This is a genomic window from Actinopolymorpha sp. B17G11 (assembly GCF_040196095.1).
Classification (GTDB): Bacteria; Actinomycetota; Actinomycetes; order Propionibacteriales; family Actinopolymorphaceae; genus Thermasporomyces.
The window spans coordinates 1-57274 of the sequence record NZ_JBEFTW010000037.1; the positions used below are offsets into that span (position 1 = coordinate 1).

Below are 57274 nucleotides of genomic sequence, written 5' to 3' on the forward strand. Positions count from 1 at the left end.
GCGCCCCCTGGCGCCCGGCCCGACTCGAACGGTGCCGTCATCCTTGGGTTCAGTGACGCCCAGTACCAGCGCTGGGCGTTGAGCAGACTGACCTCCAACCGTACGAGAGAGGCCGCTCTCGAGCACGTCAATTGAATGTCCGCTCATGCCGCAATCCGCGCGCTCGTGCCGATTGGCAAGTTCCAAGGTTCTACGCTGCGACCTGTGCCCGACGACCTTGCCGAAGAGATGCGACTCCACATGGCTGAGCCATTCCCCGACGCCGTGGAGAAGGGGACGGACTACGGGGAGGTGGATGCGGTCATGATCGGTGCCGACATCTACGGCTGGGCGACCAGGGCTGGGTCGCTGTCCGACCTGGACCGTTCTCGACTGGTGCAGGCGGCTGACGAACTGCGGCGCTCCATGGAGGCGTTTCCAGCAGACGCCCGGCCGTACTACGAGCGAATCCTCAGGATCGCTCGTCTCACTCTCGACGTCTGAGCGGCGCACTCATCTGCCACGACCCGCGCACGATCATGCCGATGAGCGGGCAGTGGACAATATCGCCGTGACCAGCCCATACGACGACGAGCGAGCCCACCTCATGCCGCTTCTTGAGGCGTTCCAGGCCAGCGGGAATCACGCCGTCAGCCATTGATTCGTCCCAAGGCCAGGCGGCGGTTGGGACGTCCACCTACGTCTGACACTCGACGCTGGGCTCATCGAGCGACACCTAGAACCAGACCCGCTCGCAGACCAACTGCAGGTCGCTGACGACACAGTGCACTGCGCTCACTGTTCGGCTTGGATCTACGGCGCGGGCGCACCTGAGTAGCCGAGCGTCGAACGACCGCTCATGCCGCGCTCCGCGTGCCACGCAGCGTTACGCCGAGCTGGCCTGGATACCGTCCAGACGTGTGCCGATGAGTGCACAGCCGGGCGGCGTTCCAGTGACCGTCGGTCTGTGTCAATCAGCTCTCCGGCCATGACAATTTCTGCCGCGTCTTGGCGGGCTCTCGTGTATCGCCGTGGCCTGGCAAGATCGCTGCGGGAGGTAGAGTCATTGCAGTACACGTGGGTTTCGACGGCTGGCGGACCGCTGCTCGTCGCTCCGCAATCGGCGCTATCGCTGTGGACCGGTGCTGATAGCACGGATGGTTCCGTGGAGAGCTGGGGGGACTACGGTCGGGCGTGCGCGGTCGACGGTTACGTCGGCGTGATCGCCATCGGTCAGCGGCAGGCGCTTGTTCTGGGCGACGAGCCGGCAATGACGACATACCTATCCTCGGAACGGCTGTTCCTGCGGTGGGCAGCGGCGTACGGGGAAGATGACCTGGTAAGCGCTGCACGCCGAGCGGTACGTGATGGCGTGAATTGGGACGCGGATGAGGATGTCCGCTGGGTGGTGGACGGGCCAGTCGTGATGTTCGATTCGGCGTGGCCCGGAGCGGAGTTGGAGCCCGACAACCACCTCGTGATCGATCTACGCCCGAGCGAATATCGGGTCCGGGCGACGTACCGCGCCGATGGTGACATCTGGATGATCTTCGTTCAGCTTCAACCCGTGCCATGAACTCGCACAGCCGGAGGCAGACCAGGCTTGATCAAGACATCCGGATCTGCCGCGATCCGCGCGGTCATGCCGATGAGCGGTAACTGCGGATGATCTTGTCCGGCGCAGTTGTGCCGATGAGCGGTTACGCGGGCAGCTGACCGTACCGCCTGGATGGTCGTCATGGGCGGGACAGGTGAACTGCCTTGATGCTCGGGTCTACTCAACTGTGAGCGTGCTCGGCTTTTCACCCCGGTACGGAATCCAGAGGTAGCCCGGCTGGAACTCGACGTAGTTGTCTCCCAAGCGGAGTTCGTCGTGCAGGGCGTCCTTGAGGACGAGTCCATCGATAGTGCCGTCGGCCAGCTCGTCTGCCCAGTCGCTCTTGAGTTCTGAGGGATCGACGGAGCTCTCCGGGTCCCAGCCGACCTTCGCCACGAGGTACCCGTTGAACCGCTCAAGTAAGCGGTAGAGCCCTATACCTACCTCGCTCAACTCGGCGGCAGAGAGTCTGAATCTCGGCAGCGTCCCGTCCAGGCTCACACCCCAGCCGACAGCAACCGGGATCACTGATACCTCGATGTAGGAGGGCGTCCGGTTCATCACGGTGCGGTGGACGGGAATGCGGTGGCGGCCCGCCTGAACCGGCGCGGGGCTGGGATCGGCGAGGGCGGCCGCGCGTGCACCCTCGACGTTCTCACCGAAGTTGCCTACCAACTCAAAGCAGATCGCCATGGCGTCCTCAGCTCGTCGGCCACGACGCCCCGGCACCCGGGCGCCCGGGCGCCCGGGACATTCTTGCGTGGAGGATCTCCGGATAGCACTGCAGGGCCTGGTCGTGGGCGGAGACCAACCCCGCGGCCATCCGGAACTGCCGCCGACCGGTCGAACGGTGTAGCAGGGGGAGAATGGTTCCGTGAGTGATCCCGCAGCAAGGTACCTCGCCACTTTGGGCAAGATGGCCGAGGCCGAAGGCGACGACGGGCTCGGCCAGAACCGCCCACGCCAGTGGAACCGGCTGGTTGAGCGTCTGCAGGTCGCGCGCAAGGAACTCGCGGCCACCGAGTCCGGCCAGGAGCTAATCAATGGGCTCCTCGACGACCCGCGAGTAACTGTCCGCCTGTGGGCCGCCAGCCACGCACTGCACTGGAACGCACACGCTGCGCGAACGGTGTTGGAGGAAATCCAGGCGGATCCAGCGCTCGGACTAAATGGACTCAACGCCGAGATGACGCTTCGCGAGTTCGACGCGAGACGCCTGAATCCGGACTGGTGATTCGCGCGCCCATGCCGCGGAGAGTGCGGCGCGGCACTGCCGATGTCCGGGTGGGCGGGGACCCCTCACCCGTCGGCGGACTCGTCTCCCCCGTACAGGTCAACATCGAGGGGGATGCCCCGTCTCCCCAGCGCCAACATCGTCTCCGGCTCAAGCGTCACGCCTTCGTTTCCGCGCTCCATAAACCATCCGCAGAACAGGTCGACGGTGTACCGAGCGCCCAGGTCGCGCCACACCGCCTCGTCGGAGGTCAGGCGCCCGAGGATCGTCGCGACCTGGGCATCGACGTCGGCCGGCGTCGTCTCTTCGGCGTCCAGACTCCACAGACCGAAGCGCCGCGTTCTCGTCACACCGTGGGAGATCCACGCCTCGCCCTTGGCCCAGCTTCGTGAGGGCTCACATCCCAAAGCCGTCGTGATCGCGTCCGGAACAAGTTCTTCGCCCGCAACCCGGAGCGCGGCCAACGCGCGAGCGAGTTCCGCCATGACAGCGAGAGTAGCCAGCCTTAAGGTCACGCTGCACGCGACTCACAACCATGCCGCGACCGCGAGGGTCATGCCGATGTGAGGTTCTGCTCCGGCCTCCTCGCCGCTCCTTCCTGAGAGGATTGCTTCATGAAGGTTCCGCCGCAAGAAGCGGGCGCCTGAGGATGTGCAGTGGGAGCACATCCAGGCCGAGGTTCGAAGGGCACGTCAATCACGGTTCGAGCAGACAGTGACGCAGCGAGATCTCGTCGATTCTGTGTCGCAGATCCTCTTTCGGGCCGATCCTGTCGGGATCAACTTCGAGACGAACACAGATGAGTACGACGCGGAAGCGGAAACCATCGTGATCGGCCTACCGAACACGCACGGCCCCGAGGACGTGAACGCGCTGACGCACGAGACTTCGTTCAGTGGTTCGACGCACAGACTGCCGGCCCCATCGAGCGGTACGCCGCGGTGTCCTCAGAGATTTGGAACCTGTGACGACGCCATCATGGTCAGCATGGACTGAGCGGTCAGTAGGCACTCACTTGCCGCTCTTCGCTCGCGGGTCCATGGCTATACGCGCGAGAGGACGATCGTCGAGAAGTCCGGAAGCCCAATGGCCACGCGCTCGTGGCTTCGATCGATCATGCTCAGCAGGGTGATCGATTGGTCAACGCGATGGATGCAGTACAGGTCGTTCGTTCCGTCGTCGCCGAATGCGATCCAGTCGTCGAGGTAGCCGTCGATGGGTCTCAGCCAACTCTCGGCTCCACCCATAGACCCCGCAGGTAATGGCAAACGCCGGACCTTAGCGTGTCATGTTCCAGGGTGATCCTCGCCCCGGCCTGGTGCTCATCGTCAACCATGATCGTTCCGTCTTCACCACCTGGTTGCGAGAGCGTTTCGCCGTCTTGGAATGGGTGCCAGTCGGTCTCGGGCATGTGGTCAGCATCTCGGACACGTGGCAGCACTGACCAGAGAGGCAGCCCGTCATGTCGATGACAGGCGGGTCAGTGAGGTGTCGGGGGCATCGGCCAAACGCGCCGTTCGCGGCGCTCGCCTGGCAGGCTTACGGCATGACCTTCGAACTCGCAAAGGTCCCGGGTGGCGACGTAGCCCGATGGGGTGAAGAGTGCGGCGCGAAGGCGCTGGCTGGAGTCGAGGCCAGAGACTGGCGCCCTGTCTACGACTGGACCAAGAGTTGGATCGGCTGGGGCGGCGGGGCGTGGATACCAGACACGTGGCTCCTGTACGCCGTCTCCTCCCTGCTTCGAGGACAACCTCGGAATGCGGTGCACTCGCTCGACCTGGGCATCGGCACGTGGCTGGCGGGGCCTGGTGATCGTGCTGGCCTGACGTGGTGCCGAGGCATGGTTGTCATGAACGCTCTGCAGGACCCGAAGTCGGCCCTGCTCGACCTGGAACCCGTCGCAGAGTCACTGCCCCCGTGGCTAGCTCACCAAAGCGCCGAACTCCTCGGCCGGTGCCGCGAGGTGGCCTCGCGAAGTCGCAAGCGCAAGCCGGCAGTCAAGCCGCACCCACACTTCATCGGTGCTGACAGTGTTCGACACGTAGTGGCTCCCGCTGCCACCGATCGCCGTGACGGCGATCCTCCTGCGGTGTGGGCAAACATCGTCGCCTACTTCAGCGCGTAACATCCGCACATGCCGCCGAGCGTGAATCAGGACCATGCCGATGAGGAGCGGGCGTGCTCACCCATACTTCCTCTATGGAGCCCCTGCCGCTCAGCGAACTTTTGAAAGCGCGCCCGAGGTTCAGCGTGCACATGCCCAAGCGGTTGATCGCTTCAGCCCTATGGGACTACGGCGAGGATGCGCTTGCCCAACGCGCACTTGGAATGTCTGAAGAGGAGCGACTCCAGATCGACAGGATTTGTGCCTGGTACGAGATGCCCGACTATCCGCTACCGATGACCGGGCAGCGCATTACCCACAACCACGTCGCAGCGTTCGCCGCCATCACCTATTTCGAAGGTGCGGTCAGACCCCTGGCTCGCAGTCGGCGCCGGCCAGCAAAGGACCGGCCGGCGGACTTCGACGACTAGCGGCCGGTTCGCTTGCCACCTCAGGACGCACGCGACGACGCACTCTCATGCCGCGATCCGCGCGGTGATGCCGATGAGCGGACGTAAGGCGGCGCAGCCTGCAACACTGCTCCGGTGGCTGACGACTGGTTCCGCTCTCCCGACTGGTCACCCGGTGCTCAGGCGGACTTCGAGGCGCGTCTTCGGCGCGCCCACGCCGGTAACCGGACTCAGTACACACGCATCAAAGGCATAGCTCTCCGGGAGTCGGGCCAGATGGATGCCGCTCGGAGCGTTTGGTCGCGCATCCTCGAAAGCGACCTCGGCCACGAGTTCGAGAAAGCGTCCACCATCGAGCACCTGGCGGACTCCTACGTCGAGCAAGACCCGACGACCGCTGAGCAGTACTACCGAAGACTATTGGCGGAACATCCCACGCTGAACGGAACGACCGCGACCGCGGAGATTTCCCTTGCTGAACTACTCATCGACAAGGGTGACCCAGCCAGCATGGAGGAGGCACTCGCGCTCTTGAACTCGTTCCTAGAACGCGGCACGTCCCAGTTCCCCAGTGCTCTTCCGCTGGCATCTGGCACTCATCCGCATCGCCCAGGCAACCGCCGAGCAGGAGACAGTTCGACGTGCAGCGAGGACCGCATTGGACATGGCCGGGCGCGGCCCGGTGTTTCCTCGTCACAAGACGGTCGGCGTCGTCCATGCTGACGACCACACCCTGAAGCGCCTACGCAAACTCGCGAAGTAGGCTATAAGGAGCAGCGATGCCAGAGAAGCGACAGACGTTACGACCGGGAGTTCCGTGAGATGCCTCTGGTGAGTCACACGCACCGCGAGGCGAACGAGTCGGCAATGTGTTGTTCCACGTCGGCCCAGGCCGGCGTGTGGTGACCGTAGCCGGGCACAGGTTGTCGCTGGACTCCGAAGAAGTATTGGTGGTCCACGGTGCCCCTGATCGCTGCATGCACGTCGGGGTGATCGTCGATGAAGTGGGTCAATCCCAGTTCAACGCAATGCATTCGCTTGTCCGCTCTCGCCCTGCAGAACCGAACATGTTCGCGTTTCAGTCCAGTGCGGCGGTAGAAGTCGTGCGCCTCTAGCCAGTGCTCGGTGCGGGCTTGGACCCGCGGACCGCATTTTGAGATCAGCCAGACCTGCCCGCCGAATTGTTTGATGAGCCGGGCAATCGCGGCCGCCGCGCCGGCCATCTCAGGCGTCGCCAGCATGGTCGCCTCGTCGCCGGTGAAGAACGCCGTGTCCCCACCGTCCGGATGCGCGGATCCGTCGATGATCACTCGTCCGATGTCGATACCCAAGCGTGGTTCGCGGCGCTGTTCCATGCTCGACAGCATCCACCAGCCGAGCCTTGACTTGAACTATTTTTCTGCGGACTAGCTATAGTCCTTTCCTATGATTGACCGGGACATGCTGGAAGCGGACGCGCTTCGCTCGTTTGCGGTCTTCGCCGAACACCGCAACTTCACTGCCGCGGCCACGGCTCTGCACATCAGCCAGCCCTCTTTGCACGTGAAGATCAAGAAGCTCGCCGCCGCGTTAGGTGTCGACCTGTACGAACGCACCGGCCGGGCATTGACGCTCACCGCCGCCGGCGAACGGCTGGCAGCGTTCGCACTGGACTCGCATCGACGGCTGGACGACTTCCTCGGCGACCTGCACGGCACAAGCCGACCACTGGGCATCGCCGCCGGACGCGGCGCGCTGCGCTGGGTGATCGCCGAAGCCATTCGCCGCATCAGTACAACCGGCCGCAGCATCAGCGTCCTCACCTCCGACCGAGAGTCGGCGATCTCGGCACTGTCAGCGGGTCACGTCGACCTCGCGGTGATCGCCCACGACCCCCCACCTCCACAGTTCGACTCACGCCAGATCGCCAGCTACCCACAGGTGCTGGTCATCGATGTCGACCACCCGTTGTCCAACCGAGACGACGTCAGCCTGCTCGACCTCGACGGCCTCGAGCTGGTCCTGCCTGCCAGTGGGCGACCCCACCGCCGAACCCTCGAGCGGGCACTTGCCGACGTAGGAGCGTCCTGGCGTGTCACCGCCGAAGTCGACGGTTGGGACCTGCTCGTCCACTGCGCAGCCCTGGGCATCGGCGCCACAATTGTCAACGGATGCGTGGCCGTGCCAGACGGTCTAGCCGCCATACCGGTGACAGACCTCCCGAAGATCAGGTATTGGGCCACCTGGCGCAGCCAACGACGAACCCACGTCAACGACCTCATCACCCACCTGGCATCACCATGACCGAGGATCGCGTCGCAGCGAGCAAGTTCCTCGCCTACGTCCTGCGACACAACCCCGCCGCCATCGACATCAGCCTCGACCCATCCGGCTGGATCTCCATCGACACCCTGCTCGCCGCCCTCGAGCACCACGGCCGCCCCATCGACCGCAAGCTCTTCGACCAACTGGTGGCCGGCACCGACAAGAAACGGTTCGAAGTCCTCGGCACACGGGTCCGCGCCGCACAGGGCCACTCCATCAACATCGATCTCCAACTCGACGCCACCGAACCACCAGCCGTGCTCTACCACGGCACTGTCGACCGCTTCCTCCCCAGCATCCTCACGAACGGTCTCCGACCACAACAGCGAACCCACGTCCACCTCTCCCCCGACCCCGCTACGGCCCACACCGTTGCAGCCCGCCGCGGCAAACCCGTCATCCTCACCATCGACGCCGCGGGCATGTACCACGGCGGCATCCCCTTCTACCAAGCCGCAAACGGCACCTGGCTCACCAACCACGTTCCACCCAACCGGATCCACCTCCACAAACCGACAGCCGATGAGGAGCCACGTCGCTGAATCCGCCGACCCCGACCCGGGCAGTGGACTCGTTCGGAGCCGAGGGCCAGTCAGCCCGCGCCGTCACAAGCACTGCCTCCGCCGCGCGGTCCTCAGGAGCGCTCTTGCGACGCCTGGTAGCCCTGCGGGCCCGGCGTGAGGTGTCGATGACAGCGAGGCCCACTCAAGCGGCACGTCCTGCCTGGTCTCAGACGTGGTCTCATTCGTCTACATTCGTGACCGTTCGGCGTGGTCCACGGGGGCGCTGCCGTGCGTGGATGGATGCCTCCGGACGTACGCGGACGCGGGTGCTTGGTCCTGAAAAGCGGAAGGTCGACGGTTCGACCCCGCCCCTGCCCACCACGTTTTCGCAGGTCAGCGGCCTGCACGGTCCTCAGACCGTCCAAGCCGGGCGCGAAACAACTGAGACCACGGCGCCCGAAAATTGAGACCACCTGGCGCATCGTGCCTGGTCAGCGGCCTGTCAACGTCTGATTTGGCAGCGGAAGGTCGACGCAGGAGTTGCAGCCATTTGCGTCCACACAGTCCGTGTCGGAGCGGCCCTTTCGTGAGCGGGCGTGATGCGCGATGGCCGGAAGGGTTCCCGGGCGAGCCTGCGTGCTCGGCGTGCGCCGCGGAGTCGCCCCGGATCATCGTCGGTGGTGATGAACGCGATCCGGTCGTTCCCGTTCAGGTGGGGGTGCCGCTGCAGTAGGAGAGGCGGTCACCTCCCCGGTGTGGACGTCGCCGATGAACAGCTCGTTCGTCTGTCTTGGTTGGGTGGCGACGGCGAACGGGAGCCCGGCCGGGATCGTAGGTACAACCTTCAGAGTTTCGCTAACGATGATGTCGACTCGGCATTCACCGGCAACCAGGACTCGGTTCGACCATGGTTGACGGTGATCGCCCGTGCTGCGGTCGAGAGCGGGATCCGCGCGGTGACCTCGCGAGTCGGGCGGTCGAGCACGGTGACGCTTGGTGTCACTTCGCCGCCGCCGAGTCCGGCCACGTAGATACCGGGACGCCGTGGCCGACCGTGCGCTCATCGGCGTGTAACAACGTGGGCGCCGCTGTCGGCTCCCCTCCGGGATCGCGACTGCCAACGACCGAGGTGGCGCCTCCCACTATGGACGGCGCCCCCTCACCATCTTGGTGCTACGGCACTAGGCCCAGGATCAGGGCGATGGTGCCGACGGTCGCCATGAGGAGAGCGGCACCGGGGTGCATGCCGATCGACACCCGAATGTCCTGCTTCCGCCAGACCAGCCAGACCGCTGGGAACATGAAGATCACCTTCGACAGCACCGTCCACGGCGCCCAGAAGTGGTACACCGAGAACAGGACCGTGTTGAGCACGGGCGCCCCCCAGCCCAGGTGGGAGATGCGGGGAAGCAGGAATCCGCGGAAGTAGAGCTCCTCGATGAGCGGAAGGGTGAATCCGGTCAACGGAAGGCACACCAACATCGTGATCAACAGCACCGAATGCGAGTACCCGTCGAGGTAGGTGGTAGCGCTGCCGCCCGCGCCTTCGAAGGGGATCCAGGTGAAGAACGTGTCGAAGACGAGGTTGTCCAGTGGGGTGAGAGCGAGCGCCACCACCGTCATCCACACGATGAGGCCGGCGATGATGGCGGTGATCTTCCCCCGCGGGATCGGCTTGTCCAGGTACTCCACCACCCCGCGCAGCGAGAACCGGCCGTTGCGCCTGCTGCCCAGCCACAACAGGCCGAACTGAACCGGCACGAGCACCACGATCAAGGCGATCGCCCAGGCTAGGAAGCTCGGATAGCCGATCGCCTTGACGAGCGGTTCGGCGAAAAGCATGTAGACGGCGACGATCAGGGCGCCGGGCACAAGGTGCAGTGCGATCGACAGCGGAACGGAGTGACGGTCAGCGATCAGCAACTCGACCAACCGGCTCGGTTGGGCAACTCTCGTTGTGTCCGTGGGGGTCTGCGTGTTCTCCATGCCAAAACGATTGCCCAGCCTCCTGTCACGGCCCTGTCATGCCACTGACGCGGTGGTCCCCACCTGGCCGCCACTCCCGGTCAGAGTGGTCTCAGACGTGGTCTCATTCATCTACGTGCGACGTCGTCCGGCGGTGTCCGTGGATGGCACTGGCGAGCGTGAACGGACGGCTGCGGACAGCGCCGGAAATACATCCTTGGTCCTGAAAAGCGGAAGGTCGACGGTTCGATCCCGTCCCTGCCCACCACCTCTGACCAGCGCAAACGCAAATCGGCGGACGCTGTAGGCCCGATTGACGCCAGCCTTGACGCCAACCCCGCTCGGATTGACCACTAGCGAAGACGCTCATCGAGCCTCCGCAACGCTGCCCGCTTCTCGTCGAGTGAGGCGTGAGCGTAGATCGTCATCGTGACATCGATGTCGGAGTGACCCACGATGTCTCGCACGATGTGCGGGGCCGTTCCAAGGGCGGCCCCAACGGGCCGCCGCGCCCGCCTCATCGGGCCGGCCTTCCCTCCGCGCCTTGACGGCGCCCGGTCGGCCGGCCCGGCTTGGCGCGAAGAAAGGGCCCCCAGAAGACTGACGACCCTCACAGCGTCGGCACCGTTTCGCCCACAACCCGGCGGTGGCCGGGGCAGGCCGGAGGCTTTAGCCACCTCGTTGGTCCGGGTCCCAAAGGCCGGGGCCCACGGTGGGCGGTAACAGTCGGCCAGCAGAGCTGCCCACCACGCCGGGCCAGGCTACGGGCCCCCGACCTCCCGCACCAAGCCAGGGCACCGGCCAAAGCCTCCGACCCTCTGAGCTTCACCCGAACCCTCCACGATCCAGATGTCGTCGCCAGACGTCCACAAGGGCCCCTACGAAGCGATCGTCGTCGTATGCGTTGCTGACAATCATCCGAACCACCTGAGGGAGGCTGTGGTGTCCAGGTCGACTGAGACCTCGAATGAGGTCGGTGGCGAGGTCGTAGTAACCGTCCTCTGGCGCCCCAAACACGCCGCCCGTCCCCTCAGGACCACGCTCGCAGAGGATTGATCGAAGATCATCGTGCACGCGGCTCCATCTCTTGAGCCGCTCCTTGTCGCAAGCATCCATGCCCACCCCTGAGTCCACGAGCCACCGATCGTGCCGTGCACCTGCAAGTACAGCAGTGAACATGTACCTACGGGCCAGCGAGCTCCCGGACCAAGCCACGCCACCGGGCAAACGCTCCGACCCTCTGAGTGCCAGTGCCGCCCCTAGCCCAATGGAGCAGAAGGCTGGCATGATCCGGCCGTGACTATGCCTCCCAGGCGAACGCCGACCCGGAGATGGATCCTGCTGGCGCTCGTGCTCTCGTCTGCCGCCTGTGGAGCCCGAAAGAGCGTCATCAGTGACAAGGACAACGCGGTGACCGAACATGCCGTCACCGTGCACCTGCCGCCACCCGCCGAAGGCGATGAGCTGGCCCTCGACCAGATCGAAGATCCACTGATCGAGGCGATCGATGCTGCCGAGGTGGGAGAGTTCGACGGCAACGAGGTCGGTCCGGACGAGACCGTCGTCTACATGTACGGGCCGGATGCAGACAAGCTCGCTGCTGCCATCCACCCAGTCCTGAAGTCGCTTCCTCTTCCACCCGGCAGCTACCTGATCAAACGCTACGGTGACGTCGGTGCGCGTGAAGAACGGGTCAACGTCGCTCAGTAGCCGCACAGCAGACAAGTACAGCAACACGGCCGACCAGACCCACCCGAACCTGCAGCCAGCCGAACCTGCCATGCTCCTTCCAGAAGCGCGGCCTGGAGGTAGGTAGAACATGTCGGAGTCCGCCGAGGTTGGACGAGCCATTGAGGAGCTCGCGGCAAGGGTCGCTGACTGCCAGGGGTTCGCCGGCGAGTTCAGCCTGGAGTACACCGGAGGTGTCGCTCCTCCCGCCGATGCGTGGCTCTGCTCAGTCGAGGTCGAGGTCCCAGGAGGCACCTTCGAGGTGAGGGGCGCCACTGCGGCCGACACTCTTCGCGAAGCAATCCAGAGAATGAACACCCTCGATCCGCGGAAGGACATGCCGAAGCTCGGGGAGCGCGGAGCCCGCCGACTGTGACTCCAGCCGTGACGCCAACCGACCCACGCGAGGACAACCAGGATCCGCCAGACCATGGTCACCACAGCCGCGAGCACAGCCCCGACGCCGCCTGCCGGGACCTGAAAAGCGGAAGGTCGACGGTTCGACCCCGTCCCTGCCCACCGCATTTCTGCTGGTCAGCGGCATGCAGACCCTCCCACAGACGCCGCTCGGGGCCGAGTCAATTGAGACCACGGCGGGAACTGAGACCATACGTGGCATCGTGCCTGGTCAGCAGGCTGCAAGCGTTCTGATTTGGAGCAGAAGATCGCCGCAGGGTTACGGCGATAGCGTCCAATGCGTCCACGGCCAGCGCGGAGATGCCGGGGTATTCTGCTCCGCGGCGGTCCCGCGACGAGTTCGGTGCCCGCAACGGGCGACTGCGGGTCTGGGTTCAGTGACGGCGTCGGTTCGTCTCGAACACTGACCCGATGGCGCGGACACTCCTCTGAGCGCCCGTCGGAAAGCGTACGTGCCGAACTGGTCCGCTTCCTGGAGTCAGATCGCACTCGGTTGCCATGTGATCGCCAACAGTGCCATCGTCAACCCGGCAGCAGGTTAGCCGCGGTTAGAAGAGGTCGTCGAGGATGCCGCCGTCGTCGTCGGTGGGTGTGGGGGTGGGTTCGGGCTCGAGTTCGGGTTGGCTGGCGACGACGATGGTTATGGTCGAACCGCGTTCGCGCCTTGTGCCCGCTGTTGGGGTCTGGTTGATGACTGTGCTGGTGGGGGCGTCGGCTGTTGGTTCGTGGGTGGTGCGTACGTCGAAGCCGGCGTCGGCGAGTCTGGCTTCGGCGACCTCCTGGCTTTCCCGCATCACGTCGGGCACTTCGACGAGTCCAGTGGAGTAGAAGAGTGTGATGGTCGTGCCGGCGGTGGCTTGCGTGCCTGCGGCTGGGTCGCTGCGGGTCACGGTGCCATTGAGTTCGGTGGACTCATCGTCCTCGTGTTGTTTGACTTTGAAGCCTTTGGCCACCAGCTGAGCTTTTGCTTCGGCGAGTTGCTTACCTGTCACGTCGGTGATCGTCACGCGGGGTTTGCCGTCGGAGACGGTGATGCCGACGGTGCCGCCGGCCTTGATCGGCATGCCGGGATCGGGGTCTTGGGCGATGATCCTGCCTTTGGGCACCGAGTCACTCGGTTTCGTGGTGACTTGGGCGAGGTCGAGGTTGTTCCTACCAAGAATCGCTCGCGCTTCACGTTCAGTCTTGTCCATCAACGTGGGCACCAACGCGGTCCGCGGCTCTTGCTGACCGAGTGCCCGGAGACCGATGAATGCCGCAACACCCAGCAGAAGCAGCAACGCCAGCGCGAGCAGAGCGTAGCCTGTGCCGCGGCCACGCCTGTCCGGCCGGTCACCCACCAGTGTCATGGAATCGTCGCCAGCCATGAACGGGGCAGTCGCGTCGATTGGCATCACTGGTGCAGCCACCTGCTGGCCGGACAGTCCGCGTTCGATGTCCAGACGCATCTGCGCGGCCGATTGGTACCGGTCACCCGGGTCCTTCTGCAATGCCGTGAGGGTGATCGCGTCGACGACCGCAGGTAGGTGCGGGGCGAGTGTCGATGGCGGTCGTGCGTCTTGCTGGACGTGCTGGTAAGCCACCGACACCGGTGAATCGCCGACGAACGGTGGCTGTCCGGTCAGTAGCTCGTAAAGCAGGCAGCCGGTGGAGTAGATATCACTGCGCGCATCCACAGACTGACCGTGCACTTGCTCCGGGGAGAGGTACTGCGCGGTGCCCATCACCGCGCCGGTCTGAGTCATGGCGGCAGTTTGGGTGGCGGTGCTGACGGCGCGGGCGATGCCGAAGTCCATCACCTTCACGTCGCCATCGGCTGTCAGCATGACGTTGGCCGGTTTGATGTCACGGTGCACGATTCCGGCGCGGTGGCTGTACTCCAACGCGTCACAGATGTCCGCGGTGATTTCCAGCGCCCGCTCAGGCAGAACCCGGCGGCCCTCCCGGACGACTTCGCGCAGCGTCCGGCCCTCGACATACTCCATCACGATGTACGGCACCGACACGCCTTCGAGGACCTCTTCAGCGGTGTCGTAGACGGCAACGATCGACGGGTGATTCAGTCCGGCTGCCGACTGCGCCTCTCGACGAAACCGCGCCTGGAACGTTGGATCCGTGGCATGGTCGGCACGCAGCGTCTTCACCGCGACCGTGCGCCCAAGCCGGCGGTCGACACCGATGCGGACCTCGGCCATCCCCCCACGACCGATCACCTCACCCACCTCATAACGGCCGTGAACCAGGTGCTGTGCAACGCCGGGCTCGGTCACTGCAGTGGGATACCCCTCTGCCTGATGCCTCCCGACCATGCTCACCGTCCGATCATCTGCCGTCCGCAACGCGCCACGCCAGGGTGCTCGACCCCTGCCTGTCACCGCATGTCCAGGCACAGCCGCTGCCGGTCCCTGCCGCGGCATCGGCCTGGCTACGCGGCCTATGCTCCGCCGCTGCGTCCGCGCTCACACCACCCCAGGTGGCCTGCAGCCGGAGCAGCGGCTCGGGAAATCCAGGTGGTGGAGTGTCAGTGGCGGTCGTACAGAGGCCGTCCATCTCGACGGTAGTAGTTCCGGCGGTCGTCTCCACCAGAGGTTCGGCGGCGCTGCATGCTCATCAGCACCGTGCCGGCGACCGCGATGACGCCCCCGCCCATGAAGATCGCCCCAAGTGCGTCGTCGTCGATGTAAGGCACATCGAAGGCCACCGCCCAGGTGATGATCGCACCGGCCACGATCAGCACAATGCCGGTACCGACACCGGCCTCTGGCCGGTCCGCCTGCATGATCACCGAACCAACCAAGGCGACGATGCCTGCAAACAGCAGAATCAGCCCCAAGGAGTCATCGGCGATGTAGGGCAGGTCGAAATCAACTGCCCAGGTCAGGACGGCCCCTAAAGCGAGCAGGAGAACGCCTGATCCAAATCCCATGGAGACTTCCTTCCTCAGATTTCGGCTACAGGACGCCCGGGGCCACATCGGTTGATCATGTTTCCGGGCCTGTCTACCGCGCCGTTCACAGCCCCCATAGGCGCCGTGGTCGAAACCATCAACCACGCAGTGCAAACGCTCCCACCCTTGCTTCGAAGCCGCAGCCCACCGTATGACAGGAAAGCCATTCGCGGGAGACCCGGTACTTCGACTCTTTGGATCTCCAACGAGGCTGCAGTTGCCGGGTTACGCGATCTTCCCAGTTCCACTCCCCGGACAGATATGTCCGCAGGCGGCCACCGCTCGGCGGCGCAGGGCCGTGAACCTCCCGAGACGTGGCTTGCCGCTGATGCCGCTGCGCTGGGACATCGAATCCTGTCGCTGCAGGTCAGCACCGGGTACGACCGTTCGTCTGCTCGCGCGGACAGGCCGGCAACACCGCAAGGTCGGCTCACGGGTTGTGACGGGAACGCATTCTTCGAAAGAGAAAATTGCCGGCCTAGGACTCGTCGGATCCAGGCTTGTCGAGGACATGCGCCCACGGCGTCGGCCGGTGCACCCCGTGGGCTTGGGTGGACCGATCCAGCGTGGCACATCTGTTTTGTGGGTTTGTTACTCGGTGGTTGCCCGTAACCTCACCGCCGGGGGATTCGTTCCTTCGACCGCACGCGGAAATCTCCGGGGTCGTACAGGAGTGCCGTTCGGGGCTGGCGATTTCCACCAGAGGAGGGACGTGACAAACCAATGGTGATGCGTGGACCGGGGTTGCCCCCGGACAAGCACATCCAGGCCAGAGTGTGGGCCCGACGCGCCGCCGCCATCAGCGTCGGTGCCGCCGTGGTGTCGGCACTGACTGTGGCCCCCGCCGCAGCCAGTGACGAGGTAAGCGCTGAAGGTGAGACGGTCAGCCAGGCGACCGCCAGTGCGTTCAACCTGAGTATGGCCGGACAGGTTGCGGGCAGTGGCGGTTTCGTCGCAGTCAACGACGGTGTACTCGAGACCGTGAAAGGTGTCCGCACTCCCGATCTGCCGGTCATCGACGACCAGCAGGCTGTGGTCGTAGGTGCTCTCGGTCAAGACGCCGCTGCCACCGCCAGTGGCTACGCCGCGGCCTGCGCCGGCGTTGTCGGCAGTGCCGGGGTCATCAAGGTCGGCAGCGACAACACCTGCCTGATCTCCGGCGAGGGCAGCATGCAGGTCTCGCTCGGCACGCTCGACCAGCTCGGCCTCGCCGCCCTGCTGGGTGGCCAGCTCCCCGGGCTCCCGGCACTGCCGGACCTCCCGGCCACCGGTGATCTGCCCCTGCCGACCAGCCTTCCCGAGACCGGCAACCCGCCGGTTCCCGGCAACCTGCCGGCGCCGGGCGACCTGCCCGTCCCGGCTGTTCCTGACCTGGCGCTGACTGACCTTGGACTGGCTGACCTCGGTTTGGAAGGCCTGACAGGTGAGCTTGCCCTGCCTGCCGGTGGACTGCCTGACATCGAACTGATGCTGGTCGGTGAAGCGATCACTTCCCGGTGCCTGTCCACCCCGACCGACACCTTCGGCGAGGCGACGCCGATCGATGCCCAGGTCGTCGCCGTTGTGGCTGGACAGCAGGTCCCGGTCGCCGACCTGACCGCCGACGGCCTGGACCTGACCCTCGCCGACATCCTCAGTAAGGTTCAAAGCCAGCTACCGGCCCAAGCAGGCACCGTGGTCAACCAGATCCTGGCCGCGGTCCCGGCCGACCAACTCAACGCCGTACAACTGGCCACCATCCAGGTCGGGGCCCAGACCGCCGACGCCACCGCAATCGCCGTCACCGCGCTCGGTGTCGAGACCGCCCTCCCAGGCCTGATCGACATCGAACTCGGCAAGGTCACCTGCACCTCCAACGCCTCCGCATCCGCCGATGCAGACGCAGACGTCCAAGCCGGAACGTCCGCAGGAGGCCTCGACGCTGGTGCCGGCGCATCGGCTGACGAATCCGGTGTCGCCGCCGGAGGTGGAGCCGCAGCCGAAGCCGGTCCCGCCCAAGCCGAGGGTGCCGTTTCAGCAAACCTCACCACCGCATCCGACAACACCCCGGCCGCCAAACTGGGCTGGGGAGCAGTCATCGCCCTGCTGCTGGCCGGAGTCGGCCTCGCCGGCCTCAAACTCCGCAGCGTGATCCGCCACTAAACAAGAGGCCGGCAATCACCACCAGAACACCAGATGAATCGCTCCGACCCCGTCGGCACGCCTCAGGGCAACCGGCGGGGTCGGAGCGGTTTTCGAACTCGCGGCTGACCAAAGCCGAGCTCAGGCGCTCCGAACACACGCGTCGAACACGGGCGGCGTCATTTGCCCTTCCACGTGGATAGGTAGGTCCTGGCCCTTCACGTTTGCTCGAGCCGCCGACAGGCTCCGCCAAGGTGCAGCGAGTACGAGTGGGGATCCGCGTCGATTACGCCGAGCGACGCGGCCGGCCACCTTCTCCGCCCGGCATCCGTCCGGTGCCGCGCCCTAAGAACTCACCGAAGGTCGCCTCCGACTCGGCGACCCCGCGAGCAAAAGCGTCCAGCGCCGCCTCAGAACCGTCCCAGGTGTCGTGACCCTCGAACTCGGTGGGACCCGGCCAAGCCGCTCGGAGATCAGCTGGTCGTAAATCGGTGTCTCGCTCATCGGGTGTGCTCCTGTGATGCGATTGGGCATGCCCGTTTGCGTGCCGCGGACTAACCGCCGGCTCCGGTAGCTCCCGCCCGTACGCGCGAACGGCGGCATCGTTCGTCTTGACATCGGGCTGCCAGAGGCGCCCTCGTCGCACCGCGCCAAACGTGGCGTCCTGTGCACGCTCACGATCCACGTCACGAGGAGCCCCGAGAGTACTGGCATACCGCCAGTTCCGATGGACCGCGCGTCGCAACGTGCGAGTGGTCTCAGACGTGGTCTCATTCGCCTACGTTCGGGACTGTCCGCATGTGTCCTTGCGTGGTGCTGCGAGCGTGAGCGGACGCTCCTGAACGCTGGCGAACGACCGTTCCTTGGTCCTGAAAAGCGGAAGGCCGACGGTTCGATCCCGTCCCTGCCCACCACCTCTGACCAGCGCAAACGCACCTGATGGGCTATCTGGGCTGGTTGGCTGGTCTCATTTGTGGGCCAGCGTCGCCGGCACAACTTCGACTCCGCCGATGCCCGAGTAGCAGTGGTTATGACGCCTTCGGTGCGGTGTCGGTAGCGAGTTGCGCGGCACGTTGATGGGAGATGCCGAGAAGCTGGCCAATGTCGCGCAACGGGAGTCCGGCGTCGACGAGTTCCCGTACGGCGGCGCGCGACTCCTGGGCCGCGCGCGACTTGGCCAGGTCAGATTCCTTCCGCAGCTTCTCCGCGCGGGCAAGATGGAATTGAACCGACTTGGGTAGCCGGTGTGAGACCACCAACTCGAACGAGTCCGGCGCAACGTCGCGCATAACTGCGATCAGGTCACGGGCCATCTCCTCGACCTCGCGAAGATGACGGGCCTGGGTTGACCGGCCGATCTCGGGTACACGGATCAGCCAGAACCGGCCATCACGTTCGACCTTGGCATGGTAGGTATCCATTACCGCCACCATCCCCTCCCCAGGACAGGTTCGCACTCTTTGAAGATCTCCCGGGCCAGGCCTTCGCCGATCTCGTTGTGCCTCGGGATCGGTATCGTCAGTCCGGCGAGGTTGTAGACGGTGTGCTGAGCTCCCTCGCGGCCGATCTCCCACCGCTTGCCCTGTTCCTTGGCTTCGCGGCCGATCTTTCGGATCAGGTCTCGGCGCTTCATGCAGGGTAGTCTAGGTTCCCCTAGACGGTCAAGGCAAGGGCTCCCTAGACGGGACCCTAAACGTTCACTGCCTCAGTGTCGAATCCTTCGTCTCCCCCTCGGAGACCTCCGATGCTTTCAAGGGGTCAAGCTGACGCCTGTTCCGTGGCCGGCGCGCTGCGCGACAAGCACCAATGAGGGAACCCCGGCCACACTCTCGGGGAGCCGCAGTTCAGCCACCGGATCGAGGCCCGCCGCAGCCAAGAGGGCCCATAGATCGTCGGGCTGCCAGAGGTGAGTAGTCCACGCAACCGGAACCGCGCCGTACGCCTCGGTTCGCTCGATATCGCCGTCACCCATGTGGGTACCGATGATGAGGTGCCCGCCCGGAACCAAGGCTCGGGCGAAGGACCTCAGTACCAGGGGAAGAATGTGCCGGGGCAGGTTGAACAGTGACCACCACCCGAGAATCCCTCCGAGCGACGAGTCGACCAGATTCAGGTCAGTTGCCGAGGCAACGTCAAACCGCTGGTTGGGGTGTAACCGCCGGGCGTGGTCGATCATCCGGGCCGACAGGTCAACCCCGGAGACATCGAGGCCGCGCTCCGCCAAGTAGGCGGTCACAGCTCCAGGACCGCATCCGACGTCTAGTACCGGGCCAAGACCGTGCACCGCGGCTGCGAAGCCATCGATCGCCGTCCGCAACCAGGGGTACGTCGTGATGTCACCGAGGTTCATCTCGACGTAGTTGTCTGCGACGCGGTCGTAGGAGGTCCGCACCACGTCAAGATCGGCAGGTTGCTCGATACGGGAAGCGTTCATAGTGCCGGATGTTAGTGACCACTGCAGAGCAACCGCCCTGCCCTCCACTAGGGTTACCCGCCTTCGTTCGGTCCCGTGGCCAGTCATAGCTGCACCCTCCTCATCTGGTGGCCGGGTATCCGGGCGCCGGCGGATACTGGCGGAACCGCTCGGCGTGCATGTCTTCGACGGGCTGGCGCCGCGGGCCGAGGCGAGATGTGGCGGCAGAATGCTCGGCATGTGCGGACGTTTTTCTGGTTGGCCCAAGGCAGCGTTCGACGTCCTGCTGCAGCTCGATGGTGACCCACCTGCGGACGTACGGGAGAAGTGTCGTCAACGGCGCGAGCAGTTGGTGCGGCAGCCGATGATCGCGCTGCTGCACGATGTCGCCGATGCCGACCCAGCCTACGAGGACTTCTTCGTCGAAGGTTTCCGCTCACCGGCGTACGGACGATGGCAGCACCAGTACGCGACGATCAGGATCAAACGAACTCTCGTACTCGGCCTCGCGTTCGACCTCGACGGGCTGCATGTGCGAGGCGCCTGGCGGCCCGCCGCTCCAACGGAGGTCGAGTGCTATCGGCAAGCGGTCGCTGAAGGAGTCAGCGGTGACGAACTCGTGGAGGTGATGCGAACGCTACGAGAGAAAGGATTCGAGCTCGCCGGCAACGCCCTGAAACGGATGCCCCGTGGGCATCCGTCCGACCATCCGCGCGCGGAGTGGTTGCGACATCGCTCGCTGGTTGCCACACGACCACTCGGATGTGAGGACTGGCTCCATACCCCTCACACCATCGAACGGGTACTCACAGCGTTCGAAGAGCTGGATCCGTTCACGGCCTGGTTCGCCGTGCATGCCGCCGCAGGCCTTCGGACCGACAATAGCCGCAATCTCATCGGCCCATCTGCCTGCCTCGCGTGGTGAACCGGTGTTGCTGTCCCGCGCCTGGACAGCCCGAGGGCGGCTGCACGATCCTTCGCTTCTGCTCGTACGGGCCAGCCCTCTACCCAAACCGGGCCAGGTGATCTTGTTCTTGCGCGACATCAGCCGCTGGAGGTGTCACAGCGGGCCGGGGTGTTTCGTCTCAGAGCCTTGCAGTGACAGGTCCCGGTGGTAAGGAGGTAGTGCGATGCGAGTATTCGTGGCAGGAGCTGCTGGTGCGATCGGAATGCGACTGGTACCGCAATTGGTCGCGCGTGGGCATCAGGTGACGGCGACAACTCGGAGTACCGACAAGGTAGACCGGCTGCGCGGGCTCGGCGCGGAACCCGTAGTGGTCGACGGCCTCGACGCTGCGGCGGTTGGTGAGGCTGTCGCGCTGGCCGAGCCGGACGCGATCGTGCACCAGATGACCGCTCTGGCCGGCAAGGCCAACTTGCGCAGGTTCGACACATGGTTCGCGCTCACCAACAAGTTGCGAACAACGGGCACCGAACATTTGCTCGCTGCGGCTGAGGCGGCCGGTGTCGGCCGTTTCGTCGCACAGAGTTACACCGGATGGTCGAACATTCGCTCGGGAGGTCCAGTGAAGACCGAGGACGACCCGTTCGATCCGCATCCGGCGAAGAACCAGAGGGAAACGATGGCGGGCCTTCAGTTCCTGGACCGGGTGGTTCCGGCGGCGCAGTCGCTGGAAGGAATTGTGCTGCGGTACGGCAACTTCTACGGTCCGGGAGCGTCGGAGTCGCAGGTCGAGCTGGTCCGCAGGCGGCAGTTCCCGATCATCGGTGACGGCGGCGGAGTCTGGTCGTGGACCCACCTCGACGATGCCGCGGCAGCGACGGTGGCCGCCGTAGAGCACGGTCGTCGCGGTGTCTACAACATCGTCGACGACGACCCGGCCCCGGTATCGGAGTGGCTGCCGTACCTCGCCGAGGCTATTGGTGCCAAACCACCGCTGAGAGTGCCGGTGTGGCTGGGCAGGCTGGCTGCGGGCCAGGTCGCCGTCCAGTGGATGACCCAGGGGCGGGGTTCATCGAACGAGAAGGCCAAGCGGGAGCTCGGCTGGAGGCCTGCCTGGTCGAGCTGGCGGGACGGCTTCCGCTTCGGGTTGACTGATTCCGATCGACGGTCTCCGAGCAGCAGCGCGCCGGAGGCGGCGACATGAGTAGAGCAGAACGCGACATCGGCGCCCGCTCGGCTGCGGGCGGGCGCCGACGCCGGGGCGGCGTTCGGGCCTCCGAGGGCTCCCCGCCAACTGCGGCAACTGAGACGTCGGAGGCGTTCCTGGAGCTGCGTCCGCTGATGTTCTCCATCGCGTATCGGATGCTTGCCAGTGTGAGCGAGGCCGAGGACATGGTTCAGGAAGTGTTCGTTCGCTACCAGCAGGCGCTTGGCGATGGGGTCCATGTCGTGTCGCCGAAGGCCTATCTGTCCGCGGCGATCACGCGTTTGTGCATCGACCATCTGCGGTCGGCTCCCAAGCGGCGCGAGGCTTATGTGGGTCAGTGGCTGCCCGAACCCTTACTCACCGATGTCGAGGCGGCCGATCCGGCCGCGCATGCAGAGCAGGCTGATTCGTTGTCGATGGCGTTCCTGCTCGTGCTCGAACGGCTGAACCCGATCGAACGCGCGGTGTTCCTGCTCCATGACGTGTTCGACTACGGCTATGACGAGATCGCGGAGATTGTCGGCAAGAGCGAAACCAACTGTCGCCAGTTGGCTGCCCGGGCCCGTCGTCATGTCAAGGCGGAGAAGCCGCGCTTCGAGGCCTCGCGCGAGCAACGCGAGGACCTGGCGGCTCGTTTCTTCGCCGCGCTCAGCCAGGGTGATCTGGACGGCCTGGTCGGGATGCTCGCCGACGATGTCGTCGCCTACGGCGATGGCGGTGGAAAGGCCCCGCAGTGGAGCACGCCGATCGTGGGAGCCGAGCGTGTCGCGCGCGTGTTTGTCCAGATGAGCCGAGAGCTGCGTGAGCACGAGATCACCATCGAGCCGCAGCATGTGAACGGCCAGCCCGGCGCCGTGCTGTGGACCTCGGACGGCCAGCTCATCAACGTCTTCTCCCTCGACATCGTAGACGGCGTCGTCCAGACCGTCCGGTCGGTGATCAACCCTGACAAGCTGCACCACATCGGCCCGGTCGCCGACGTGTACGCCATGCGCAGACAGCGCCGCGCCGAGCGGACGCGCGATGCCTGAGCCGGTGCCTGCGGCTGACACGAACCACTCGGCGGCGCGAGACGCGGCGCGAGACATTGGAGGGGAAGGCAGTTCCTACGGTGGACGTTGGAACACCGACCTCTCCTAACATGACGATCCGATCTTTCCAACGGAGGAACGCAATGCCTCACCAACTCGAGGGGAAAACCGCACTGGTCACTGGCGGGTCGCGGGGAATCGGCGATCGCGCTCGGGTTGGCTGCGCGGGGTGCGAGTGTGGTGGTTGGTTATCTGAAGAATTCCACCCGTGCTGAGGACGTTGTCGGTGCCATTACCGGCACCGGCGGTAGGGCCGTCGCAATCCGCGCAGAGCTGTCCCGTCCCGGCGAGGTCGCCAGACTATTCGACGAGGCCGAGCTGGCGGTCGGCACGTTGGACATCATGGTCGCCAATGCCCGCGCCCGGCTACGTGCCCCGACCTCCCGGACCAAGCCAGGACGCCGGCCAAACCCTCCGACCCTCCGAGCTGTCGAAACGGCCTGCAGGCCGATCTGATAGGTGTCATGATCACGCGGTGACGGTGACCAGGATGCGCGTGCCGAGCCGGATTGGGTCCGCGCTCGTGGTCTTGACCGTGCTCGGCGGGCTGACATGGTTGTACGTCGTTGCTGGCGAACCGGATGGCGCGAGCAGGGAAGCTGCTGCTGAGCAGCTTGGGCAGCACGAGGGCGTCGAGCTGCCACTGCCTGTCCGCCTGCCCGCCGGTTACGAGCCTCCAGACTCGTACTCGACATCGGTAAGTCCAGACGGCACCGCCTACGCGCGCAGTACGCGGTTCCACCCAAGCGGAGAGGATGCGCCTGACGGTTCGCCAGTGGTTGTGTTCTGCGCTCAAGGCGTCGACGCAACCGACCGACCTTGCGACCCGCCCCCAGGGATGCAGCACATGCAGCGTGCAGTCGGGTCAAGCCACGTGGTGATGTGGGTCGAGTACCCAAGGGCAGCCAACCTCGACCGGTGGAAGTGGATTGACCTCAGCACCGATCTTCATGAGGTGACCTGGCTGCACTAAGCCAAGGCCCAACATCGACCCGCGTACAGCAGACAAGTACAACAACACAGCCGCGCCCAACCGGTGGGAGTAAGAGGCGGCAGGCGGGAGGGCCGCACGCGTGGCACGCGACCGGTGCCCTGTGCAGTCCCCACCGGACCCGGCCCGACGCCAGCCGTGACGCCAACCGACCCGCTCAACGGCACACATCAGCCAGCCGACCATGATCATCCCAAGCGCGAACCCACTCAGCGACTCGATCTGCGCGGACCTGAAAGCGAAGGTCGACGGTTCGATCCCGTCCCTGCCCACCGCCTCTGACCTGCGGAAACGCCGCCTGAGCTACTGCGGCCTGTGTGACGTGGTCTCAGTTTTCGTCTCAAATGTATCCGCTATTCCGAGACGGTTGGCACGGTACGTACGGTGGCGGACGCCCGCGGACGGAAACGAACACGTTCCCCGGCTGAAGTCCGTCAGCTGATCGCCCCGATCAACCCCGCGTACGTCCGCAACCTCCTGCGCGCAACCACGAAGCCAACCAGCCGCACCGAACCACTGGTGCATGGCCGCCGCCAGGCGCACGTCCTCCAGCGCGACGGTCGGACAAGGGCACCGCTTACACCCGCTGCAGTTCTTTGGCCGTCAAGCGCGTGCCAAGGGACTGCCGCGGTTGCGGGCATCGAGGGCGACGGTAGCGAAGAGGCGCAGAGGCCGGAACACGGTGCACACATTTCGGAGCTGAGCTAGGGGGGCTGCTGCCGGCCGCTCGGCCTGGGTAGAGCCTCCGGATGATGCGTCTGTAGATAGCTGATCAACCGTTCACGAACGTCACAGCTCAGATCCCACGAGCTGGGAGCATCGGCGGCGGACGCGAGGATCCGGACGACCATCGTCCATGGAGTCGACTCAACTACCTGTACTACCCACTCACGGCGGTCCCAGAGCGGGGACGCCTGGATGATGCGTCGAGCCTCGGCACGCACCTCGGCGATCGGCGTCCGATAGTCCAGCTGAAGCTCTACCGTTCCGACCACCTTGGCCTCGTTGCGGGTCCAGTTCTGGAACGGCGTTGTGGTGAAGTACGCGGTCGGTAAGACCAGCCGACGCTCGTCCCAGAGTCGCACGACCACATACGTGAGCGTGAGCTCCTCGATCCGGCCCCATTCGTTCTCGACGACCACGACGTCGTCGTAGCGCAAGGCGTCGGTCATCGCGACTTGGAGCCCGGCGAAGACATTGCCGAGCGTGGCGTGCGCGGCGAATCCAGCGATCGCTCCGAGGACGCCTGCCGACGCGAGCAACGAGGCGCCCAGCGCGCGGAGTCCGGCAAATGTCATCAACATTGCGGAGAAAGCGATCACCACCACGAGCCCAGTCGTCAGGCGGCGAAGGATCGCGATCTGGGTCCGTCGGCGCCTGACCCGCCGGTTGTTGGTGACGTCCACTCGGAGCCACTGGAACGCCGCGTCCTCCACCACGAACAGCATCCGCAGGACGAGCCAAGCCGCGGCCGCGATCATCGCCAGGATCAGCGCATGCCGGAGCTGGGAGACGAGGGCTCGATCCCACCCTGTCAATGGAAGGACGACGAAGAGTCCGGTTGTCACCAAAACGGCGGTCCACGCGCGTCGGCAGGTGCGGTGCACCCGGAACAATGTCGTCGACCGGCGCCGCCGGGCTGTCCAACGCACCACGATGGCCGACAGCCAGCCGGCGAGCAGCGTGCCGGCACACGTCACCACAACAACGAGGAACCCCTGCCAGACGTCTCGCCACATGCGTTCGGCCTCTCCGCAAGGCACATACCCACGATGGCGAGGCACCGACCTCCCCTCCCTCGAAGCCCCGGCTGTCTAATTGCCCAGACTGTGAGGCCTCGCCGAGCTGCGTGCGAAGTGCCTGACGCCGGTCTTCGAGTTTGGCGATCAGCGCTTCCTGCTCCTCGGCCGCGGTGAGTTCCGTCGCAACGTCCACCTCGTCCCGCGGTGCATCCGCGCGCTCGGCGATTTGTCGGCGGAGCTCCTGCGCCATGCGCCGAAGCTCCGCCTGTTGCTCCTCGACACGCCGCAGCTCATCGCGAACCGCGGTCTCCGACCGTTCGCTGGTCATGCGCCTGTCCTTTCTGCAGGGTGCTGCTGGTGCGGTGCTGCATGTCGATCTCGCCGCCACGCTCGTGGACATTCCTCGTCGGCATGCGTTCTTGCGGGAAGGGATCGACATACGCCGGGGCCTACGGAAGGACCGATGCGAGGTCGCGTGACACACCTGACTTGATGTCGTTCCATTCGCCTTCGGTGATGTGGTCGCGCATTGCCGCAAGGACGGTCTGCACAAGCGACTCGGCGCCGCCCTCGACCCGGAACCGGAACTCCCGTTGGACCCTTTCCAGGAACTCGTCGCGGTGCATCTTCATCGGTACCCGGCTGGGATCCCAGCCTTCGTAATAGATGCCGCGGACCAGCATCGGCAGCTGGGCGCCGAGTTGCGCAGCCTCCTCGACCGTGAGGCGGTCGCGCAGGGCATGCAGTACGGCGCGCAGGGCGGCGTAGGACATGTTCCGCCGCTCCTTGGGCCAGCCGTACGCCTGCTCGATCTCCTTCAGAATGCGATTCGTCTTGTCCGTCGTCGTGTTGAACGACGAGAAGCCTGTTTCGGCCATGGTGGCGTCCTTCCTGTCGATCAGTTGCGGCCCGAGTGAGACGGGTTGTCGGAGGGCGGCGAAATCCCTCCGACAAATGCCTCACACGGCGAATGGATAGGTTTCCGGGGCTTCCCCCGCCTCCCAGCGCGCCGTCCGTTCGATCGGTTCCACCGCGCGTGTCTCGTCGATGTGGATCACTGCGTCGAACTGGTCGGTCACCCGCGCCTGCAGGTAATGGCTCTGCCGCTCGGTCCGGGGCCGGTACACCACGCCGATCGCGCGCTCCAGCCTGGCCGAACGCAGCACCTCGGCAGCTCGGGTCGTTCGTTGCCCGACGGGGAGTATGAACTCCTTCTCCCCGACCTCGTGAAACAACTCCTCGATACTGTCGGGAAGGGCCGGCCGTACGACCTTGCGGTCGGCGGGGGCGTCCCAGTCGTTCGCCGCGGTCACGGTCCCGCCGTAGGTCGTGAACCCGATCAGGCGACAGTCAGCGGGATGGCGCTCGCGAAGGAGCTGGCCGATGGTGAGCTCGCCGCGGGCCGCAGACTCGGTCGCGCGCGCGTCACCCACGTGGGAGTTGTGCGCCCATAAGACGATCCGCGGCGACTCTCCTCGCTGCGTGCCGAGATGCTGGACGAGTGCCTCCAACGTCCGTACCATCGCGCGGTCGCGCAGATTCCACGACGACACCCGTCCGGAAAACATGCTGCGGTAGTAGTCGGCCGCCGCCCGCACGGTCCACGCGTTCTGTTCCGCGTAGAAGAAGTCGTCCTCGGCGAGTAGCCCGTCCCGGCGGGCGTAGTCCAGCGCGTGGCGACGCAGGTCGACGAGTTGCTCGACGACCTCGTCCTCACATGTCGGGCCGGCGCCGAACGCCGCGGCATAACCGTACGCCTGTCCATCCTCGCCGCTCACGTGGTCGAAACAGGCGTAGCGGACCCGAGCGCGCTGGGCGGCATCGGGGTCGACGCGTTCGAGATAGGCGATGACCTCATCGATCGACCGGTAGAGCGAGTAGAGGTCGAGGCCGTAGAAACCCACCTTGGACGGCTCGTCGCTCATTCGGTAGTTGTACTCGCGCAGCCAGCCTACGAAGTCGAGTACCACAGCATTGCGCCACATCCAGGTCGGGAAGCGCTGGAAGCCGCGCAGGCTCTCTTCGGCGCTGGCATCCACGCTTCGGGCACGCACCCATCGGTTGACCCGATAGGCGTCGGGCCAGTCTGCCTCCGCGGCGACTGCACAGAATCCCTTCTCCTCGATCAACCGCCGGGTCATATCGGCGCGGGCCCGGTAGAACTCGTGGGTCCCGTGCGAGGCCTCGCCGATCAGAACGAGGTGGGCGTCACCGATCAGGTCGAAGAGCACGTCGTCCGGTGGCACCCCATCCTCGACCGGCAAGGAGTCGGACCGGACTGCCGTCACCTCCCGCGGCCCCTGCGCACCCGGCCCCGCGCCCACGGTGGTCGACGCGGCCCGCAGGACTTCGCGGACCTCCGAGTCGGTCGTCTGGCGGAAGTCCCAGTACGACGCACCCACGGCGAAGAATGGCGTCGGGGTAGTCGCACACACAACCTCGTCGACGAGATCGGTGAGTTCCTCACAGGTCGACTTCGGTGCCGACGGGACGGCGACGACGATCCGGGCGGGGTTGAGCTGCCGCAGCGCCTGGATGGCTGCCCGCATACTTGCACCGGTCGCCAGGCCGTCGTCGACGAGAATGATGGTCTTGCCAGTAACGTCCGGCAGTGAGCGGCCTTCGCGGTACGCGACTTCGCGGCGGTGCAGCTCGCGACCTTCGCACTCGGCCACCTGTCGGACGACCTCCGGCCGGATCGCCAGTCCGCGGATGACGTCATCGTTGAGCACGACAACGCCACCGCTCGCGATGGCCCCCATCGCGATCTCCTCGTGTCCAGGAACCCCAAGCTTGCGTACGACGAACACGTCAAGCGGAGCGCCGAGCGCGGTGGCGATTTCATCCGCCACCGGGACGCCTCCTCGCGGCAGGCCGAGCACCATCACACCCGGACGGTTGCGGTAGTGGTCAAGGCGTGCCGCAAGGGCGCGACCGGCATCCCGTCGGTCTCGGAAGAGACGATCAGGCATGGCTACCTCCCGTTGTCTGTGAAGGTTCGTCCGGGACGCTTGGACCGCCCCACCCAAGCTGCTCGTGCACGAACCGGACTGCCATCGCCCCTTCACCGACCGCGGCAGCCACGCGCTTGATGGATCCGCTGCGTACGTCGCCGGCGGCGAACACTCCGGGTCGGCTGGTCTCGAGGAGGAACGGCGACCGGCCGGTCTGGTCCACAAAGCTCCTGCTGGCCGGGCTCTCAGCGCCGGTGACGATGAAGCCATGGCTATCCAGGGCGACCTGGTCTGTCAGCCATCCCGTATGGGGTGCCGCGCCAATGAAGACGAAGAGAGCGCGCACGTCGAGGCACTGGCGTTCACCCGACTTCACGTGCTCGACGAGGATCGCTTCGAGTGTGCGATCACCGATCAGTTCGCGTACCTCAGTGCGGAGATGCGTCTCGATCGATGGGGTGCGTTCGATCCGGTCTGCGAGGTAGCGGGACATGTGCGCCACCAGGCTTCCACCCCGGATGATCAGGTGGACGCATCGAGCAGTGTCAGCAAGGAGAAGGGCGGCTTGGGCGGCGGAGTTGCCACCGCCCACGACGGCTACCGGGTCGTTGCGGCACCAGTGGGCCTCTTGTTGGGTCGCAGCGTAGTAGATGCCGGTCCCCTCGAACTCCTCGATCCGGGGGAGGCCAAGTGTGCGGTAGCGCGCGCCGGTGGCGATGAGGACGGTCCGCGCAGTGATGGAGCTACCATCTTCGAGCCGAACGGTGTGGTGCCCCGGATGGCCTTCCAGGGCTGTGGCCCCGGCGGGAATCCGCAGAGCGGTTCCGAACTTCCGTGCCTGGATGATGGCGCGCTCGGCAAGGTCGGAACCGGAGATACCAGACGGGAAGCCAAGATAGTTCTCGATCCTCGGTGATGTGCCGGCCTGCCCGCCCGTCGCAACAGCGTCGAGAAGGTCGGTGGCGATACCTTCGGACGACGCATAGACCGCCGCCGCCAGACCGGCGGGACCGGCTCCGATGATGACGAAGTCGCTGAGCGAGCCACCGTGACCGACCGCACGAACGCCGATGAGCCGAGCCAGCGCCGCGTCGTCGGGGTTGCGCATGACCTCACGGCCACGCCAGATGACGACCGGCGTCTCGCTGGGCGCGACGCCGAGCCGGCGTAGCATCGTCTCGGCTTCTGGATCTCTTTCCAGGTCGACGAATCGGTGCGGCAGGCGGTTACGGACGGCGAAGTCTCGAAGCCGGCGGGTGTCCGGAGAGAAGCAGGAGCCGACGATCCGGAAGCCCGCGCCGCGGCCGATCAACATGGACCTGCGGAGAAGAAAAGCTCGCAGTAGAAGGTCCCCGAGGGCGAGGTCAGCGGAGACGACCTCCCGCAGGTGATCCACCGGAACAGCAAGGATCTCCCCCGACTCCACCACCACAGCGGTGAAGAACGCTGGCTGTCCGGTCAATACGCTCAACTCGCCGACGAAGCGGCCTGGCCCGTGCACACTGATCACGTGCTGGTCCACGCCGTAGTCCTCGACATTGGCGACCATTCCCGTCAGGACGACGAAGAAGTCGTAACCCTCATCACCCTCGCGGAAGAGCACGTCACCAGTCGCGACCCGACGCCGCTGCCCGCCCCCAGCCAGGGCGTCGATCTGCGGCTGCGACAGGCGCGGGTAGGCGCCATAGAAGTCGGGCGTCTCCCGGTGCGTGCGTGGATCGGTCATCAAGGACCCCTTCGGCAGGGGGCTAGTGCGTACGCCGACCGGCGCCAGTAGCCGCGGATTCAGGCACTTTTCTTAGTCCGTCCTCCACCCAGCGGCGAAGCGTTGTGGCCGGCGCGGCGCCGGTCTGGGTGGCGATCACCTTGCTCCCCTTCATGAGGAGCAGCATGGGGACGGCCCTGACCGTGAAGCGTTCGGAGACGCCGGGAGCCTGGTCGACATCGATCTTGACGAGCTTCACTCGTCCCGCAAGGTCTTTGGCGATCTGTTCCAGGACAGGGCTGACCGTGCGGCACGGTGCGCACCAGGAAGCCCACAGGTCTACGACCACGGGCACATGCGCTGCCTCGACCGCATCGTCGAACGTCTCGTCGTCGGCATCGGCGATCCAGGGCAACGGGCGTCGGCAGTTTCCGCAACGGGGTAGGCCCGTGGCGACCGCCGGGACGCGGTTACGCCGGCCACAGTGCTCGCACGCGACAATAGTTGCGTGGCTGTCTGCGGGCATCGTTCTCACCTCCTCAGGCCGCGTGCGCTGCGACCTGGGGGTTCTCGTACGTGACTGTTATCTCATCAGCCCGGACATCCACGCGGACGGTCGCGCCATCCTGCACGTCGCCAGACAGCATGGCCCGACCGACCCTGGTCTCGACCTCCCGCGCGATGAACCGACGCAGCGGCCGTGCGCCGAAGGTGGGGTCGTAGCCGCTGCGCGCGATGAACCGGCGCGCCTCCTCGGTGACGTCGAGAGTGATCCTGCGTTCGCCGAGCCGGTCGCGGAGCTGGTCGAACATCAGGTCGACGATCTTCTCGATCTCCTGCTGTGTCAGCGGCTTGAAGAGCACGATCTCGTCGATCCGGTTTAAGAACTCCGGCCGGAAATGTGTCCGGAGCTGTGTGGTGACCATGTCCCGTGCCTGCGTGCTGATCTCTCCGCCGGAAATCGTGCTCTCGGTGAGATACTCAGAACCGACGTTGGACGTCATGATGATGACGGTGTTACGGAAATCCACCGTGCGGCCCTGAGCGTCGGTGAGCCGGCCGTCGTCCAGCACCTGGAGCAAAGCGTTGAAGACGTCGGCATGCGCCTTCTCGATCTCGTCGAACAACACGACGGAGTACGGCTTGCGGCGCACGGCCTCGGTGAGTTGGCCACCCTCCTCGTAGCCGACGTATCCGGGTGGCGCGCCGACCAGCCGGCTCACGGTGTGACGTTCCTGATACTCGCTCATGTCAACACGCACCATGTTGTCCTCGGTGTCGAACAGTGCCGCAGCAAGCGACTTGGCGAGCTCGGTCTTTCCCACGCCGGTGGGGCCCAGGAAGATGAACGACCCGATTGGGCGCCGCGGGTCCTTGATCCCCGACCGTGCGCGGATGATCGCGTCGGCCACCAGTTGGACGGCCTCGTCCTGACCCACGACGCGCTGGTGCAGGATCTCGTCGAGCCGTAACAGCTTCTCGCGCTCGCCCTCCTTCAGTCGAGTCACTGGAATGCCTGTCCACCGCGAGACGATGGACGCGATCTCATCCTCCGTCACCACCTCGCGCAGCAGTCGCTGGCCGTGCTGCTTGGCCGCCAGCTGCTCCTCCTCGGCGTGCAGCCGGCGTTCGAGTTCGGCGAGCCGGCCGTAGCGGAGCTCTGCGGCCCGGTTGAGGTTGTAGTCGCGCTCGGCTTGCTCTGCCTCCAGGCGTACCTGCTCCATCTCCTGCCGAAGTTCCTGCACCCGGCGCAAGGCGTAGCGTTCCGCCTCCCACTGGGCCCGCATGGAGTCGGCCTCGGCGCGCAAGTCGGCGAGTTCCTTACGCAACTCGTCAAGGCGGACTTGACTGGCCGGGTCGGTCTCCTTGGCGAGCGCAGCCTCCTCGATCTCCAGCCGGGTCACCCGGCGGGTGAGCTCGTCGAGCTCGGCCGGCATCGAGTCGATCTCCGTCCGCAGCATTGCGCACGCCTCGTCTACCAGGTCGATCGCCTTGTCGGGCAGGAACCGGTCGGCGATGTAACGGTGGCTCAGCACGACCGCCGCGACGAGGGCGCTGTCCTGGATCTTCACCCCATGGAAGACCTCCAGCCGTTCGCGAAGGCCACGCAGGATCGAGACGGTGTCCTCGACCGACGGCTCGTTGACGAGCACCGGCTGAAGCCTGCGCTCCAGGGCGGCATCCTTCTCGATGTGCCGGCGGTACTCGTTGAGGGTGGTCGCGCCCACCATGTGGAGTTCGCCACGGGCGAGCATCGGCTTGAGCATGTTGCCGGCGTCCATCGCACCTTCGGCCGCGCCCGCACCGACCACGGTATGCACCTCGTCGACGAAGAGGAGGATCCTGCCAGTGGACGCCTTGACCTCGGCAAGCACCGCCTTCAGGCGTTCCTCGAACTCACCGCGGTACTTCGCCCCGGCCACCAACGAGCTCATGTCGAGGGCGAAGATCGTCTTGTCCCGCAGCCCTTCCGGGACATCGCCGTGGTTGATCCGTTGCGCGAGCCCTTCCACGATGGCGGTCTTGCCCGTACCCGGATCGCCGACCAGGACCGGGTTGTTCTTCGTCTTCCGCGACAGGATCTGGATCACCCGACGGATCTCCGCGTCCCGGCCGATCACCGGGTCGAGCCTGCCGGCCGCCGCGTCGGCCACCAGGTCGCGACCGTACTTCTCCAGGGCTTCGTACGCCTGCTCGGGGCTCGCCGACGTCACCCGCTGGCTGCCGCGGACCGTCGTGAGCGCGGACAGGAACCTGTCCCTGCTGAGTCCCTGGTTGTGCATCAGCCGGCCGGCCGCCGTCGCCGTTCCCTCGTCGATGAACGCGATGACGAGGTGCTCGACCGAAACGTACTCGTCCTTGAGGCGGTGTGCTTCCCGGTCGGCCGCCTCGAGCAGCCGGCCGAGGCGTTGGGTGAGGAAGACCTGTCCCGGTTGGGCGCTCGGCCCGGTCGTGCGAGGGCGCCGGCCGAGTTCTGCCTCCACGTCCGACCGCAGCGCCTCCGGGTCCGCGTCGGCCTGGCGGAGCAGTCGCGGTACGAGTCCGTCGGGCTGATCCAGCAGCGCCAGGAGCAGGTGCTCGCCGTCGACCTCGGTATGGCCGAGGCGGAGCGCCGCCGTCTGCGCGTCGTGCAGGGCTTCCTGGGACTTCTGCGTCAGTCGGTTCGGATCCATGAGCGGCCTCCGGTTGGTCTGTGTTGGGGCGGTCGGGATGTCATCGCCAGCTCCGCCTCCAGTTCGGCGATGCGGTCCAGCAGGTCCAGGACCAGGCCGATGGCGGCGTAGTTGAGGCAGGCGCGGGCGTGCAACCGCTTGATCCGACCAAGCCGCGCCACCTGGGCGCGGGTCAGCACCAGCCGGCCGTCCGGTCCCGTCGTGGCCTCGAGCAGGCCGAGCCGTACCATCCGGCCGACCAGCTCGGGATGGACGCCGCATTCGCGAGCGAACGCATCAAGATCGAGCAGCGGTCTGCGGTCGGGTCTCGTGGCCGTCCGCGTCGTGACCTGGGTGATCCGGACGAGCGCAGAGGTCACCGTCGTCGCCTCCTCGAGTCGGATCCGTCGCGTGGGTTGAACGAGGACGAAGCGGCCAACTCCTCGAAGAGCCGCCGCTCCTCGGCCGTGAGCCGGGGCGGCACCATCACACGCGCCTCGGCGTACAGGTCGCCGGGCCGGCCGCTCGGGTTCGGCAGTCCACGTCCGCGCAGGCGGAGCTTGCGGCCGCTGGACGTGCCGGCCGGGATCGTCACCTTCGCTTCTCCGCCCGGCGTGTCCAGGGCGACGGTCGCCCCCAGTGCCGCTTCCCAGGGCGCGAGTCTCAGGTCGACGTAGAGGTCGCGGCCCTCCACCCGGTACCGCCGATCTGGGGCCAGCCTTACAACGAAGTACAGGTCACCGGGCGGTGCGCCCGTACTGCCCTGGCCGCCCTGACCCGCGACCCGGATCCGCTGGCCGTTGGTCACCCCGGGCGGAATGCGTACATCGACCCGGCGGGTGCCACCTGGACCGGCCAGCGTGACGGTGCGGCGGCCGCCGTGGTACGCCTCGTCGACGCTGACGTCGAGCGGGGCTTCCTGATCGGCGCCAGGGATCGGTCCCCAACCGCGGCCGGCAGCCCCACCGAAGATCCCGCCGAACAGTTCGTCCAGGTCGATGTCCATGCCCTCCTGTCCGCCGAAACGGACCCCCTCGGCCCCTCTCCGGCTGCCAGCGCCGGCACGGGCTCGCCCGGCTGCCTGGGCGCGCGCCCACGTCTCCGGGTCGATGCCCTCGGGAACCTGGCGGAAGTCGGGCCCGAACGCGTCGTAGCGCCGGCGCAGGTCCGGATCGGACAGGACGTCGTACGCCTCGGAGATATCCTTGAACCGCTCCTCGGCCTCGGGATCCTTGTTGACATCCGGGTGATGGGCACGGGCCAGCTTGCGGTATGCCCGCTGGATCTCCTCCTGGCTCGCGGTCCTGGGCACCCCGAGCACCTCGTAGAAGTCCCGCCGCGCCATGAGGACCTCTAACCCGCGTCTTTCGGCCGGGACATGCCGCCGGCGGTGCCATCGTCCGCGGCTGTCGCCACCACCACCGCAGCCGGCCGCAGCTGCCGCTCATCCTCGCCATATCCAGGAAGGACGACACCGACCACGGCGCCTTCCGGCACATCGTTGCGCGGCGTGGTCGCCACCGCCTCGTGCCGCCTCGGATCGAACCGCTCCCCCATCTCGGGCTCCTGACGCGGGAAGCCGAGACTTGCGAGAAGTGCCACGGCCTGGTCTCGCACCGCGCGGACCCCCTCCAGGAGAGGATGTTGGCCGCCGCCTGGGCGCTCGAGATCACCCGCGTGCTCGAGGGCGCGGTCGAGGTTGTCGAGGACGTGCAGCCACTGGGCCGCCACCTGGGTCCGTTCGTCGGTGCGTGCCTGGACGAGCTCACGCGTGGTCCGCTTACGTACGTTGTCGAGATCAGCGAGGGCGCGCCGCCACTGGTCTTCGAGAAACGCCACGCGCTCCTCCAGCTCCGCGGTCCTGACAGCAGCGGTGTCGTCGTCCGCCATCGCCGCGCCAGCCTCCGTCGCCGTGGCGTCCGGTCGCGCAGGGTCTGCCATGGTGATCAGTCCGTCGTGAACTCGGCGTCGATCACGTCATGGTCCCCGCCACCCGATTCCCCTGCGCCCGAGTCCCCACCACGCCCACCGGCGCCCGGACCGCCGGGGCGGGAAGCACCGGAAGCGGCGGCACTCATGCCGTGGAACACCTGCTGCAGATCACCGGTCAACGACCGCAGCCGGTCGAGCGGCACGCTCTGGTCCTTGACCGCCTGCCGGGCGTCGGCGACGAGCATCTGGGCGCGAGCCCGCTCGTGTTCCGGCGTGGCGTCACCGACCTCGTCGAGGAGGCGTTCGACCTGGTAGGCGATCGTGTCGAGCTCGTTGCGGGCGTCGACCGTCTCCCGGAGCCGCGTGTCCTCGGACCGGTGCTGCTCGGCCTCCTGCACCATGCGTTCGACCTCGCTCCGGTCGAGGTTGGAGCTCTCTGTGATGGTGATCCGCTGCTCCGCGCCGGTGTCCTTGTCGCGCGCCGTGACGTTGAGGATGCCGTTGGCGTCGATGTCGAAGGTGACCTCGATCTGTGGTTCGCCACGTGGCGCCGGCCGGATGTTCTCCAATCTGAACCTGCCGAGGACGCGGTTGTCGGCCGCGCGTTCGCGCTCGCCCTGCAGGATCACGATGTCGACGGCGGACTGGTCGTCGTCCGCGGTACTGAACGTCTCGGTCCGCCGGGCGGGAATCGTCGTGTTGCGCTCGATGACCTTCGTCATCACGCCACCGAGCGTCTCGACGCCCAATGACAAGGGCGTGACGTCGAGCAGCAGGACGTCTCGCACCTCGCCCTTGAGCACCCCTGCCTGGATCGCCGCGCCCAGTGCCACGACTTCGTCGGGGTTGACGGTCATGTTCGGGTCCTTGCCGCCGGTCAACCGCCGGACCAGAGCCTGTACAGCCGGGATCCGGGTGGCGCCCCCGACGAGGATCACTTCGTCGATGTCGTCGGCGGTGACCTTGGCGTCCTCCATCGCCTGCCGGACCGGATGGGTGCACCGCTCCACGAGGTCGTGGGTAAGCTCCTCGAACGACGACCGCCTGATCGTCGTGTTCAGATGCCTGGGGCCGCTGGCGTCGGCGGTGATGAACGGCAGGCTGACCGTGGTCTGGGTGACCGACGAGAGTTCGACCTTCGCCTTCTCCGCGGCCTCGAACAGCCGCTGCAACGCCTGCGGGTCACGCCGGAGGTCGATGCCGTCGGTCCGCTGGAACTCCTCGGCCAGGTGGTCGACTAGCCGCCGGTCGAAATCATCACCACCGAGGTGTGAGTCGCCGGAGGTCGCGCGGACCTCCACGACACCGTCGCCGACGTCGAGGAGACTCACGTCGAAGGTGCCGCCGCCGAGGTCGAACACCAGGACCGTCTCATGTTCGCGTTTGTCCAGTCCGTACGCGAGCGCCGCCGCGGTCGGCTCGTTGATGATCCGGAGCACCTCGAGGCCGGCGATACGGCCCGCGTCCTTCGTGGCCTGGCGTTGCGCATCGTTGAAGTACGCCGGAACGGTGATGACCGCCTCTCGTACCCGTTCACCGAGATACTTCGACGCGTCCTCGGCGAGCTTGCGCAGGACCAGGGCGGAAATCTCCTCCGGAGAATAGAGCTTGTCGCGAATCTTGAAACGAGCCGTGCCGTCCGGACCTTCGGCCACGTCGAATGACACGGCGTGCGCCTCACTTTCGACCTCCTCGAACCGCCGGCCAACGAATCGCTTGGCCGAATAGACGGTGCCCTTGGGGTTGAGAATCGCCTGCCGGCGCGCGAGTTGGCCAACGAGTCGTTCTCCCTGTTCGGTGAACCCCACGACCGACGGGGTCGTTCGCGATCCCTCCGCATTCGGGATCACCGAGGGTTTTCCGCTCTCCATCGCGGCAATCACTGAGTTCGTCGTACCAAGATCGATGCCTACTGCGGTGGCCATGTCGTGCCATCCCTGTTCGCAGTGTGCCGTCAGAGCAGGTGAAATACTCCATGACGGGCGTGATGTCGATGCTTCGCAGGTTGTGCAACCGACTCCGACTGACGGGCGCCAGGCCGCCTCGAACGAGCGGAACCCGAGGCTCACCACGCTTCCACGCGACCGACGTCACGACTCCACCAGCCCTTACGATGGCAAGTGTTACTCCGTCGCGAGCTTCGCGCAAAGTATGCCTGGCCCTCGAGTTGGAAAACTTTCGACGCCGATGCACAAGCCCGCCGTCGGCTCGATCTGGGTGGAAGGAAACTCCGTCCAGCAAGGACAAAGGGGGATGTCAGATGCCAATCATGGGAGTCAGCCGGTTCGAGCGGTTCTTCCGCGCCGCCGCTAGTCTGGACGTCGACAAGAACGATCTCAAGCGATACAACGACTTTCTGGACACGAAGATTTACGACCTCCTTCTCATCGGCCAAGCCACCGCGAACGCGAATGGACGTGACATCATCCAGCCGTCTGACCTCCCCCTCACCAAAGGGCTGCAGGAAAGCATTCATGGGTTCCGCAAGCTGGACGAGGACATCGAGCTGGCTCCCATCCTGGAGCAGCTCACCGCAGCCCGACCACCGCTGGATGCTGCCATCAGCGAGGGGACCCAGAACAGACTCCCCGAGATCGCCGGCGGTCTGAGCCTCGCCCTTGCGCGTACATTCAAAATCATCGATCCCGGCCTGAAGAACCCGCAGACCGACCACTGGCGACGCGTCTTCCAGATCTTCGGAACGCTTGTCTGACTGTCGACACGCGACGCTTCGGCGCGACCAGTACGGCAGGCGAAAGCCCGGGGCGGCGAGGGCCACATGCCCCTTAAGGCCACCTGGACACTCGTGATCGGCTTGCGGTGAACGAAAGGAGATGAGAACGATGACGACAGTGTGGCGTGGCCCCGCAAGACGTACACTTCCCGATCTCCTCGACTGGGCCGAGAGGCTTCCCGAAGCACTGGCATGGGCGAACCAGCCGATGACTCAGGGCGCGCAAAGCATGAGGGTCGAGCAGTTCATCGAGGACGGTACTTACACCGTCCGTGCGGAACTGCCTGGCGTAGACCCGGATAAGGACATCACGGTGGAGGTCGACAACGGACTCATGACCATCCGTGCCGAACGCAAGGAAGAGAAGCACGAGCGCGGCACGACCGAGTTCCATTACGGCCAGTTCGAACGGCGCGTCGTCCTTCCCGAGGGCGCCGACGAGGACCAGATCAATGCACGGTACGACGCAGGGGTCCTTGAGGTGTCCGTACCAGTCCGCGAGGAACGTGCCAAGCCGCGTTCAATTCCCGTCCAGCGTACGGCGGAAGGCTCCGGTCAGCACCGCGAGCAGGAGGCGAGCCACCAGACGCAGCCCAGACAGCGCTGATCCGCAACCAGCCGCCTCCCAGCCGACTCCTTTGGAGACCTGATCAGACTGTCGTCGATCGACGCTATGACCGTCTCCCCCAGCACTTGACGAGGCGATTGGGGCTGGAACCCGGTCGTCGGCCATCCCGGTCGACGGTGTTCACGCGTGCCCCTGCGGACAGCCACGTGGTTCGATCCCGCCCCTGCCCACACATTTCCGCAGGTCAGCGGCTTGCAAGGTCTCCAGCGATCGCCCGTCGGGCCTGAAATAGCTGAGACCACGAGGCCCGAAAACTGAGACCACCGGCAGCATCGTGCCCGGTCAATGGCATGCAAGCGGCTGATTTTGGAAGCGGAAGGTTGCCGCAGCGTTGTGGGCATTGCGTCCAATGCGTCCGCAGTCGCGGGCTCCCACCGCACGTCCCGTTGACGTTGAGCGTCAGAACCCGGACCAGCGACGGCATGAAGTGGAGCATGTCAGCGACATACGCGTGGTCTGGTCTTCAGGCTCCGTAGGGGGTCTGGCCGCCGTAGTAGGTGGGGGTGCGGGGGTGTAGTGCTCTTCGAGTGCGGTCACCGAGACCTGGATCTCGTCGATGCCCCGGCGCAGGAATCGGCGTAGACGCGTCTGAACCTGGTCGTGGCCATTGCATTCAATGCGTCCGTGGTCGGGCGGTCCTCGCTCTCTGCGTCGCGTGCTCTGGCCAGCCGACGACGATCCCCTGCGCTCCAGCTTGGAAGCTCTTGCCGACCGACCATGGCGACGGGTAGGCGAAGTTGCCTCATGACGTCAGCGGTTGATCCACTTCTGCATGTGCGAGGGGTAGCGGTCTGTGTGGATGTCGACCTGTGCGGAGTCGTCGGCGAGTTCTTCGAGGTCGTCAGGTGAGAGTTCGATGTCGACGGCGTCGGCGTTCTCTTGCAGGCGCTGGACCTTGGTTGTGCCGGGGATGGGGACGATCGAAGGATGCTGGGACAGTAGCCAGGCCAGCGCCACCTGCGCAGCCGTAGCTCCGGTCCGCGCCGCGATCGCCACCACCAGGTCGACGAGGGATTGGTTGGCGGTGCGGGCCTGTTCGGTGAATCGCGGCAGGACGTTGCGTACATCGGAGTCGGCGAAGGATGTCGTGCTGGCGATCGCACCGGTGAGAAAACCCTTGCCGAGCGGGCTGAACGGTACGAACCCGATGCCGAGCTCGGCCAGGGTCGGCAGGATCTCGACCTCGGGTTCGCGCCACCACAGCGAGTACTCACTCTGCAAGGCCGTCACGGGCTGGACGGCGTGGGCGCGTCGGATGACGTCGACGCCGGCTTCGGAAAGGCCGAAGTGCGTGACCTTGCCGGCGGCGATGAGGTCCTTGACGGCACCGGCAACCTCTTCGATCGGTACGTCGGGATCGACACGGTGCTGGTAGAGCAGGTCGATGCAGTCCACGCCCAGTCGTTGGAGGGAATCCTCGACGGTCGCCCTGATGTGCTCGGGCCGGCTGCTCAGTCCGTTACGCCGGTCTACGTCGAAGGAGAAGCCGAACTTGGTGGCGATGACGACCTGCTCGCGAACGGGCACCAGGGCCTTGCCGACGAGTTCTTCGTTGATGAACGGGCCGTACACCTGGGCGGTGTCGAAGAAAGTAACGCCGAGGTCGACGGCGGCGCGGATGAGGGCGATGCCGTCGTACTCGTCGACGGCGGGGCCGTAGCCGTGGCTGAGCCCCATGCAGCCGAGTCCGAGCGCGGAGACCTCGAGTCCGCTGCTGCCGAGGGTGCGCTTGATCATGGTTCTGCTCCTTGCGGGTTCGGGCACCTGCTCGACGGTAGGACCCGGCTTAGCGATGAAACAGGCACTGGCAGTACCTTCCTCGGCGTGGTGGGCGGCCCGTAGCGTCGAGGTATGGACCGTCAGACCGTGCACGACTTCCTGGTCAGCCGCCGGGCCCGGATCACGCCCGAGCAGGCCGGGATGCCGACCTTCGGGAAGAAGCGGCGGGTCCCGGGACTGCGGCGCGAGGAGGTCGCCTCGCTGGCAGGGGTGAGTTTCGACTATTACGCCCGACTCGAACGGGGCGACCTGTCGGGCGTCTCGGACTCGGTTCTGGAGGCGATCGCGCGAGCTTTGCAGCTGGATGAGGCAGAGCGGCAGCACCTGTTCGACCTCGCCAGGTCGGCGTCGGCCCCCGCTTCCCGAGCGCGTCGGACCAAGCCGGCGGTGACCCGGGTCCGGCCGGCGCTGCTCGGCATCCTGAACGGGATGACCGGGACGCCGGCATACCTGCGAAACGCACGACTGGACCTCCTGGCCGCCAACGAGCTGTGCCTGGTCCTCTTCGACGGCGTACTGACCCGGGACGCCCTGCCCTTCAACCTCGCCCGGTTCGTGTTCCTCGATCCGTACGCCAAAGCGTTCTATCTGGACTGGGACACGATCGCCCGGGACATGGTGGCTTCCCTGCGGAGCAGGGCTGGCCAGGACCCGTCGGATCGCGGGCTGAGTGACCTGATCGGTGAGCTGACGACCCGCAGTGACGGGTTCGCCGTGCTGTGGGCACGTCACGACGTACGCCTGCACCGCACGTCCCGCAAACGGCTGGCGAACCGGATCGTCGGGGAGATCGAGCTGACCGGTGATGCCCTCGAGCTGCCCGGCGACGGGCTGACCATGATCGCCTACACCGCCGAACCCGGCAGCCAAGCAGAGGACCAGCTGGAGCTGCTGGCGGCCTGGAGCGCGACGGCGCACTCCCCCGAGACCAAACCCGCCAACGCAGAAGGGACATGACAGATGGAGTACCGACGACTCGGATCCTCGGGGCTGAAGGTCAGCCGGATCGCCCTCGGCTGCATGAGCTTCGGTGACGGTTCACGGATGCCGTGGGCCCTGAACGACGAGCAGGCTGAGCCGATCTTCCGGCAGGCCGTCGAACTCGGCATCACGTTCTGGGACACCGCCAACATCTACGGCTACGGCAGTTCGGAGGAGATCACCGGCCGAGCCATCAAGTCCTACACCCGCCGTGAGGACGTCGTTCTGGCGACCAAGCTGTTCCAGAAGATGAGTGACGGTCCGGGCGGCTCGGGCCTGTCCCGCCGAGCCGTGATGGAACAGGTCGACGCGTCTCTGACCCGGCTGGGCACCGACTACATCGACCTGTACCAGATCCACCGCTTCGACCCCGAGACGCCGGTCGAGGAAACCATGGAGGCGCTGCACGACGTGGTCAAGGCCGGCAAGGTCCGCTACCTCGGCGCGTCGTCGATGTGGGCCTGGCGGTTCGCCACCATGCAACACGCCGCTGACCTCCACGGATGGACCAGATTCGTGTCGATGCAGGACCAGTACAACCTGCTGCACCGCGAAGAAGAGCGGGAGATGTTCGGGCTGCTCGCCCACCAAGGCGTCGGCAGCATCCCCTGGAGCCCGCTCGCCGCCGGACGGGTGACCCGCCCCTGGGGCGAGACGGGCACCAACCGGTCGTCGACCAGCCCGGACGTCGACATGTACGGACGGCCGCTCTTCCTCCCCAGCGACCAGGCCATCGTCGACGCCGTACAACGCATCGCGGAGCAGCGAGGCGTGTCGATGGCCCAGATCGGGATGGCGTGGGTGCTGAAGAACCCCGTCGTCACCGCGCCGATCGTCGGGCCCACCAAGCCCCACCACCTCGCAGACGCCGTTGCCGCTCTCGACATCGAACTCACCGATGACGAGGTGACCGCCCTCGAGCAGCCCTACCTGCCCCGCCTACCCACCTACTTCTAGATCGCCAGTAGCGCATCCTCTCTTGCCACCGGCGCAGGACAACGGCCAAGGCGTACCTTGGCGGGGGCGCCTCATCATGAACGGGCGTCGTTCTGCGGCTCGACCATCTCAGTGCGTCTGCAGTGACAGAGCCCGATCCTGCAAGGCACAGACATTTCCAGGGCCTGCTTGGCACCCGCTCGGACGAGCCCTCAGCCGCCAACGCTTGTTCGCCGCCGCCATCGTCCTCATCGTCCCGCCCGATCACCCACCTGAAGAAACGAACGCGAATGACCGACCTGACCCGCAGGGCGATCCTCAGTGCCAGCCTCGCCGCAGGCGGGGTCGCGGTCGCAGATTGGCTGAGTGGATGCACGCCCGAGAGCCCACAACCACCACGCCCAACGTCACCGTCGGAAAGATCACCCGACACCGCCGCGACTCCTCCCCAGGAAGCCGCATCCAGAATTCTGCTCGTCTTCTTTTCCCGCGCAGGAGAGAACTATTGGGAGGGCGGCAGGCGCGACCTTGAGGTCGGGAACACAAAGGTGCTCGCGGAAATGATCGGTGAGCGCGTCGCCTGCGACATCTACGAGATCGTCGCGGCCGACCCGTACCCCGAGGCCTACGACCCGACCGTGGAACGCAACGTCGAAGAACAGAACACCGACGACAGGCCGGCCATTGCCAGAGAACTACCCGACACCAGCGGCTACGACACCGTGCTGATCGGCAGCCCTGTGTGGAACATGCAAGCACCCATGATCATGTCAACCTTCATTGAGAAGGTCGACCTCAAAGGCAAGACCATCCTGCCCTTCGTCACCTACGCCGTCAGCGGCATGAGCGGCGTCGACGACGACTACGGCACCGCACTTCCGGACTCTACAGTGGCCACGGGCCTCGCGATCCGCGGCGAAGACGTGCCCGACGCTGCTGAGGACCTCGACAACTGGCTCGAAACGAACCAGTTGGCTGGCCGGTAGATGCCGTCGAGGCGAGCAACAGACTGTCTAGCCTCGCCGAGGAGCTCAAGTCCTTGCCAAGGCTGCAGGACACGACGTACTTGGTGGTGTTGTTGAAGAACGGCGCGCCTTCGTCTTCCTCGACCGTCCGGGTCGACCAGGGGCGCGAACATCTCCACGCCGCATCCGCCCTGGAGCGGATCCATGCCCACGTCGGACGACGTACACACCGCTCCCGCCGCCTGCTGGGGATCAACCTGCGCCATCGAAGTCGGCACTGCTGTCCGTTACGCGCGTAAGCGTCTCGCCAGTCGGCAGACGAAGTCGACGACCATGTCCCCCACCCGGATGGGCACTCCGCACGTGACGCGTCGCGGGTCGGCTGGTCTTGTGTTGATGTCCGCGAGTCGTTGGTCTCGTCGTCCTTCCGCGTGTTCAGCCTCGATCGGGTGGATTGGTTGTGCGGAATCGGGCTCGATAGTCTGCCGGGGCGATGCCGACCAGGCGGTGGAATGTTCTGCGTAGTGTCTCGGCAGTGCCGAATCCGTAGCGCCGGGCGATTGTCTCCACCGGGTCGTCGCGCTCGGACAGGTTCCGTTGGGCCGCCTCGACGCGGACTCGTTCGACGTACGCGGCCGGAGGTAGGCCGAGCTCGCGGGTGAATCGTCGCTGCAGATGTCGGGAGCTCAGCCCGGCCAGTGACGCCAGGTCGTCGATTGCGTGTCGCGCGCCGGGATCACTGTGGATCGCGTCCACGACGCGGCGCATCGCGTCGCTCTCCGGCTGGATCGACCACAACGGCACGCTGAACTGTGACTGGCTTCCTGGACGACGCAGGAAGAGGTTCAGCTCCCGCGCGACATCCAGCGCCGCCTCCGCGCCAAGATCTGCCTCCACGAGCGCGAGGGCGAGATCCATCCCCGCTGTCACGCCGGCGGAGGTCCAGAAGCGTCCGTCCTGGACGAAGATCGGGTCACAGTCGACGACGACGGCTGGATACTCCCGCGCCAACCGCTCTCCCTCCTTCCAGTGCGTGGTCACCCGGCGACCATCCAGCAGCCCAGCCTCGGCGAGGAGAAACGCACCGTTACAGACTGACGCCACCCGCTTGGCCGACCTGGCGGCAGTCGCGATCCAGTCGACCAGCCTCCGGTCGGACCGCGCCGCAAACACGCCCTCCCCGCCCGCGACCACCAAGGTGCCGATGCGACGCGGACTCGCCGTCGCCACCGACTGGTCCGCGTTGACTGACAGCCCTTTGCTCGTACGCACCGGGCCGTCTTTTCCGGACACCACCAAGCGCTCGTACCCGGCATGGCCGAACACCTCGAATGGACCCACGAGGTCGAGCGTCTGATGACCGTCGAAGATCACGAACGTGACACCAGCTGGCTTCATGGCTTCAGTTTGACCCTGGAGGGTAGATGGCGTCCAGGACACGTACCCCACAGATCGTGCCATCACGCCATCGCTATCCGCACGATGCCTCCTCAATTGGCCCGAACCTGGGCAGAACGCCGCGGGCGGCGAGTGGTGGCCCGCCTGCATTGTCGGCACGACTCGTCACCGTGGGATGGCGCGATCTGTGGGATGCGCGTCGTGGACGCCGCGCCGAGACGCCGGCAGGGTCGAAGTATGACCACGGCAGACCTTGTCCATCGCGACGTTCCACCATGGCGGCGTCAGCCGCTGATCGCCGTGCTGGCACGGGGCCGGCATGCTCAACTGGCCGGCCTTGGGCTGCTCGTCCTGGCCACCTCGGCGCTCCCGCTGGCGGGTCCGCAGGTCCTCCGCATGTTCATCGACAACGCCGTGCTCGCCAGACCGGCGCCGCTGCTGGCACTCCTCGCCGGCGGCTTCCTCGCCGTCTCCTTGGTCCATCATGTGGTGGCCGTCGCTGTCAGTTACGCAAGCACGCGGTTGGCCTGGGTTGCCACCAACGCCCTACGCGAGGAACTCGCACGCCATGTCCTCGAGCTGGACCTGTCGTTCCACGACGAGCATTCGCCCGGCGAGCTGATCGAACGTACGGATGGGGACGTCACCGCGGTGTCGTCCTTCGTGACCTCGCTCGTCGTTCAGGTCGTCGGCAGCTTGCTCACGCTCCTTGGTGTCCTGGCCGTGGTGTTCCTCGAGGATTGGCGGGTCGGGCTCGGCATGGTCGGCTTCGTGGTCGCCGCGTCTCTTGCGATCGCTGGCCTGCGCAAATTCGCCGTACCTGAAGCAATCGAGCGTCGAGCCGCCTCGGCCACGTTGTTGGGTGCGATCGAGGAGCGGCTGAACGGCGCGGATGACCTGCGTGCAAACGGCGGCGGTGACTACGCGGTGCGCCGTTTCCAACGCACGTTGGGCTTCTTCGTCCGCGCGTCGATGCGCGCGTCGATGGCGATGCGCGCCGTGTGGGTCATCACGGCGGTGCTCTTCGCCGCGGGCGGGATCATGAGCCTGGTGGCCGGAACGATGCTCTTCCAGGCAGGGGCGATCAGCCTGGGAACGGTCTACCTGTTGTTCCGTTACACCAGCCTCCTTCGCGACCCACTCGAGCAGATCTCGGAGCAGCAGCAGGTGGCCCAAGAAGCCGTCGCCAGCTTCACTCGCATCCAGCGGCTGTTCGACGAGCAGCCGGCGATACGCGACACCGGCCGCTCCATGTTGCCATCGGGTCCTCTGGACGTGGAGCTATCTGGCGTGAGCTTCGCCTACCCGAACGGCGCGAGGGTCCTCCACGAGATCGACCTTCGCATTGAACCCGGGAAGGTGGTCGGCGTCGTTGGACGTACGGGCAGTGGCAAGACCACCTTGACACGCCTGCTGCTGCGGTTGCTCGTTCCGGCCGACGAGGTCGTACGCGTTGCGCACACCGACCTACGTGACGTGCGTCTGGCCGACCTGCGTCGACGGGTGGCGCTGGTGACGCAGGACGTGCAGGTGTTCGATGCGACCGTACGCGACAACCTCACGCTGTTCGGTACGCATCGAGCCGACGATCGCGACCTGGTCGGCGTGCTGATCGACCTGGGCCTCGGGCCCTGGTATCGGGGCCTGTCGGCAGGACTGGACACCATGCTCGGTCCTGGCGGCGCGGGCATGTCGGCCGGGGAGGCCCAGCTGTTGACGTTCGCTCGGGTCTTCCTGCGCGACCCGGGTCTGGTCGTCCTGGACGAGGCCACCTCCCGGCTGGATCCGGAGAGCGAAGGACGGATCGAGCGAGCGGTGGACAAGCTGCTCGCCGGGCGGACGGCGATCCTGATCGCGCATCGCCTCGGCACGCTCGACCGGGCGGACGAGATCGTCATGCTCGACGCGGGCCGCATCATCGAACGCGGTGCCCGCCACGACTTGCTCGACGATTCCAGCTCCCGTTTCGCCGCCTTGCAGGCAAGTGCCTCGGGGATGCCGTGATGAGCCAGCGAGAGTTGTCAGTGTGGCGGGCTACTGGGCGGATCGCCCGCTACCGGCTCGGCCTGTTCTCCCTCAGCTTCGTGCAACTCACTGCCTGGACCAGTTCGACGTTGCTCATCGGGTGGCTGCTCCAGCAGGTCTTCGACGCGCTCAGCGGTGCCGCGCCGGCGGGATTCGGCGTGTATGAGATCGTCGCGGCGCTCGCGGGCGCAGAAGCTGCCCGCGCCGCCGTGATGTGGGGCGGCGTCATACGCGCACGTTGCTGGCAGCATATGGGCGGCCTGTTGCGGCTCAACCTGCTCCGCGCACAGCTGCACAGTGGCGGACCGGACGCCGGAACGACGGCCGTGTCTCCGGGCGAGGCGCTGAGCCGCTTCCGTGACGATGTTGACGACTTCCTCGCGTTCCTCGAGACCGCGATCAACGCGGCCAGCAAGGTGGTACTCACCGTCGGCTCCATGGCGATCATGCTATCCATCGAGCCGGTCATCGCGCTGGCGGTCGGACTGCCTCTGGTTGTCACGGTGGTCGTGACCAGGCTGGCGCGTGAGCGGATCCGCGCCTACCGAGCGGCACACCGGCGGACAACGGCAACGGTCACGGCACGGCTCAACCAGGCATTCGGAGCCGTACTGGCGGTGAAGTCGGCCCACGCCCACAACGGCATCCTCGGCCATCTCGCCGACGCGAACGAGCGCCGTCGCCGCACCGGGCTGCGTGACGAACTCCTCAGCCAACTACTGGGACGGTTCAACCGAGCGTCCGTGGACGTCAGTATCGGGGCGGTCCTGCTGCTGGCCATACCTGCCACGCATCGGGGAGACTTCACGGTGGGAGACCTAGCCCTGTTCGTCAGCTACATCAGCAACCTGGTCTGGGTCCCCTACTACGCCGGTCAGCTGCTGGCCCGGCATCGTCAAGCGGGCGTCGCCATCGACCGGATGGCCGCGCTCGTTCCGGCTGCGCGACCGGATGCGCTCGTTGCCCACCGGCCCTGGCGAGATCCAGAGCCCCAGCCGCCGACGCCACGCAAAGGGCGATCTGCATTAGAACGGCTCACAGTCACCGGGCTCACCGCCAAGTATCCGACGTCAGGTCGCGGTATCCACGACGTGAGCCTGACCCTTGAACGCGGGACCTTCACCGTCGTGACTGGTCCAGCTGGTGCGGGCAAGTCCACGTTGCTCCGCGCCATTCTCGGGCTCCAGCCGGCCCAGGCCGGAACGGTGTGCTGGAACAAGGCTGTGGTCACCGATCGTGCCGAGTTCCTGGTGCCGCCTCGGTCCTCGTACGTGCCACAGGTACCGCAACTGTTCAGCGAGTCGCTGCAGGACAACGTGATGCTCGGTCAGGAGGACCGAAGCGGCCTCCAGGCAGCCGTACACACAGCGGTCCTCGACCGGGACGTCGCGTCGATGCCGTCCGGACTGCACACGCATCTCGGCGCGCGTGGCGTGCGGCTGTCCGGCGGTCAGGTGCAGCGCACTGCGATCGCTCGGGCCCTGGTGCGCCGTACCGATCTGGTCGTACTGGACGACGTCTCGAGCTCCCTTGACGTCGAAACCGAGAGCCGTCTGTGGGACCGGCTGGTCGCCGACCCCGGTCGTACGTTGCTGGTGGTCTCCAACCGTCCAGCCACCATCGCACGCGCCGATCAGATCATCCGCCTCGACCACGGCGAGATCCGGCCGCGGCGCATTCATGCGGCCCCGGCGCAGATCGAGCTGAGCCGCATCGACCGGGGGTCCGCCGAGTGGATCGACGTCGAACACCTAGCGCGACACGGACAGCGAGGCTGATGCCAACGTGCCTTCGCGACCACCAGCCAACACCTGTCGCATCATCGCCGAACGAAGGAGAGAGAACATGCAAGTCGCCATTGCGCTGTTCCCGAAGGCCACCATCCTCGACGCTATCGGCCCGTACCAGGTGTTCGCGGGCGTGCCCGACGCCGAGGTCGTCGTCTGCGCCGCGTGGAAGGGCCGGGTCTCCGACGCCGGCGGCCGGGTGCACATCGACGTCGAGCACACCTTCGACGACGTGCCGGAACCCGATGTCCTGCTCGTTCCCGGCGGCAACGTCACCCGTCAGATGACCCACGACGATCCGATCCTCGACTGGATTCGCTCGGCGCACGAACACACCATCTACACCGCGTCGGTCTGCACTGGAGCGCTGCTCCTCGCGGCGGCCGGCCTGTTGCGAGGACGACGGGCCACGACGCACGGGGTGGCCTATGACGCGTTGCGCGAGTACGGCGCCGAGCCCATCGAGCAGCGAGTGGTGTTCCAGGACCGGATCGTCACCGGCGCCGGCGTCTCCGCCGGCATCGACCTGGCGCTGGAGATCGCCGCCAGACTGAGCGGGCCCGAGGTCGCACAGTCCATCCAGCTGAGCCTTGAGTACGACCCACAGCCGCCCTTCGACGCCGGATCCCCCACCAATGCGCCGCAGGCCGTCATGAACCGGCTCCAGAGCATGGTCTCCCTTTGGCAATCACCACAGCGTCGGCGCCCGGTCGGGAGTGTCGGCCGGGTCTCTGCGGAGGAGGTCGCGAGCGATGGACAAGCAGTTGAGAGGTGAACCCGCTCACCGGGAGACCTGCGATCTACAGATCTTCCCCCTACTCCTCGCGAAAGGGGTCCTTCATGGCAAGCCATGCAGTGGTTTTTGCAAATCCCTCTGGAGTGATCCGGTACTGGAGCTCTGGAATGGTCGAACTGTTCGGGTTCAGCGAGTCAGAGGCTCTCGGAGCCACCTTGGACCTCATCGTTCCGCCGGATTATCGAGAGCGTCACTGGATCGGTTATCACGCAGCGATGGATCTGGCGGACGGTGTCGTCGACCACGGATCGTTCAATGTACCGGCGCACCACAAGGACGGCCAGACGATCCGAGTCGAGGTTCACCTGCACGTTATTCATGACAGCCGCAGCCGAGTTGCTGGAGCGTTCTCCGCCTTCAGCCCGGACGAAGGTCCCTCGGCCTCGATCGAAGCCCTCTGACAAGCCTGTTGCCGTCCCGCCTGACCTCCTTGGTGAGTACGTCCAAGTCGGGCTTTGCTTCTGCAGCCAGGCATCAGGACCATCAGCAGTGCGGCACGAACCAGGTCAAGGATCTGCGACCGGCGCTCCTCCGCTGCCATGGGGTCTCACGTCCGGGGTCGGGTGGCAAGCGACTGCACCGCGATCGCCGCCGGCATCTTGCGATATCGAACACTGTCGGCCAAATACCGAGACAAGATGGCCATAGTTGCCCGCCACGCTTGACCGAGTCCGCATCCTTAACGACTGTGTGATCTTCCGAACATCGAACGCGCAGTTCGCGCACGTAGTCGGCCATGGGGACGCAGAGCGATCCAGCCGTGAGGTGAGTCGGCCGTCGGCAACCCCGCAGCTTCGAGCGGGACCGTCGACCAAGGGAGGTAAGCGCTCTCCAGCCGGGCTGACGACCGGGCGATGCACGCGGTCCACGCGGAAGGGACACGAACGAATGAAGGACACACGCCGGGTCACCAACCGCCCATTGTCCAGGCGGGCAGTACTTCATCGACTAGGGGACTCGACGATGCTGAGGATCAAACTCCGCTCTGCACTGTTGGCATTGAGTGCTCTCGCGGCAACCTTGACGGGGGTGGGAACTGCCGGAGCAACAGGTCCCGCGGCCGCACCGGAAACCGCCGCAGCGAAAGACGGCTGCGTGCGTACCGTAGATGTCACAGACACCACGGGCCTTCAGGCAGCGGTCGATGACGCACAGTCCGGCGACTGCATTGTGCTGGAGGACGGCACGTATGTGGCCTCGACGATCACGGCTACCGGCATACCGGGTTCGCCGGTACGCATCGTGGCCAGCAGCCGAGGCAAGGCAGTCTTCACCTCCGGAACGCTGGAACTCCGCGGGTCGGAGCACGTCGTTCTCGACGGAATGACGTGGACGAGCACAGGCAACGTTCGGATCGTCGACTGTCGGCGCTGCCGGATCACCAACTGGACCTTTCCGGAGCGACCGGGCGGTTCTGAGGTCGTCCATCTGACCGGCGACTACAACGAGCACAACCGGATCGACCACTCCGACTTCGGGCCGCGAGGGCAGGAGGGGCGCTTCATCATGGTGCATGGCACCAACCCGAACCTCGCGAAGCACACCCGGATCGACCACAACTACTTCCACGGAGTGGAGCCTGGGCCACAAGGTGGTGAGTGCATCGTGCTCGGTGGCGGCGGCGCGTGGGCGGACTACACCGACACCTACAGCATCGTCGAGCACAACCTCTTCGACGGCTGCGATGGTGACGCCGAGGTGATCTCGGTGAAGTCGTCGAGCAATGTCATCCGCCACAACACGGTCCGGTCCTCCAAAGGCATGATCGTGTTGCGGGCAGGCAACCGAAATGTCGTTCACCACAACACGATTCTCGGTGACGGCAAGGAAGGCTCCGGCGGAATCAGGTTCTACGAAGAGGACCACGAAATCTACGCCAACTATGTCGATACCGAAGGCGCCCCGCTAATTGTCGGCAACGGCACGCCGCGCGGCGAGGGATTCAGCAACGCCCAGGTCTTCCGGCCGAACATCTACCGAAACACCTTCATCGGACGTACGAACGGCGTACAGATCGGCGACCACCGGCCGCTGCCGCCGGTTGACATGACCTTCCGCCAGAACCTCGTGCGGGCTTACGCCGGCATGGGGATGGACATGCGGATCGAGCCGATCAATCCAATCTACAAAGACAACATCCTCCAGCTGCGCGGTACTGCCACCGCCGGGATCTCAGCGCCGCCGGAGTGGTTCCGGGTGATCGACCAGACCGGCTCGGTGCCAGCGACAGAAGCAGCGGACAGTGAGGATGCGGTAGCGACGGAAGCGACGAACAGCGAGGCCGGAGCGGCTGAACCGGCCGCCGGCGTAGCCGCACCGGCGCCGCTCTCGACAAGCGACGTGGGTCCGCGGGCGCGGGCGAAGCCTTTCGTCCATCCAGGTGTGCTCGTGAGCAGGGATCAGCTGAACTTCGTGCGGTCCAAGGTCGACGAGGGTGCCGAGCCGTGGGCGACGGCCTACGAGCAGATGCGGGCGAGCAAGTTCGCCTCGTTGGCGTGGGAGCCGCGCCCACGGGCGCTTGTCGAATGCGGGCCGTACTCCAATCCCAATCTGGGTTGCGTGGACGAGCGTGAGGACGCGCTTGCCGCGTATACCCATGGGCTGTTGTGGTACATCACCCGTGACGCCCGGCATGCGGAGAAGGCGATCGAGATCCTCGATGCCTGGTCAGCGGCTCTCGAAGGGCACACCGAGCACAACGCGCCGTTGCAGGCGGGCTGGTCGGGTGCGTCGTTCGCACGGGCTGGTGAGCTGATGAAGCACACCTACGGCGGCTGGCCGGCGGATCGGGTGGACCGCTTTGCCGGCATGCTTCGCGATGTGCACCTGCCGCAGGCGTTGGTCGACCGGCGGCCGAACTACAACGGCAACTGGGAGCTCATCATGTTGGACGCCGCGGTGGGGATCTCGGTGTTCCTCGACGATCGGGAGTCCTTCAACACCGCGGTCGACATCTGGAAGCGTCGGGTTCCGGCGTACTTCTATCTGGAGTCCGACGGTCCGCTGCCGGTGCCTCCACCGGATGGCACCAAAGACACGCCGGAAGAGCTGATCGCGTACTGGCAGGGGCAGGACACATTCGTCGACGGCCTGTCACAGGAGACCTGTCGGCGATTCCACTACGTCGGTTGGGGCATCGCCGCCACCGCCCACGTGGCCGAAACCGCGCGGATCCAGGGCCTCGGCCTCTATGGCGGTGTCAAGGAGCGGTTGACGAAGGCGATGGAGTTCCACGCGGCCTACGACCTGGGCGCCGAGATCCCCGACTGGCTCTGCTCCGGGACCGCGGACGTTGGTCTCGGGCCAACGCTCGAAGTTGCCTACAACCACTACAAGAACCGGGCCGCGGTCAACCTGCCGCTGACCGGTGACCTGATCGAAAGGGATCTGCGACCGACCGGGCCGAGCCACTTCCTCGGCTGGGAAACCCTCACCCACGCAGAGAATCCGACCGGACGCCGGTGATGGTGCTTGGCACCAGCACCAATCGGAATATTGAGAGGATTGCAATGACGCAAAGATTCTGGAGACGTCCGGCGGTTGCGGTGTGCGCCGCCCTAGCGCTGTGTGCGGGACTGCTCATCTCAGCTGCGCCGGCGCGGAGTGCAGCTGGGTTCCGTCACCCGGGTGTGCTCGTCACCGCTGCCCAACTGGAGTTCGTACGCGAGAAGGTCGCCGAGGGCGCCGAGCCCTGGGCTAGTGCGTTCGACGAGATGGCTGCGAGTGATCTGGCCTCCCTCGACCGTGAGGCCAATCCACGGGAGATCGTCGAGTGCGGGTCGAACTCCGAGCCCAACAACGGGTGTACCGATGAACGAGAGGATGCCCTCGCGGCCTATACGCAGGCGCTGCTGTGGAACCTCACGGGCGAGGAAGCCCACGCGCAGAAGGCGATCGAGATCCTCGACGCCTGGTCCGGGACGCTCAAAGACCACACCAACTCCAACGCGCCCTTGCAGGCGGGCTGGTCGGGTGCGTCGTTCGCACGGGCTGGTGAGCTGATGAAGCACACCTACGGCGGCTGGCCGGCGGATCGGGTGGACCGCTTTGCCGGCATGCTTCGCGATGTGCACCTGCCGCAGGTGTTGGTCGACCGGCGGCCGAACTACAACGGCAACTGGGAGCTCATCATGTTGGACGCCGCGGTGGGGATCTCGGTGTTCCTCGATGACAGGGAGTCCTTCAACACCGCGGTCGACATCTGGAAGCGTCGGGTTCCGGCGTACTTCTATCTCGAGTCTGACGGAGCGCTACCCGTGCCACCGCCGGATGGCAACAAGGGCACGCCAGAATCGATGATCGGCTACTGGCACGGCCAGGAGACATTCGTCGACGGCGTGTCGCAGGAGACCTGCAGGAACTTCGGCTACGTGGGCTGGGGCTTCGCCGCCACCGCCCACGTCGCCGAGACCGCTCGGCATCAGGGCATCGACCTGTACGGAGAGGTACGGGAGCGGGTCACCAAGGCGCTGGAGTTCCACGCCGGCTATGAGCTGGGTGAGCCGGTGCCGGACTGGCTGTGTGGCGGAACCAAGCAGCGCAGTATGGGTCCGACACTCGAGGTCGCCTACAACTACTACCACGGCTTGCACGGCATGGACCTCCCCAAGACCGGCGAATGGTTGGAGACGAGCGGCATCCGGCCGACGCACGCCAACTACTTCCTGGCCTGGGAGACGCTGACCCACGCCGGCAATCCGATCGGACAGCGCTGGGCGCCGGACCTAGGACCGGCACCGCCGGAGACGACGCTCCTGCTCGACCCGACGTCCAACCAGGTCGTCGAGCCAGGCGGCAGTGTCGAGGTCACCGCCACGTTCACTGTCGACGACAACAGCACCGTCGCCGTATCAGACGTGTTGGTCGCGGCCGAACTACCCGAGGGTTGGACCGTCGAAGGTGATCCCATCCGCCAGGAGAGGCTGGAGGTGGGTGAGACCGCCACGACGACGTGGACGGTCACTGCGCCGAGTGACGCTCCCGACGGACGTCTCACCATGCCGGTGCACGCGTCCTACCGGGCAGCTGATCCCAACCACGGCCGCGAGACCCATGAGCGCGACCGCCTGGCCCTGCTCGTGGTGACCAAACCAAACCTCGCGACAGCGAAGCCCGCCACCCAGTCCAGCATCGGCTTCGGCGGTGTGCCGGAGCGTGCGGTCGACGCCGACACCAACGGAAACTGGTCCGGCGGCTCGGTCACGCACACCACGTTCGAGGACCAGCCGTGGTGGCAGGTCGACCTTGGCGCGGTACATGAGATCGGCGAGATCGCGATCTGGAACCGCACGGACTGCTGCAGCGAGCGGCTGTCGGACTACCACGTCCTGGTGTCCGACGAGCCGTTCACCTCCGGCTCGCTTACCGACGTGCTGAATCAGCCAGCCGTCTGGAGTAGCCACCAAACCACACAGGCGGGTTCGCCGACACGGTTGGTGGACCTGAACCGTACCGGCCGCTACGTCCGCGTACAGCTCACCGGCAACAACGCCCTGTCTCTCGCCGAGGTCCAGGTCTTCGCGCCGTCCTCATGACCCAATCTCACGGGACAGCTGGGTGATCGTTGTCGTCCTCACTCGCCGGTCTGATCACGGAGTGCGTTCCGCCGCCACACGGCGGGCTCGGTGTTCCTCGCGAGATCAGCCAGCCGTCGCGCTGTGGTTAGGCGGTGTGTAGAGGCTGGGGCCTCTACACACCGCCTGGTGCGCACCCCACGCCGACAGCACGTCGCTTCGGCTCGGTTCCGGTGAAGGCGACACATTCATACCGAGCGGCACAGCATCGTCATCGTTGGCAGCCCAGTCTCGTGGCGGCTTTCAACCCGCCGCTCGCAGCAGCAACGCCTCCAGCTCTGCTCGCCTGGCATCCAGCTCAACGACCGCCTCTTCGTAGTCCGATCGAGCTTGTGCAGCCTTGTCGTCGATGCCGGGGCGGAGCGATTCGCCGTCGAGATACGTATCGCCGATGATCTGCCACAGCCGCGATAGCCGGTAGGCCGCAGCACCGCACTGCCGGGTCGCGTCCTTAACCTCGGCAAACTTGACCGTGAACTCCAACTCGTTGTCGCTCATTCAATGACCCCTTCCACCCCCTGGCGTAGATCCCGCCGGCTCATGTCGTCGGACATGCCGAGTACTCTCGGGTGGCCTGCCACTCGATGATCGTAATCGGCCCACATGGTCGGTCTCATCGACGTCGACCAGGTACCTTCCCGCGGCGCGCCAGGATGGACGGGCCCCTCTCCCCTGCGCAGGGCCTCGGGCCGGGTCGGTCTCGCGCCGCGCGCCGCTGCGGCCGCGTTGCTGGCGAAGACTTGGCCGAACCCAGCTGTACGGATTGTCCCCGTTGCGCAACCGAACCGTGGCGTTGATCATTTCTCTACAGAGGGACAAGGGAGATGACATGCGTGAGGACCCGGCGCTCGATGACGCCACGCGGGTCGATCTGCTGCGAATGATGGTCCTGCTCAGGACGTTCTATGAAGGGATCCGGCGGGAGGCCGAGGCGGTGGGCGCATCGCAAGCGGGCAAACCACGCCTCGCAGGAGGGAGCGGGCGTCCGTCCCCAGCGGGTGAACCGCCTCGCCGCGGCGGCATGCGTGTCAGCCTGCTCGGGTGCGAGCCGATGGCGGCCGGGTTCGGCGTACACCTGAGACTGGACGATTCCGTCACTTCGCCGCGGCAGCCGCATTACCTTGCGATCGCCCGCGGGATCGACCTGCGCTGCGTTGTGAACGAGGCGATCGGGGCCACCCACGGCCATCAGCAGCCGGACGATTCCGACAATGGGGAGCGGCAGACGGTTCCCGGCCTCCGGATGTCTGGTACGGGCGCGGAAGGCGCCGGGTATCTTCCTGCTCTGGGCCGGGCGCTCGCCTACCAGCACCGGGGCTCGGACCGCGTGGCGGTCGCGATCCTCGGCCAGACCATCGCGACCGAAGACGGATTCCGGTCGGCCATCCAGCTTGCCGGTCTGTGGAAACTGCCGGTCGTCTTCGTCCTGTGCACAGACCGCCTGGTCGCAGCACCGGAGCCTGGCGGTGATCCGATCGGCGGGGACGCGGCCGGCTACGGCATCCCGACCGTCCGGGTGCCCAGCGTCGCGGTAGAGGCCGCGTGCACGGCCGCCGGTCGTGCCGTTCGCCGGGCGAGGTCTGGCAAGGGCCCTACGCTCGTCGAGGTGCAAACGATGTGGGCCGGACCATCCGGCAGCGCGTCCAGCCAGGAGGAGGTCGAGGACCCTCTCACCAGTTATGAGCGGGCAATGCGCGGGCGTGGGCTCGTCAACGACGAACTCATGGCGCAAATCCGCGCGGAGGCGACCTACCTGATCAGCGACTCCCTGCGCCAAGTCGTCAACAGCCACCGCGAAGGTCCCAACAGCTGTCCACTCTGTGCACAGAAGGCGGCCTCCTGAGCCCGGACTGCATCACCGCCGCGAGCCGCAGTTCGTCCCTGGGTTACGGCAATGTTCATGGGTGTGCTCGGCCACGCCCGCACCTATGACGACATGCGCCGGATCGTGTCCACGGTGATGGACTCCGTTCCCTCTGGCAGCTACCTCATCCTCTGGGACGGCACCACCGACAGCCAGCGACGCCGACCTCGGCGAGACACGACCCATCTCGGCCTACTGCAGCGGCTCCCAGGTCGAGAAGTCATTGAACAAGGGCAACCGGCACCTCCAGCCATTCAAGGGACTTCACGTAGGTGAACCTTGCCGCGTACCGATCTGGACGACGGAGCGGTGCTCTCGGGTGCAGCCGCGAACGGCATCAACCATGCCAGCCTGTTGCGGGCCGTAGCCGAACAGGCACCGGGATGACCTTGCCAGACGTCGATCCGA

Annotated in this window: 52 protein-coding genes; 29 read left to right on the forward strand and 23 right to left on the reverse strand. The window is 65.9% G+C overall.

The window, feature by feature from the left end:
- The first annotated feature begins 204 nt into the window (after positions 1–204).
- Positions 205–483: a hypothetical protein gene (locus tag ABN028_RS28510; protein ID WP_349698756.1), complete on the forward strand. Its 279-nt coding sequence runs from the start codon at positions 205–207 to the stop codon at positions 481–483.
- Between the two features lie 562 nt (positions 484–1045).
- Entirely contained in the window at positions 1046–1555 is a 510-nt protein-coding gene (locus ABN028_RS28515) for an immunity 21 family protein (protein ID WP_349698757.1), read from the forward strand.
- Between the two features lie 198 nt (positions 1556–1753).
- Here the strand turns inward: ABN028_RS28515 and ABN028_RS28520 are convergent, their stop codons facing one another.
- Positions 1754–2269 carry a hypothetical protein gene (locus ABN028_RS28520; RefSeq protein ID WP_349698758.1) on the reverse strand — a complete coding sequence of 172 codons (516 nt, stop codon included), beginning with the start codon at positions 2267–2269 and terminating at the stop codon, positions 1754–1756.
- Between the two features lie 181 nt (positions 2270–2450).
- Here ABN028_RS28520 and ABN028_RS28525 point away from each other — a divergent pair, with 181 nt between their 5' ends.
- Positions 2451–2810, forward strand: coding sequence for a DUF2019 domain-containing protein (locus ABN028_RS28525; RefSeq protein WP_349331782.1), 360 nt, complete (start codon positions 2451–2453; stop codon positions 2808–2810).
- A gap of 65 nt (positions 2811–2875) precedes the next feature.
- On the opposite strand, the gene ABN028_RS28530 is transcribed toward ABN028_RS28525, so the two are convergent.
- Entirely contained in the window at positions 2876–3295 is a 420-nt protein-coding gene (locus ABN028_RS28530; protein ID WP_349698759.1) for a DUF4279 domain-containing protein, read from the reverse strand.
- Between the two features lie 166 nt (positions 3296–3461).
- On the opposite strand from ABN028_RS28530, the gene ABN028_RS28535 reads away from it, so the two are divergent.
- From ABN028_RS28535 to ABN028_RS28550, 4 genes are all read left to right on the forward strand, one after another.
- Positions 3462–3806 (forward strand): hypothetical protein, encoded by a 345-nt coding sequence (locus ABN028_RS28535; RefSeq protein ID WP_349698760.1) that lies wholly within the window; start codon positions 3462–3464, stop codon positions 3804–3806.
- Between the two features lie 550 nt (positions 3807–4356).
- Complete coding sequence (locus tag ABN028_RS28540) at positions 4357–4935, forward strand: hypothetical protein (protein WP_349698761.1); 579 nt, start codon at positions 4357–4359, stop codon at positions 4933–4935.
- Positions 4936–4988: 53 nt separating this feature from the next.
- Positions 4989–5345: a hypothetical protein gene (locus ABN028_RS28545; protein WP_349331787.1), complete on the forward strand. Its 357-nt coding sequence runs from the start codon at positions 4989–4991 to the stop codon at positions 5343–5345.
- A gap of 114 nt (positions 5346–5459) precedes the next feature.
- A complete protein-coding gene (locus tag ABN028_RS28550; RefSeq protein WP_349331788.1) occupies positions 5460–6047 on the forward strand; it encodes a tetratricopeptide repeat protein in 588 nt (195 codons plus the stop codon).
- A 113-nt stretch (positions 6048–6160) separates the two neighbouring features.
- Here the strand turns inward: ABN028_RS28550 and ABN028_RS28555 are convergent, their stop codons facing one another.
- Positions 6161–6679, reverse strand: a complete 519-nt coding sequence (locus ABN028_RS28555) for a hypothetical protein (RefSeq protein WP_349331789.1) — start codon at positions 6677–6679, stop codon at positions 6161–6163.
- Positions 6680–6749: 70 nt separating this feature from the next.
- Between ABN028_RS28555 and ABN028_RS28560 the strand changes: the two genes are divergently transcribed.
- Complete coding sequence (locus ABN028_RS28560) at positions 6750–7607, forward strand: LysR family transcriptional regulator (protein WP_349698762.1); 858 nt, start codon at positions 6750–6752, stop codon at positions 7605–7607.
- Complete coding sequence (locus ABN028_RS28565) at positions 7604–8170, forward strand: RNA 2'-phosphotransferase (RefSeq protein ID WP_349331791.1); 567 nt, start codon at positions 7604–7606, stop codon at positions 8168–8170. The genes ABN028_RS28560 and ABN028_RS28565 overlap by 4 nt, the downstream gene beginning before the upstream one ends.
- An 805-nt stretch (positions 8171–8975) precedes the next feature.
- Here the strand turns inward: ABN028_RS28565 and ABN028_RS28570 are convergent.
- Both ABN028_RS28570 and ABN028_RS28575 read right to left on the reverse strand, forming a co-directional pair.
- Positions 8976–9158 (reverse strand): hypothetical protein, encoded by a 183-nt coding sequence (locus tag ABN028_RS28570; RefSeq protein WP_349331792.1) that lies wholly within the window; start codon positions 9156–9158, stop codon positions 8976–8978.
- Positions 9159–9304: 146 nt separating this feature from the next.
- Positions 9305–10117 (reverse strand): CPBP family intramembrane glutamic endopeptidase, encoded by an 813-nt coding sequence (locus ABN028_RS28575; protein WP_349698763.1) that lies wholly within the window; start codon positions 10115–10117, stop codon positions 9305–9307.
- Positions 10118–11392: 1275 nt separating this feature from the next.
- Between ABN028_RS28575 and ABN028_RS28580 the strand changes: the two genes are divergently transcribed.
- Entirely contained in the window at positions 11393–11806 is a 414-nt protein-coding gene (locus ABN028_RS28580; protein WP_349331794.1) for a hypothetical protein, read from the forward strand.
- 109 nt (positions 11807–11915) lie between these two features.
- Positions 11916–12200: a hypothetical protein gene (locus tag ABN028_RS28585; protein ID WP_349698764.1), complete on the forward strand. Its 285-nt coding sequence runs from the start codon at positions 11916–11918 to the stop codon at positions 12198–12200.
- 589 nt (positions 12201–12789) lie between these two features.
- Here the strand turns inward: ABN028_RS28585 and pknB are convergent.
- Both pknB and ABN028_RS28595 read right to left on the reverse strand, forming a co-directional pair.
- Positions 12790–14658: a Stk1 family PASTA domain-containing Ser/Thr kinase gene (pknB, locus tag ABN028_RS28590; protein WP_349698765.1), complete on the reverse strand. Its 1869-nt coding sequence runs from the start codon at positions 14656–14658 to the stop codon at positions 12790–12792.
- A 104-nt stretch (positions 14659–14762) separates the two neighbouring features.
- On the reverse strand, positions 14763–15167 hold the full coding sequence (locus ABN028_RS28595; RefSeq protein ID WP_349331797.1) for a hypothetical protein: 405 nt from the start codon (positions 15165–15167) through the stop codon (positions 14763–14765).
- A gap of 750 nt (positions 15168–15917) precedes the next feature.
- Here ABN028_RS28595 and ABN028_RS28600 point away from each other — a divergent pair.
- Positions 15918–17330 (forward strand): hypothetical protein, encoded by a 1413-nt coding sequence (locus tag ABN028_RS28600; RefSeq protein ID WP_349698766.1) that lies wholly within the window; start codon positions 15918–15920, stop codon positions 17328–17330.
- 1007 nt (positions 17331–18337) lie between these two features.
- Here ABN028_RS28600 and ABN028_RS28605 read toward each other — a convergent pair.
- The 3 genes from ABN028_RS28605 to ABN028_RS28615 all read right to left on the reverse strand — a co-directional run bounded on the left by ABN028_RS28605 (position 18338) and on the right by ABN028_RS28615 (position 19830).
- Complete coding sequence (locus tag ABN028_RS28605; RefSeq protein ID WP_349331799.1) at positions 18338–18730, reverse strand: hypothetical protein; 393 nt, start codon at positions 18728–18730, stop codon at positions 18338–18340.
- Positions 18730–18942 carry a hypothetical protein gene (locus ABN028_RS28610; RefSeq protein ID WP_349698767.1) on the reverse strand — a complete coding sequence of 71 codons (213 nt, stop codon included), beginning with the start codon at positions 18940–18942 and terminating at the stop codon, positions 18730–18732. The genes ABN028_RS28605 and ABN028_RS28610 overlap by 1 nt, the downstream gene beginning before the upstream one ends.
- Before the next feature lie 117 nt (positions 18943–19059).
- Positions 19060–19830 carry a class I SAM-dependent methyltransferase gene (locus ABN028_RS28615; protein ID WP_349331800.1) on the reverse strand — a complete coding sequence of 257 codons (771 nt, stop codon included), beginning with the start codon at positions 19828–19830 and terminating at the stop codon, positions 19060–19062.
- A gap of 130 nt (positions 19831–19960) precedes the next feature.
- Here ABN028_RS28615 and ABN028_RS28620 point away from each other — a divergent pair, with 130 nt between their 5' ends.
- The 5 genes from ABN028_RS28620 (at position 19961) to ABN028_RS28635 (ending at position 23897) form a co-directional block, all read left to right on the forward strand.
- Entirely contained in the window at positions 19961–20647 is a 687-nt protein-coding gene (locus ABN028_RS28620; RefSeq protein ID WP_349331801.1) for a DUF2461 family protein, read from the forward strand.
- 205 nt (positions 20648–20852) lie between these two features.
- Positions 20853–21830, forward strand: coding sequence for an NAD-dependent epimerase/dehydratase family protein (locus ABN028_RS28625; protein ID WP_349331802.1), 978 nt, complete (start codon positions 20853–20855; stop codon positions 21828–21830).
- Positions 21827–22864 carry an RNA polymerase sigma-70 factor gene (locus tag ABN028_RS28630; protein ID WP_349698768.1) on the forward strand — a complete coding sequence of 346 codons (1038 nt, stop codon included), beginning with the start codon at positions 21827–21829 and terminating at the stop codon, positions 22862–22864. Before ABN028_RS28625 ends, ABN028_RS28630 begins: the two co-directional genes overlap by 4 nt.
- Before the next feature lie 204 nt (positions 22865–23068).
- A complete protein-coding gene (locus ABN028_RS35525; RefSeq protein ID WP_502879221.1) occupies positions 23069–23380 on the forward strand; it encodes an SDR family NAD(P)-dependent oxidoreductase in 312 nt (103 codons plus the stop codon).
- Between the two features lie 391 nt (positions 23381–23771).
- A complete protein-coding gene (locus tag ABN028_RS28635; RefSeq protein WP_349331804.1) occupies positions 23772–23897 on the forward strand; it encodes a hypothetical protein in 126 nt (41 codons plus the stop codon).
- A 722-nt stretch (positions 23898–24619) separates the two neighbouring features.
- Here the strand turns inward: ABN028_RS28635 and ABN028_RS28640 are convergent.
- The 10 genes from ABN028_RS28640 to dnaK all read right to left on the reverse strand — a co-directional run bounded on the left by ABN028_RS28640 (position 24620) and on the right by dnaK (position 37325).
- Entirely contained in the window at positions 24620–25678 is a 1059-nt protein-coding gene (locus ABN028_RS28640) for a mechanosensitive ion channel family protein (protein WP_349698769.1), read from the reverse strand.
- A 428-nt stretch (positions 25679–26106) separates the two neighbouring features.
- Positions 26107–26535 carry a DUF2267 domain-containing protein gene (locus ABN028_RS28645; RefSeq protein WP_349331807.1) on the reverse strand — a complete coding sequence of 143 codons (429 nt, stop codon included), beginning with the start codon at positions 26533–26535 and terminating at the stop codon, positions 26107–26109.
- A gap of 81 nt (positions 26536–26616) precedes the next feature.
- The gene (locus tag ABN028_RS28650; protein ID WP_349698770.1) at positions 26617–28629 is read right to left on the reverse strand and encodes an erythromycin esterase family protein; all 2013 of its coding nucleotides are present in this window, start codon (positions 28627–28629) and stop codon (positions 26617–26619) included.
- Entirely contained in the window at positions 28622–30337 is a 1716-nt protein-coding gene (locus tag ABN028_RS28655) for an FAD-dependent oxidoreductase (protein WP_349331809.1), read from the reverse strand. The genes ABN028_RS28650 and ABN028_RS28655 overlap by 8 nt, the downstream gene beginning before the upstream one ends.
- A 22-nt stretch (positions 30338–30359) precedes the next feature.
- Positions 30360–30842, reverse strand: a complete 483-nt coding sequence (gene trxA / locus ABN028_RS28660; protein ID WP_349331810.1) for a thioredoxin — start codon at positions 30840–30842, stop codon at positions 30360–30362.
- A gap of 13 nt (positions 30843–30855) precedes the next feature.
- Positions 30856–33489 carry an ATP-dependent chaperone ClpB gene (gene clpB / locus ABN028_RS28665; protein WP_349331811.1) on the reverse strand — a complete coding sequence of 878 codons (2634 nt, stop codon included), beginning with the start codon at positions 33487–33489 and terminating at the stop codon, positions 30856–30858.
- Positions 33471–33848 carry a chaperone modulator CbpM gene (locus ABN028_RS28670; protein WP_349331812.1) on the reverse strand — a complete coding sequence of 126 codons (378 nt, stop codon included), beginning with the start codon at positions 33846–33848 and terminating at the stop codon, positions 33471–33473. The genes clpB and ABN028_RS28670 overlap by 19 nt, the downstream gene beginning before the upstream one ends.
- Positions 33845–34813 carry a DnaJ C-terminal domain-containing protein gene (locus ABN028_RS28675; RefSeq protein ID WP_349698771.1) on the reverse strand — a complete coding sequence of 323 codons (969 nt, stop codon included), beginning with the start codon at positions 34811–34813 and terminating at the stop codon, positions 33845–33847. Before ABN028_RS28675 ends, ABN028_RS28670 begins: the two co-directional genes overlap by 4 nt.
- 8 nt (positions 34814–34821) lie before the next feature.
- Entirely contained in the window at positions 34822–35409 is a 588-nt protein-coding gene (locus ABN028_RS28680) for a nucleotide exchange factor GrpE (protein WP_349698772.1), read from the reverse strand.
- Between the two features lie 5 nt (positions 35410–35414).
- Positions 35415–37325, reverse strand: a complete 1911-nt coding sequence (gene dnaK, locus ABN028_RS28685; RefSeq protein ID WP_349331815.1) for a molecular chaperone DnaK — start codon at positions 37323–37325, stop codon at positions 35415–35417.
- Between the two features lie 344 nt (positions 37326–37669).
- On the opposite strand from dnaK, the gene ABN028_RS28690 reads away from it, so the two are divergent.
- The gene (locus ABN028_RS28690) at positions 37670–38113 is read left to right on the forward strand and encodes a DUF1931 family protein (RefSeq protein ID WP_349698773.1); all 444 of its coding nucleotides are present in this window, start codon (positions 37670–37672) and stop codon (positions 38111–38113) included.
- Between the two features lie 130 nt (positions 38114–38243).
- Positions 38244–38741, forward strand: a complete 498-nt coding sequence (locus ABN028_RS28695; RefSeq protein WP_349331817.1) for an Hsp20/alpha crystallin family protein — start codon at positions 38244–38246, stop codon at positions 38739–38741.
- Between the two features lie 771 nt (positions 38742–39512).
- On the opposite strand, the gene ABN028_RS28700 is transcribed toward ABN028_RS28695, so the two are convergent.
- On the reverse strand, positions 39513–40499 hold the full coding sequence (locus ABN028_RS28700) for an aldo/keto reductase (protein WP_349331818.1): 987 nt from the start codon (positions 40497–40499) through the stop codon (positions 39513–39515).
- Positions 40500–40613: 114 nt separating this feature from the next.
- Here ABN028_RS28700 and ABN028_RS28705 point away from each other — a divergent pair, with 114 nt between their 5' ends.
- The 3 genes from ABN028_RS28705 to ABN028_RS28715 all read left to right on the forward strand — a co-directional run bounded on the left by ABN028_RS28705 (position 40614) and on the right by ABN028_RS28715 (position 43444).
- The gene (locus tag ABN028_RS28705; RefSeq protein ID WP_349331819.1) at positions 40614–41498 is read left to right on the forward strand and encodes a helix-turn-helix transcriptional regulator; all 885 of its coding nucleotides are present in this window, start codon (positions 40614–40616) and stop codon (positions 41496–41498) included.
- Between the two features lie 3 nt (positions 41499–41501).
- Positions 41502–42479, forward strand: coding sequence for an aldo/keto reductase (locus ABN028_RS28710; RefSeq protein ID WP_349698774.1), 978 nt, complete (start codon positions 41502–41504; stop codon positions 42477–42479).
- 269 nt (positions 42480–42748) lie between these two features.
- Positions 42749–43444, forward strand: a complete 696-nt coding sequence (locus tag ABN028_RS28715; protein ID WP_349331821.1) for a flavodoxin — start codon at positions 42749–42751, stop codon at positions 43442–43444.
- 414 nt (positions 43445–43858) lie between these two features.
- Here the strand turns inward: ABN028_RS28715 and ABN028_RS28720 are convergent, their stop codons facing one another.
- Complete coding sequence (locus tag ABN028_RS28720) at positions 43859–44821, reverse strand: GlxA family transcriptional regulator (RefSeq protein WP_349698775.1); 963 nt, start codon at positions 44819–44821, stop codon at positions 43859–43861.
- Here ABN028_RS28720 and ABN028_RS28725 point away from each other — a divergent pair.
- The 6 genes from ABN028_RS28725 to ABN028_RS28750 all read left to right on the forward strand — a co-directional run bounded on the left by ABN028_RS28725 (position 44780) and on the right by ABN028_RS28750 (position 54963).
- A complete protein-coding gene (locus ABN028_RS28725) occupies positions 44780–46825 on the forward strand; it encodes an ABC transporter ATP-binding protein (RefSeq protein WP_349698776.1) in 2046 nt (681 codons plus the stop codon). The genes ABN028_RS28720 and ABN028_RS28725 overlap by 42 nt on opposite strands.
- On the forward strand, positions 46825–48624 hold the full coding sequence (locus ABN028_RS28730) for an ATP-binding cassette domain-containing protein (RefSeq protein WP_349331824.1): 1800 nt from the start codon (positions 46825–46827) through the stop codon (positions 48622–48624). Before ABN028_RS28725 ends, ABN028_RS28730 begins: the two co-directional genes overlap by 1 nt.
- Positions 48625–48691: 67 nt before the next feature.
- Positions 48692–49408, forward strand: a complete 717-nt coding sequence (locus tag ABN028_RS28735) for a DJ-1/PfpI family protein (RefSeq protein WP_349698777.1) — start codon at positions 48692–48694, stop codon at positions 49406–49408.
- Positions 49409–49473: 65 nt separating this feature from the next.
- Positions 49474–49830 carry a PAS domain S-box protein gene (locus ABN028_RS28740; protein WP_349698778.1) on the forward strand — a complete coding sequence of 119 codons (357 nt, stop codon included), beginning with the start codon at positions 49474–49476 and terminating at the stop codon, positions 49828–49830.
- Positions 49831–50524: 694 nt separating this feature from the next.
- Positions 50525–52894, forward strand: coding sequence for a chondroitinase-B domain-containing protein (locus ABN028_RS28745; protein ID WP_349698779.1), 2370 nt, complete (start codon positions 50525–50527; stop codon positions 52892–52894).
- A gap of 164 nt (positions 52895–53058) precedes the next feature.
- On the forward strand, positions 53059–54963 hold the full coding sequence (locus tag ABN028_RS28750; protein ID WP_349698780.1) for a galactose-binding domain-containing protein: 1905 nt from the start codon (positions 53059–53061) through the stop codon (positions 54961–54963).
- Between the two features lie 282 nt (positions 54964–55245).
- Here the strand turns inward: ABN028_RS28750 and ABN028_RS28755 are convergent, their stop codons facing one another.
- The gene (locus ABN028_RS28755; RefSeq protein ID WP_349698781.1) at positions 55246–55500 is read right to left on the reverse strand and encodes a hypothetical protein; all 255 of its coding nucleotides are present in this window, start codon (positions 55498–55500) and stop codon (positions 55246–55248) included.
- A 331-nt stretch (positions 55501–55831) separates the two neighbouring features.
- Between ABN028_RS28755 and ABN028_RS28760 the strand changes: the two genes are divergently transcribed.
- Positions 55832–56845 carry a thiamine pyrophosphate-dependent enzyme gene (locus ABN028_RS28760; protein WP_349698782.1) on the forward strand — a complete coding sequence of 338 codons (1014 nt, stop codon included), beginning with the start codon at positions 55832–55834 and terminating at the stop codon, positions 56843–56845.
- Positions 56846–57274 lie beyond the last annotated feature (429 nt).

Excerpts from the sequence above, each read along its gene's own strand:
- ABN028_RS28520 (WP_349698758.1), bottom strand. The coding sequence starts at position 2,269 with ATGGCGATCTGCTTTGAGTTGGTAGGCAACTTCGGTGAGAACGTCGAG.
- ABN028_RS28530 (WP_349698759.1), bottom strand. The coding sequence starts at position 3,295 with ATGGCGGAACTCGCTCGCGCGTTGGCCGCGCTCCGGGTTGCGGGCGAA.
- ABN028_RS28540 (WP_349698761.1), top strand. The coding sequence starts at position 4,357 with ATGACCTTCGAACTCGCAAAGGTCCCGGGTGGCGACGTAGCCCGATGG.
- ABN028_RS28555 (WP_349331789.1), bottom strand. The coding sequence starts at position 6,679 with ATGGAACAGCGCCGCGAACCACGCTTGGGTATCGACATCGGACGAGTG.
- ABN028_RS28560 (WP_349698762.1), top strand. The coding sequence starts at position 6,750 with ATGATTGACCGGGACATGCTGGAAGCGGACGCGCTTCGCTCGTTTGCG.
- ABN028_RS28565 (WP_349331791.1), top strand. The coding sequence starts at position 7,604 with ATGACCGAGGATCGCGTCGCAGCGAGCAAGTTCCTCGCCTACGTCCTG.
- ABN028_RS28575 (WP_349698763.1), bottom strand. The coding sequence starts at position 10,117 with ATGGAGAACACGCAGACCCCCACGGACACAACGAGAGTTGCCCAACCG.
- ABN028_RS28585 (WP_349698764.1), top strand. The coding sequence starts at position 11,916 with ATGTCGGAGTCCGCCGAGGTTGGACGAGCCATTGAGGAGCTCGCGGCA.
- pknB (WP_349698765.1), bottom strand. The coding sequence starts at position 14,658 with ATGCCGCGGCAGGGACCGGCAGCGGCTGTGCCTGGACATGCGGTGACA.
- ABN028_RS28595 (WP_349331797.1), bottom strand. The coding sequence starts at position 15,167 with ATGGGATTTGGATCAGGCGTTCTCCTGCTCGCTTTAGGGGCCGTCCTG.
- ABN028_RS28600 (WP_349698766.1), top strand. The coding sequence starts at position 15,918 with ATGCGTGGACCGGGGTTGCCCCCGGACAAGCACATCCAGGCCAGAGTG.
- ABN028_RS28605 (WP_349331799.1), bottom strand. The coding sequence starts at position 18,730 with ATGGATACCTACCATGCCAAGGTCGAACGTGATGGCCGGTTCTGGCTG.
- ABN028_RS28610 (WP_349698767.1), bottom strand. The coding sequence starts at position 18,942 with ATGAAGCGCCGAGACCTGATCCGAAAGATCGGCCGCGAAGCCAAGGAA.
- ABN028_RS28615 (WP_349331800.1), bottom strand. The coding sequence starts at position 19,830 with ATGACTGGCCACGGGACCGAACGAAGGCGGGTAACCCTAGTGGAGGGC.
- ABN028_RS28620 (WP_349331801.1), top strand. The coding sequence starts at position 19,961 with ATGTGCGGACGTTTTTCTGGTTGGCCCAAGGCAGCGTTCGACGTCCTG.
- ABN028_RS28625 (WP_349331802.1), top strand. The coding sequence starts at position 20,853 with ATGCGAGTATTCGTGGCAGGAGCTGCTGGTGCGATCGGAATGCGACTG.
- ABN028_RS28630 (WP_349698768.1), top strand. The coding sequence starts at position 21,827 with ATGAGTAGAGCAGAACGCGACATCGGCGCCCGCTCGGCTGCGGGCGGG.
- ABN028_RS28635 (WP_349331804.1), top strand. The coding sequence starts at position 23,772 with ATGCAGCGTGCAGTCGGGTCAAGCCACGTGGTGATGTGGGTCGAGTAC.
- ABN028_RS28645 (WP_349331807.1), bottom strand. The coding sequence starts at position 26,535 with ATGGCCGAAACAGGCTTCTCGTCGTTCAACACGACGACGGACAAGACG.
- ABN028_RS28650 (WP_349698770.1), bottom strand. The coding sequence starts at position 28,629 with ATGCCTGATCGTCTCTTCCGAGACCGACGGGATGCCGGTCGCGCCCTT.
- ABN028_RS28655 (WP_349331809.1), bottom strand. The coding sequence starts at position 30,337 with ATGACCGATCCACGCACGCACCGGGAGACGCCCGACTTCTATGGCGCC.
- trxA (WP_349331810.1), bottom strand. The coding sequence starts at position 30,842 with ATGCCCGCAGACAGCCACGCAACTATTGTCGCGTGCGAGCACTGTGGC.
- clpB (WP_349331811.1), bottom strand. The coding sequence starts at position 33,489 with ATGGATCCGAACCGACTGACGCAGAAGTCCCAGGAAGCCCTGCACGAC.
- ABN028_RS28675 (WP_349698771.1), bottom strand. The coding sequence starts at position 34,813 with ATGGCGCGGCGGGACTTCTACGAGGTGCTCGGGGTGCCCAGGACCGCG.
- ABN028_RS28680 (WP_349698772.1), bottom strand. The coding sequence starts at position 35,409 with ATGGCAGACCCTGCGCGACCGGACGCCACGGCGACGGAGGCTGGCGCG.
- dnaK (WP_349331815.1), bottom strand. The coding sequence starts at position 37,325 with ATGGCCACCGCAGTAGGCATCGATCTTGGTACGACGAACTCAGTGATT.
- ABN028_RS28690 (WP_349698773.1), top strand. The coding sequence starts at position 37,670 with ATGGGAGTCAGCCGGTTCGAGCGGTTCTTCCGCGCCGCCGCTAGTCTG.
- ABN028_RS28695 (WP_349331817.1), top strand. The coding sequence starts at position 38,244 with ATGACGACAGTGTGGCGTGGCCCCGCAAGACGTACACTTCCCGATCTC.
- ABN028_RS28700 (WP_349331818.1), bottom strand. The coding sequence starts at position 40,499 with ATGATCAAGCGCACCCTCGGCAGCAGCGGACTCGAGGTCTCCGCGCTC.
- ABN028_RS28705 (WP_349331819.1), top strand. The coding sequence starts at position 40,614 with ATGGACCGTCAGACCGTGCACGACTTCCTGGTCAGCCGCCGGGCCCGG.
- ABN028_RS28710 (WP_349698774.1), top strand. The coding sequence starts at position 41,502 with ATGGAGTACCGACGACTCGGATCCTCGGGGCTGAAGGTCAGCCGGATC.
- ABN028_RS28715 (WP_349331821.1), top strand. The coding sequence starts at position 42,749 with ATGACCGACCTGACCCGCAGGGCGATCCTCAGTGCCAGCCTCGCCGCA.
- ABN028_RS28725 (WP_349698776.1), top strand. The coding sequence starts at position 44,780 with ATGACCGTCGAAGATCACGAACGTGACACCAGCTGGCTTCATGGCTTC.
- ABN028_RS28720 (WP_349698775.1), bottom strand. The coding sequence starts at position 44,821 with ATGAAGCCAGCTGGTGTCACGTTCGTGATCTTCGACGGTCATCAGACG.
- ABN028_RS28730 (WP_349331824.1), top strand. The coding sequence starts at position 46,825 with ATGAGCCAGCGAGAGTTGTCAGTGTGGCGGGCTACTGGGCGGATCGCC.
- ABN028_RS28735 (WP_349698777.1), top strand. The coding sequence starts at position 48,692 with ATGCAAGTCGCCATTGCGCTGTTCCCGAAGGCCACCATCCTCGACGCT.
- ABN028_RS28740 (WP_349698778.1), top strand. The coding sequence starts at position 49,474 with ATGGCAAGCCATGCAGTGGTTTTTGCAAATCCCTCTGGAGTGATCCGG.
- ABN028_RS28755 (WP_349698781.1), bottom strand. The coding sequence starts at position 55,500 with ATGAGCGACAACGAGTTGGAGTTCACGGTCAAGTTTGCCGAGGTTAAG.
- ABN028_RS28760 (WP_349698782.1), top strand. The coding sequence starts at position 55,832 with ATGCGTGAGGACCCGGCGCTCGATGACGCCACGCGGGTCGATCTGCTG.